The sequence below is a fragment of the Nocardia alba NBRC 108234 genome (assembly GCF_001612665.1).
Lineage (GTDB): Bacteria > Actinomycetota > Actinomycetes > Mycobacteriales > Mycobacteriaceae > Nocardia > Nocardia alba.
This window is the reverse complement of sequence record NZ_BDAX01000030.1, coordinates 1-57671: the sequence shown is the minus strand read 5'-3', so window position 1 is coordinate 57671 and position 57671 is coordinate 1. Positions and strand designations below refer to the sequence as shown.

General features: G+C 66.4%; 52 protein-coding genes and 1 pseudogene. 30 read left to right on the top strand and 23 right to left on the bottom strand.

The genetic code is table 11. The annotated features are described in order from the left end of the window. Window positions 1-327: 327 nt before the first annotated feature. The 3 genes from NA12_RS27700 (at window position 328) to ligA (ending at window position 5069) form a co-directional block, all read left to right on the top strand. Window positions 328-1155 (top strand): DUF4129 domain-containing protein, encoded by an 828-nt coding sequence (locus tag NA12_RS27700; RefSeq protein WP_243655157.1) that lies wholly within the window; start codon window positions 328-330, stop codon window positions 1153-1155. Window positions 1156-1271: 116 nt separating this feature from the next. Continuing rightward, window positions 1272-2924 carry a bifunctional 3'-5' exonuclease/DNA polymerase gene (locus NA12_RS27695; protein ID WP_067457764.1) on the top strand — a complete coding sequence of 551 codons (1653 nt, stop codon included), beginning with the start codon at window positions 1272-1274 and terminating at the stop codon, window positions 2922-2924. 153 nt (window positions 2925-3077) lie between these two features. After that, the gene (ligA, locus tag NA12_RS27690) at window positions 3078-5069 is read left to right on the top strand and encodes an NAD-dependent DNA ligase LigA (protein ID WP_084473151.1); all 1992 of its coding nucleotides are present in this window, start codon (window positions 3078-3080) and stop codon (window positions 5067-5069) included. Window positions 5070-5216: 147 nt separating this feature from the next. On the opposite strand, the gene NA12_RS27685 is transcribed toward ligA, so the two are convergent. From NA12_RS27685 to NA12_RS27665, 5 genes are read right to left on the bottom strand one after another with little or no spacing between them, the layout of a single operon-like run. Continuing rightward, entirely contained in the window at window positions 5217-6827 is a 1611-nt protein-coding gene (locus NA12_RS27685; protein WP_067457761.1) for an acyl-CoA synthetase, read from the bottom strand. A 24-nt stretch (window positions 6828-6851) separates the two neighbouring features. Then, window positions 6852-8090 carry a hypothetical protein gene (locus NA12_RS27680; RefSeq protein WP_067457758.1) on the bottom strand — a complete coding sequence of 413 codons (1239 nt, stop codon included), beginning with the start codon at window positions 8088-8090 and terminating at the stop codon, window positions 6852-6854. A 19-nt stretch (window positions 8091-8109) separates the two neighbouring features. After that, window positions 8110-8331 (bottom strand): ferredoxin, encoded by a 222-nt coding sequence (locus NA12_RS27675; RefSeq protein ID WP_067457755.1) that lies wholly within the window; start codon window positions 8329-8331, stop codon window positions 8110-8112. Then, the gene (locus tag NA12_RS27670) at window positions 8328-9125 is read right to left on the bottom strand and encodes an SDR family oxidoreductase (protein WP_067457752.1); all 798 of its coding nucleotides are present in this window, start codon (window positions 9123-9125) and stop codon (window positions 8328-8330) included. Before NA12_RS27670 ends, NA12_RS27675 begins: the two co-directional genes overlap by 4 nt. Continuing rightward, window positions 9125-10330: a cytochrome P450 gene (locus tag NA12_RS27665; RefSeq protein WP_067457749.1), complete on the bottom strand. Its 1206-nt coding sequence runs from the start codon at window positions 10328-10330 to the stop codon at window positions 9125-9127. The genes NA12_RS27670 and NA12_RS27665 overlap by 1 nt, the downstream gene beginning before the upstream one ends. Before the next feature lie 231 nt (window positions 10331-10561). Between NA12_RS27665 and NA12_RS27660 the strand changes: the two genes are divergently transcribed. From NA12_RS27660 to NA12_RS27620, 9 genes are read left to right on the top strand one after another with little or no spacing between them, the layout of a single operon-like run. Beyond that, complete coding sequence (locus NA12_RS27660) at window positions 10562-11461, top strand: ABC transporter permease (protein ID WP_084473150.1); 900 nt, start codon at window positions 10562-10564, stop codon at window positions 11459-11461. Then, a complete protein-coding gene (locus NA12_RS27655; protein ID WP_067457739.1) occupies window positions 11461-12324 on the top strand; it encodes an ABC transporter permease in 864 nt (287 codons plus the stop codon). The genes NA12_RS27660 and NA12_RS27655 overlap by 1 nt, the downstream gene beginning before the upstream one ends. A 4-nt stretch (window positions 12325-12328) precedes the next feature. Next, entirely contained in the window at window positions 12329-13372 is a 1044-nt protein-coding gene (locus NA12_RS27650) for an MlaD family protein (protein WP_067457735.1), read from the top strand. Next, entirely contained in the window at window positions 13372-14370 is a 999-nt protein-coding gene (locus NA12_RS27645; RefSeq protein WP_067457732.1) for an MlaD family protein, read from the top strand. The genes NA12_RS27650 and NA12_RS27645 overlap by 1 nt, the downstream gene beginning before the upstream one ends. Next, window positions 14358-15362, top strand: a complete 1005-nt coding sequence (locus NA12_RS27640) for an MlaD family protein (RefSeq protein WP_243655158.1) — start codon at window positions 14358-14360, stop codon at window positions 15360-15362. The genes NA12_RS27645 and NA12_RS27640 overlap by 13 nt, the downstream gene beginning before the upstream one ends. Beyond that, window positions 15362-16465, top strand: a complete 1104-nt coding sequence (locus NA12_RS27635; RefSeq protein WP_067457725.1) for an MlaD family protein — start codon at window positions 15362-15364, stop codon at window positions 16463-16465. The genes NA12_RS27640 and NA12_RS27635 overlap by 1 nt, the downstream gene beginning before the upstream one ends. Further along, entirely contained in the window at window positions 16462-17526 is a 1065-nt protein-coding gene (locus NA12_RS27630; protein ID WP_067457722.1) for an MlaD family protein, read from the top strand. Before NA12_RS27635 ends, NA12_RS27630 begins: the two co-directional genes overlap by 4 nt. Then, entirely contained in the window at window positions 17523-18479 is a 957-nt protein-coding gene (locus NA12_RS27625; protein ID WP_067457719.1) for an MlaD family protein, read from the top strand. The genes NA12_RS27630 and NA12_RS27625 overlap by 4 nt, the downstream gene beginning before the upstream one ends. A gap of 33 nt (window positions 18480-18512) precedes the next feature. Further along, window positions 18513-19097 carry a hypothetical protein gene (locus NA12_RS27620; RefSeq protein WP_067457716.1) on the top strand — a complete coding sequence of 195 codons (585 nt, stop codon included), beginning with the start codon at window positions 18513-18515 and terminating at the stop codon, window positions 19095-19097. A 5-nt stretch (window positions 19098-19102) separates the two neighbouring features. Here the strand turns inward: NA12_RS27620 and NA12_RS27615 are convergent, their stop codons facing one another. Further along, window positions 19103-19249 (bottom strand): DUF1059 domain-containing protein, encoded by a 147-nt coding sequence (locus NA12_RS27615; RefSeq protein WP_067457713.1) that lies wholly within the window; start codon window positions 19247-19249, stop codon window positions 19103-19105. 88 nt (window positions 19250-19337) lie between these two features. On the opposite strand from NA12_RS27615, the gene NA12_RS27610 reads away from it, so the two are divergent. Next, entirely contained in the window at window positions 19338-19994 is a 657-nt protein-coding gene (locus NA12_RS27610; protein ID WP_067457710.1) for a class I SAM-dependent methyltransferase, read from the top strand. Window positions 19995-20000: 6 nt separating this feature from the next. On the opposite strand, the gene NA12_RS27605 is transcribed toward NA12_RS27610, so the two are convergent. From NA12_RS27605 to NA12_RS27580, 6 genes are all read right to left on the bottom strand, one after another. Beyond that, window positions 20001-21023, bottom strand: a complete 1023-nt coding sequence (locus NA12_RS27605; protein ID WP_067457708.1) for a prenyltransferase/squalene oxidase repeat-containing protein — start codon at window positions 21021-21023, stop codon at window positions 20001-20003. Then, window positions 21013-21744, bottom strand: coding sequence for a class I SAM-dependent methyltransferase (locus tag NA12_RS27600; RefSeq protein ID WP_067457705.1), 732 nt, complete (start codon window positions 21742-21744; stop codon window positions 21013-21015). Before NA12_RS27600 ends, NA12_RS27605 begins: the two co-directional genes overlap by 11 nt. A 37-nt stretch (window positions 21745-21781) precedes the next feature. Beyond that, on the bottom strand, window positions 21782-23026 hold the full coding sequence (locus NA12_RS27595; RefSeq protein WP_067457702.1) for a glycosyltransferase family 4 protein: 1245 nt from the start codon (window positions 23024-23026) through the stop codon (window positions 21782-21784). Next, window positions 23026-24285: a cytochrome P450 gene (locus NA12_RS27590; protein ID WP_067457699.1), complete on the bottom strand. Its 1260-nt coding sequence runs from the start codon at window positions 24283-24285 to the stop codon at window positions 23026-23028. The genes NA12_RS27595 and NA12_RS27590 overlap by 1 nt, the downstream gene beginning before the upstream one ends. Window positions 24286-24304: 19 nt before the next feature. Next, window positions 24305-25657 carry a lanosterol 14-alpha demethylase gene (gene cyp51 / locus NA12_RS27585; protein WP_067457696.1) on the bottom strand — a complete coding sequence of 451 codons (1353 nt, stop codon included), beginning with the start codon at window positions 25655-25657 and terminating at the stop codon, window positions 24305-24307. A 116-nt stretch (window positions 25658-25773) separates the two neighbouring features. Continuing rightward, window positions 25774-26367, bottom strand: a complete 594-nt coding sequence (locus NA12_RS27580; protein ID WP_067457693.1) for a TetR/AcrR family transcriptional regulator — start codon at window positions 26365-26367, stop codon at window positions 25774-25776. Between the two features lie 117 nt (window positions 26368-26484). On the opposite strand from NA12_RS27580, the gene NA12_RS27575 reads away from it, so the two are divergent. The 6 genes from NA12_RS27575 (at window position 26485) to NA12_RS27550 (ending at window position 31182) form a co-directional block, all read left to right on the top strand. Beyond that, a complete protein-coding gene (locus NA12_RS27575) occupies window positions 26485-27954 on the top strand; it encodes an aldehyde dehydrogenase (RefSeq protein WP_067457690.1) in 1470 nt (489 codons plus the stop codon). Between the two features lie 36 nt (window positions 27955-27990). Next, window positions 27991-28740, top strand: a complete 750-nt coding sequence (locus tag NA12_RS27570; protein ID WP_067457687.1) for an SDR family oxidoreductase — start codon at window positions 27991-27993, stop codon at window positions 28738-28740. Next, window positions 28737-29624 carry an NAD(P)-dependent oxidoreductase gene (locus NA12_RS27565; RefSeq protein ID WP_067457684.1) on the top strand — a complete coding sequence of 296 codons (888 nt, stop codon included), beginning with the start codon at window positions 28737-28739 and terminating at the stop codon, window positions 29622-29624. Before NA12_RS27570 ends, NA12_RS27565 begins: the two co-directional genes overlap by 4 nt. Further along, complete coding sequence (locus NA12_RS27560; protein WP_067457681.1) at window positions 29621-30001, top strand: carboxymuconolactone decarboxylase family protein; 381 nt, start codon at window positions 29621-29623, stop codon at window positions 29999-30001. Before NA12_RS27565 ends, NA12_RS27560 begins: the two co-directional genes overlap by 4 nt. Window positions 30002-30052: 51 nt before the next feature. Continuing rightward, window positions 30053-30535 (top strand): nitroreductase family deazaflavin-dependent oxidoreductase, encoded by a 483-nt coding sequence (locus NA12_RS27555; protein WP_132370424.1) that lies wholly within the window; start codon window positions 30053-30055, stop codon window positions 30533-30535. Between the two features lie 62 nt (window positions 30536-30597). Then, window positions 30598-31182 (top strand): TetR/AcrR family transcriptional regulator, encoded by a 585-nt coding sequence (locus NA12_RS27550; protein ID WP_067457675.1) that lies wholly within the window; start codon window positions 30598-30600, stop codon window positions 31180-31182. Window positions 31183-31191: 9 nt separating this feature from the next. Here the strand turns inward: NA12_RS27550 and NA12_RS27545 are convergent, their stop codons facing one another. Next, on the bottom strand, window positions 31192-31989 hold the full coding sequence (locus NA12_RS27545) for an MBL fold metallo-hydrolase (RefSeq protein WP_067457672.1): 798 nt from the start codon (window positions 31987-31989) through the stop codon (window positions 31192-31194). A 9-nt stretch (window positions 31990-31998) separates the two neighbouring features. Further along, window positions 31999-32460 carry a grhN gene (locus NA12_RS27540; RefSeq protein WP_243655159.1) on the bottom strand — a complete coding sequence of 154 codons (462 nt, stop codon included), beginning with the start codon at window positions 32458-32460 and terminating at the stop codon, window positions 31999-32001. 87 nt (window positions 32461-32547) lie between these two features. On the opposite strand from NA12_RS27540, the gene NA12_RS27535 reads away from it, so the two are divergent. Continuing rightward, the gene (locus NA12_RS27535; RefSeq protein ID WP_067457669.1) at window positions 32548-33681 is read left to right on the top strand and encodes a helix-turn-helix transcriptional regulator; all 1134 of its coding nucleotides are present in this window, start codon (window positions 32548-32550) and stop codon (window positions 33679-33681) included. Window positions 33682-33929: 248 nt separating this feature from the next. Beyond that, window positions 33930-35147, top strand: a complete 1218-nt coding sequence (locus tag NA12_RS27530; RefSeq protein ID WP_341540351.1) for an MFS transporter — start codon at window positions 33930-33932, stop codon at window positions 35145-35147. A gap of 688 nt (window positions 35148-35835) precedes the next feature. Here the strand turns inward: NA12_RS27530 and NA12_RS27525 are convergent. Further along, window positions 35836-36738, bottom strand: a complete 903-nt coding sequence (locus tag NA12_RS27525) for an SGNH/GDSL hydrolase family protein (protein WP_067457663.1) — start codon at window positions 36736-36738, stop codon at window positions 35836-35838. A gap of 51 nt (window positions 36739-36789) precedes the next feature. After that, window positions 36790-38106 (bottom strand): glycoside hydrolase family 1 protein, encoded by a 1317-nt coding sequence (locus tag NA12_RS27520; protein ID WP_084473148.1) that lies wholly within the window; start codon window positions 38104-38106, stop codon window positions 36790-36792. 233 nt (window positions 38107-38339) lie between these two features. Here NA12_RS27520 and NA12_RS27515 point away from each other — a divergent pair, with 233 nt between their 5' ends. Next, entirely contained in the window at window positions 38340-38903 is a 564-nt protein-coding gene (locus tag NA12_RS27515; protein WP_067457657.1) for a TetR/AcrR family transcriptional regulator, read from the top strand. A gap of 280 nt (window positions 38904-39183) precedes the next feature. Then, complete coding sequence (locus tag NA12_RS27510; protein WP_067457963.1) at window positions 39184-40146, top strand: YihY/virulence factor BrkB family protein; 963 nt, start codon at window positions 39184-39186, stop codon at window positions 40144-40146. A gap of 149 nt (window positions 40147-40295) precedes the next feature. On the opposite strand, the gene NA12_RS27505 is transcribed toward NA12_RS27510, so the two are convergent. The 5 genes from NA12_RS27505 to NA12_RS34765 form a co-directional block, all read right to left on the bottom strand. Then, window positions 40296-40835 (bottom strand): hypothetical protein, encoded by a 540-nt coding sequence (locus NA12_RS27505; RefSeq protein WP_084473146.1) that lies wholly within the window; start codon window positions 40833-40835, stop codon window positions 40296-40298. Window positions 40836-41954: 1119 nt separating this feature from the next. Continuing rightward, on the bottom strand, window positions 41955-43325 hold the full coding sequence (locus NA12_RS27500) for an MFS transporter (RefSeq protein ID WP_084473145.1): 1371 nt from the start codon (window positions 43323-43325) through the stop codon (window positions 41955-41957). 965 nt (window positions 43326-44290) lie between these two features. Further along, complete coding sequence (locus NA12_RS27495; protein WP_243655160.1) at window positions 44291-45532, bottom strand: lipase family protein; 1242 nt, start codon at window positions 45530-45532, stop codon at window positions 44291-44293. Between the two features lie 988 nt (window positions 45533-46520). Continuing rightward, entirely contained in the window at window positions 46521-46850 is a 330-nt protein-coding gene (locus tag NA12_RS27490; protein WP_067457655.1) for a hypothetical protein, read from the bottom strand. Continuing rightward, on the bottom strand, window positions 46847-46969 hold the full coding sequence (locus NA12_RS34765) for a hypothetical protein (RefSeq protein WP_255284106.1): 123 nt from the start codon (window positions 46967-46969) through the stop codon (window positions 46847-46849). The genes NA12_RS27490 and NA12_RS34765 overlap by 4 nt, the downstream gene beginning before the upstream one ends. A gap of 502 nt (window positions 46970-47471) precedes the next feature. Between NA12_RS34765 and NA12_RS35150 the strand changes: the two are divergent. Both NA12_RS35150 and NA12_RS34760 read left to right on the top strand, forming a co-directional pair. Then, window positions 47472-47697, top strand: a pseudogene (locus NA12_RS35150) (IS701 family transposase); the annotation flags it as partial. After that, window positions 47693-47821 carry a hypothetical protein gene (locus NA12_RS34760; protein WP_255284105.1) on the top strand — a complete coding sequence of 43 codons (129 nt, stop codon included), beginning with the start codon at window positions 47693-47695 and terminating at the stop codon, window positions 47819-47821. The pseudogene NA12_RS35150 and the gene NA12_RS34760, both read left to right, overlap by 5 nt. Window positions 47822-47952: 131 nt before the next feature. Here NA12_RS34760 and NA12_RS27485 read toward each other — a convergent pair whose 3' ends face one another. Further along, a complete protein-coding gene (locus NA12_RS27485; RefSeq protein ID WP_067457652.1) occupies window positions 47953-48813 on the bottom strand; it encodes a helix-turn-helix transcriptional regulator in 861 nt (286 codons plus the stop codon). 394 nt (window positions 48814-49207) lie between these two features. Between NA12_RS27485 and NA12_RS27480 the strand changes: the two genes are divergently transcribed. Both NA12_RS27480 and NA12_RS27475 read left to right on the top strand, forming a co-directional pair. Then, window positions 49208-50848 (top strand): AMP-binding protein, encoded by a 1641-nt coding sequence (locus tag NA12_RS27480; protein WP_067457649.1) that lies wholly within the window; start codon window positions 49208-49210, stop codon window positions 50846-50848. A gap of 555 nt (window positions 50849-51403) precedes the next feature. Further along, on the top strand, window positions 51404-52864 hold the full coding sequence (locus NA12_RS27475; RefSeq protein WP_165914888.1) for a CocE/NonD family hydrolase: 1461 nt from the start codon (window positions 51404-51406) through the stop codon (window positions 52862-52864). Window positions 52865-53553: 689 nt separating this feature from the next. On the opposite strand, the gene NA12_RS27470 is transcribed toward NA12_RS27475, so the two are convergent. After that, entirely contained in the window at window positions 53554-54372 is an 819-nt protein-coding gene (locus tag NA12_RS27470) for an SDR family oxidoreductase (protein ID WP_067457643.1), read from the bottom strand. Window positions 54373-54765: 393 nt separating this feature from the next. On the opposite strand from NA12_RS27470, the gene NA12_RS27465 reads away from it, so the two are divergent. From NA12_RS27465 to NA12_RS27460, 3 genes are all read left to right on the top strand, one after another. Then, window positions 54766-55983 carry a lipase family protein gene (locus NA12_RS27465; RefSeq protein ID WP_165914889.1) on the top strand — a complete coding sequence of 406 codons (1218 nt, stop codon included), beginning with the start codon at window positions 54766-54768 and terminating at the stop codon, window positions 55981-55983. Between the two features lie 205 nt (window positions 55984-56188). Further along, on the top strand, window positions 56189-56317 hold the full coding sequence (locus NA12_RS34755) for a hypothetical protein (protein ID WP_255284104.1): 129 nt from the start codon (window positions 56189-56191) through the stop codon (window positions 56315-56317). A gap of 73 nt (window positions 56318-56390) precedes the next feature. Continuing rightward, entirely contained in the window at window positions 56391-57221 is an 831-nt protein-coding gene (locus NA12_RS27460; RefSeq protein ID WP_067457640.1) for a PucR family transcriptional regulator, read from the top strand. Window positions 57222-57671 lie beyond the last annotated feature (450 nt).

The following is a 57671-nucleotide window of genomic DNA, read 5'->3' as shown; positions in this document are numbered from 1 at the left end:
CGCCGGAGTCCGGGAAACATCTGCAACTCGTGCGCGAAGAATATTCGTTGCCTCGCGGTAGGAAATGTTGTCGGAGACAAGGATTCGGGTCGCGCTGAGGGAGTTCGACCAAATCTCGTGCGGTCGGTGCCCGGTGGGCGGTGTTGATGCCACTATGTGGGCATTTCGGGTGGCTTCCAGGGGTTCGGCGGTAGAGCAGTGGGAAAGTTTTCGGCGCCAATAGGTCGGGTGTCCGCGGCGGTCGTCTTGATTGTCGCGGCGATTATCGCGCTGCACGGGCGGTTACCCGGGACCGTTGTTCCCAGTGGAACCGGCGGGAGTTCGCCGGTGGCTGTCGCGTTGATGCCGGTATTGCTGCTGGTGTCGGTGGTGATCCTGCTCGCGGGCGTCATCGTCAGTCAGCACCGCTTGCCCTTGGCGATGCCCGCTGTCGAGGGTGGTCTCCGGGTTCGACTGTCGTTCAAGCGATTCGCGGTGCTGGTCCCGATCGCGATCAGTGGCGTCGCGCTGACGCTCGCGGTCGGCATCACCATGCTGTTCGTGTTGCCCGGCGCCCGGCGTCAGCCCATGCCGGTCGCCTCGGTGACACCGATGGACGGCGGTCAGCGTGGTGCGCCCGCCGCCGTCGACGTGCAGGTGGTCGATTCGGCGGTCGATTCGGCGCGGCTGAGCGGGATCGCGCTGCTGGGGGCGGCGGGCGTGGCGATCGTGCTGATCGGCCTCGCGGTGGTCGGGCTCGTCGGCGTCGCCGTCGTCGGGCGCACGCCGCTGGTCGACAACGTGGAACTGACCGAGGAGGAGGTCTCGAACACGGTCGACTCGCTGACCAGGGCCGCCGAGATGGGACTGGCCGCGATGAACGCGCCGGGCCAGGATGCGCGGACCGCGGTGATCGCCTGTTATGTGGCGATGGAGGCCGGGCTGGCTGCCGATCGTGCCGCGGCGCCGTTGATCTCGGACACCCCGAAGGAAGTGCTGGAGCGGGCCTTCGACAGTGGCGTGCTGCACGACGACGGCGCACACGAACTGGTCGCGCTGTTCGAGGAGGCCAGGTTCAGTCCGCACGCGATGCTGGGCTGGCAGCGGATCCGGGCCGAACAACTGCTGCGCCTGGTGCTGGCCGACCTGCGGGCCCGCGACGAGGTATCCGCGTAGCCCCAGTACTGATGGCGTCGCAGGGCCGGGCGACGACCAGCCGGTTCCGCGTTGTCGCTGGTCGTCGGCGCGCGGGTCGCCGCTGATTGTCGTACCTCGGTGCCAGACTTCGGCGGGTGAGATGGGCGATAGCGGAGACGGGCGACGGCGGCGCCCGGTTGTGTCCGCTCGATCAGAACGGTCACCCGGCGGGACCGGTGCTCGAGGAGCCCTCGCTCGTCGAGGCGGTGCGCACCCGCCCGGAGGTGGAGCGCTGGGTGTGGCGGTCCACGGCCGAGATCTACCGTGCGCTGTGGGCCGCGGGCGTGTGGGTCGAACGCTGCTACGACGTGCAGGCGGCGGAGTCGCTGCTGATCGGCTACGAGGAAGGACAGTCGGGGCAGGCGCGCTCGCTGGCGGCGGGCTGGGCCCGACTACACGATCTGACCGTCCCGCCGGACGCGCCGGTGCGGGTCGCCGAGACGCAGCCGTCGCTGTTCGAGTCGGGCCCGGTGCCGCTGCCGCCGGGGATCGACGAGTTCACCGCCCTGCTGGCGGTGTACGCGGGACAGCTCGCGCGCACCGCCGCGACCGAGCATCCCGAACGCATGCGACTGCTGCTCGCCGCCGAGTCGGCCGGCATGCTCGTCGCTGTCGAGATGGGGCAGCTCGGAATTCCGTGGCGCGCCGACGTGCACCGTGAGCTCTTGGATTCGATGCTGGGAGAACGTTTTCCGGGTGGATCGGAGCCGCGACGGCTGGCGGAACTGGCCGAGGAGGTGTCGCGGGCGTTCGGGACCGGGGTGCGCGTGCGGCCCGATCTGCCCGCCGACATCATCAGGGCCTTCGGCCGGGCCGGAATCGAGCTGTCCTCGACCCGGAAATGGGAGCTCCAGCAGATCGACCACCCGGCGATCGCTCCGCTGCTGGCCTACAAATCGCTGTATCGCCTCTACACGGCACACGGTTGGTCCTGGCTCGAACAGTGGGTGCACGGCGGTCGCTTCCGCCCCGAATACCTGCCCGGCGGTACCGTGTCCGGGCGTTGGACAACCAACGGCGGTGGCGCGCTACAGATTCCGAAGATCGTTCGGCGCGCGATCCGGGCCGACCCCGGCTGGTCGCTGGTCGTGGCCGACGCCGACCAGATGGAGCCGAGGATCCTCGCGGCGATCTCCCGCGACCGGGGGCTGATGGAAGCCGCCGGCCGTGGCGAGGACCTCTACGCCGACCTGGCCGCTCGCGGATTCGGCGGCGATCGCGCTCGCGCCAAGATCGCGTTGCTCGGCGCCATCTACGGTCAGACCTCCGGCGACGCCCTGACCCACCTCGCGAGCCTGCGCAGGCGCTATCCCGCCGCGGTGGCCTACGTCGACGACGCGGCGCGCGCCGGTGCGGAAGGTCGCCTCGTGCGCACCTGGCTGGGCCGCACCTGCACACCCTTGTCGGTCGCGCTCGACGACACGGACGCGCCGACGGACACCCGCGCCGATTCCGCCGCCCGTGCTCGTGGCCGTTTCACCCGGAACTTCGTGGTGCAGGGCAGCGCCGCCGACTGGGCGCTGCTGGTCCTGGCCGGCATCCGCCACGCGATCCGCGATCTGCGCGCGGAGCTGGTCTTCTTCCAGCACGACGAGGTGATCGTGCACTGCCCGACCGAGGAGGCCGCAGCCGTGGCCGCGGCGATCGCCACCGCCGCCGACACCGCGGGCCGGATCGCCTTCGGTCACACCCCGGTCCGATTCCCCTTCACCACCGCGGTGGTCCAGTGCTACGGCGATGCCAAGTAGTCCTCGACGGTCGCATCCTGCGCGGCGTATTTCGCACGCCGAAGGCCTGGTCACCACGAGTCGGCGCGCGCTCGCGTCCGCACGGACCTTCCGGTCGGTTGTGGTGCGTGCCGCCCGCGGTAGTTGTCGGTGGGTATCGGTAGCGTCTGCTCCGTGGAAACAGGGGAACGTATCCGAGAACTCGCCGACCGGATGGTGTCGTTGCGCGACGCCTACTACCGGGGGGCGCCGCTGGTCGCCGACGCGGAATTCGACGCGATCGAAGATGAGCTGCGCGCGCTGATCGAGGCGCATCCCGACCTCGCGCCGGACCCGAATCCGCTCGAACAGGTCGGTGCGCCCGCGGTGCTGCACGCGCCGGTCCGACACTCGCGGCCGATGCTGTCGCTGGAGAAGGCGACCAAGCCCGAGCAGGTCGCGGCGTTCTTCGACCGATTCCCCGGCCAGCCGGTGGTCGTGATGCCCAAACTCGACGGCCTGTCTCTTGCGCTGGTCTTCGAGAACGGGCGGCTGGCGCGTGCCGTCACCCGCGGCGACGGCACCACCGGCGACGACGTGACCCCCCTGGTCCGCGCACTCGTGGACGGGGTCCCCGAGCGGATCGAGCTGCCGGGCCGCGTCGAGGTGCGTGGTGAGGCCGTGATGTTGCGTTCGACCTTCCTCGCCTACAACGCCGCGCACCCGGACAAGCCTCTGATCAATCCGCGCAACGCCGCGGCGGGCACGTTGCGCGCGAAAGACCCGGCGACCGTGTCGCAACGGCGCCTGCGGTTCTTCGGTTTCGACCTCGACACCGCAGCCGACGATGCCGCGCACGACCTGGGGGACGGGCTGCGGGCAATCGGGGTGTCGGGTGCGCGGATGCGCGTGTGCGCCGACGCCGCGCAAGCGCAGGCGGCGATCACCGAGATCGAGCAGGGCCGCAACGACCTGGACTACGACATCGACGGCGCCGTTCTCCGCCTGGCCGACCGCGATGCCTACGCGGCGGCCGGAACCCGGTCGAACTCCCCGCGCGGTGCGCTGGCGTTCAAATTCGCCGCCGAGGAGAAGACCACTCTGCTGCGCGAGGTGATCTGGGACGTCGGCAAGACGGGCAAGATCGTCCCCGTGGCGTGGCTGGAGCCGGTTTTCGTCGGCGGTACGACGGTCACGAAGGCGACGCTGGCGAACCAGGAGGTGATCCGCGCCCGTGACATCAAAGTCGGTGACACGGTGCTGGTGCGTCGCGCCGGCGATGTCATCCCGTTCGTGGCGGGTGTGCTCGACGCCGCCGCGCGCACGGGCGACGAGCTCGAGATCATCTCGCCCACCGAATGCCCCTCGTGCGCCGAGCCGGTCACCGAACAGGGCAACAGCCGAGAACTGTTCTGTACCAATGTCTCCTGTCCCGCGCAAACAGTGCGCAGGCTGATCCACTGGGCCTCGCGCGCGGCGGCCGACATCGACGCCATCGGCGGAGTGTGGATCGAACGCCTCGCCGAGGCGGGGATTCTCGAAAGCCCGTCGGACTTCTACACGCTCACCAAGGAGCGGCTGCTCGAATTCGATCGCGTCGGCGAGGTCTCCGCCGCGCGCATGATCGATTCGATCGACGCCAGCCGCCAGGTCGGCCTGCGCCGCGCCCTGATCGGTCTCGCCATCCCCATGGCCTCCGACGGCACCGCCGCGCGCCTGGCCCGGTCGGGTTTCGGTTCCCTCGAGGAGGTCGCCGACGCGGGCGAGGAACGACTCGTGGCGGTGGAGGACATCGGCCCGAAGGTCGCCGCCTCGCTGGTCGCGCACCTGACCCGGTTACGTCCGGAGCTGGACCGCCTGCGTGAGCTCGGCGTCTGCCTGGACGTGCGCGAGGAGGACCTGCCGCCGGTCATCGCGGCAGGCGCACCGCTCGAGGGCAAGACCGTGGTGATCACCGGCGCGATCAGCGACCCACGCTCCGGCGAGAAGGTGGCCCGCCCGACATTCCAGCGGCTGTGCGAGCAGGCGGGAGCGACGGCGGCCTCTTCGGTCTCGGCGAACACCGACATGCTCATCACCGGCGCGGGAGTCGGCGACAGCAAGTTGGCCAAGGCCGAGAAGCTCGGCGTCGAGGTCGTCGACCAGGGCGAGATCTGGCAACTGCTGATCGAGGCCAAGGTCATCTGACGGTAGCCGCACCGGCGATGAGCCGCTGTCCGACCCGCCGCGCTCGATCGCAGTGGGCGAGTGGCAGTTTCGGCGGTGGACCCGTGGTGCGATACAGCGGTATCCGCCGAGTTCGGGTGCGGATACCGCTGTGCCGACAGCGAATTCTCAGTCGGTTCGGTGGTCGGGGGCGCGGTCGGTGACGTAGTCCTTAGCCCAGCGGTAGTCGGGTTTGCCGCTGGGGGAGCGGGAGATGGTTTCCGCTATCCAGATGCGCTTGGGGATCTTGTACCCGGCGAGGTGCGGGCGAAGGTGCGTACGCACCGCATCGAAGTCCAGGGTCCGGTCGGGGGCGATCGAGATGATCGCGGCGACCTGCTGGCCCCACCGTTCGTGCGCGACACCGATGACGACCGCGTCGTAGATCGCGTCGTGTGACTTCACGACGGCCTCGACCTCCTCGGGAAACACCTTCTCCCCGCCGGTGTTGATCACCATGTTGCCGCGTCCGATCAGGGTGATCGAGCCGTCGGACTCGGCGCGGGCGCGGTCGTCGGTGACCACGATGCGGGCACCGTCCACCGTCTTGAACAGCCGGGCGGTGCGCTCGGGGTCGTTGTAGTAGCCGAGCGGGACCGCGCCGGTCTTGGCCAGCCACCCCTCCTCGCCGGCGGCGACGGGCCGGCCGTCCTCGTCGACGACCACGGCGCCGCGCCCGGTCTGCACCCGGGGCCCGCGCGCCGGATCGTCGTCCTTCTGCGCGAAACCGATACCGCCGAAACCGGTTTCGGAGGATCCGATCGAGTCCGACACCATCGACGTCGGAAACTGCTCCAGCAGTGCGTTCTTCACCGGCTGGGACAGCAGCGCGGCCCCCGAGGCGATGACGAGCAGCGAGGAGGCGTCCACCGGTTCGTCGATGTAGGCGTCGATGAGCGGGCGAGCCATCGCGTCGCCGGTGATGACCATGACGTGCGGCTGGTGCGTGACAACGGACTGCCATACCAGCGCCGGGTCGAAGCGCGGCTCGAACAGCACGGTGTTCCCCGACCAGAGTGCGTTGAACGTCGGCATCATCGCCGCGGCGTGGATCAGCGGCGGGAGCACGAACCAGATGGCCGGCACACCCGCGGCGCCCGTCTCGGACTGCTGAAACTCGTCGCGCACCGGTTCACCGCTGTAGAAGTCGACGCCGCCGCCCAGCACCCGCCACATGTCCTCCTGGCGCCACATGACGCCTTTCGGCATGCCGGTGGTGCCGCCGGTGTACATCATGAACAGGTCGTCCGCGGTGCGCGTGACCGAGGGCCGGGCCGGTTCTCCCGCTTCGACGAGCTGCTCGTACAGGATCGAGCCGGTCCCCGCTACGCCCAGCTGACGATCGTCGTCGACGCAGATCGCCTGTCGCACAGTTGGTGTGACCTCGAGGGCCGCGCGGACGGTCTCGCCGTAACAGGCGTGGTAGATCAACACCTCGAGGTCGGCGTTGCCGTAGACGTAGGCCAGCTCGGTCGGGCCGTAGCGGTAGTTGATGTTGATCGGGACAGCGGCCAGCTTGAAGCAGGCGAGCAGGGTCTCCATGGTTTCGATGCTGTTGTGCATCTGGAAGCCGACGTGCGTGCCGTGGCCGACCCCGGACCCGGCCAGCTGGTTGGCGAGCCGGTTGGCCCGAATGTCGAGCTCCTGGAAGGTCACTCGACGATCGCGCTGAATGAGCGCGATGCGATCGGGCATGGCGTCGACGGAGTGTTCGAAAAGGTCGGCGAAGTTGTTGGCCATGTCAGTCCATCTCTTGACGATCTCTCACACGACGGTGAGTGGCAGGGGTTTTCCGCGGTCGGTGAAGGCGAAGCCGGCACCGGTACTGAAGCGGGTCACCGCGACCTCGGATGCTTCTCGGAACGGTTGCTCGGCGAGGTCGATGTCGACGGTCCAGCCGTGCTGGTCCGTCGCCGCGACGCGGGCGACGAAGCGCGGGTTGACCCCGCGGACCATGGCATCGAGGGGGCGCAGATCCTCGGGTGTCAGCATCGAAGTCCAGGCACCGTCGGTGAGCGCCCCGCTGGCGTGCGGAAAACGCAGGCGCACACCGGAGGACAACACCGCGATGTCGATTCCCGTGTAGTTCACCGGGTTCAGCGCCGGGTGCAGGCGCAGGACCGCGGCGAGCGCGTGCGGATCGTCACCGAGGGCCAGGCATCGACGAATGCGTTCGGAGGTCAGTCCGGCGATCCCGGCGAACTGCTTGCGCCCGATCCCGAGGGCGGTCGCCGCGTCGGAGCGTTCCTTGATGGCGACCATGAACCCCAGGGTCAGCAGATGCTGCTGCAGGCAGATCTCATCGGCCATCCGGCGCAGGGCCGCATGGGAGAAATCGGCGAATCGCAGATCGCTCAGCAGGGGCCCGGCGTAGTCGGCCATGCCCTCGTCGCCGGGGTCGATCTCGGCCAGCTCGAGCCCCGCTGCGACGGAATTCGCGACGAGCGCGGCATTGCGCGGTACCTCGGGCGGAACGTGCGCGGGATCGATGATGACCGTCCACGCGCACACCGGGGTCCGGTCGGCAGGTCGGCGCGGTGGGCGGTGTATCGGCCGGACCTGGGCGTGCGGGTTGGTGGCCAGCGCCGTCGCGTCGAAGGTGGGATCCTCGATGTCGTGGCACATCGACACCACGAATTCCTCGCCCATCGGCTCGACGTCGGCCAGCGCACCGCAGTGGTCGAGCCAGAACTCGCCGTGATCGTGGTCGTCGACCCGGAACCGGAAGTCCATGAACTGCGGCGGTGCGCCGATGTCGAGTTGCAGCCCCTTGAAGATGGTCTCGACGCTGTCGCCGGTGAAACGCAGGGCCTGTTGCATCCGGCGGGTGTAGATCGGGCTGGCCAGCTGCCACTCCTCGATGGCCACCGCCGTCATCCCCTCCCGGCCGAAGGCGGCGATGGTGTGCGCCATCCCGGACCGGTCGATGAGGTGACCACACAGCAGCAGTTCGGGGACCAGCACGGCCAGCTGCTGTCGCGACAGCCCGGCGTAGCTGCTCATGCGTGCTCGAAACTTGCCATCAGTCTGTGCCTTTCACAGCGGATTCGCCCTCTTCGGCGATCGACAGAGCTTGGGTGGGGCAGTAGCGGATCGCGGCCTCGACGGCCGCGCGTTCCGCGTCGCCGGGGGTGGCGTCCACGATCTCGACCAGGCCGCGCTTGGGGACGGTGAACACCGCGGGCGCCTCGTCCTGGCAGACCCCGTGTCCCTGGCACAGATCCAGATCGACCACGATCCTCACGACGCGCCTCCGTCCGGCACCGGCCGCAGGGGCGCCTCCGGCTGCACCTCGACCAGCACCATGTGGACGCCGCGAGGGAGCGAGGACACCGTCACCACGGCATCGGCGAGGTGCTGGGGCCGCAGCATGTAGGGGTGGCGCGCCAAGCCCCAGTCCTTCCAGTCCTGCAGCACCGGCCCGACGATCTCGGGGGTCGAATCCATGCCCATTCCGGTCAGGGTCGGGCCCGGTCGTACCAGGGACGCGCGAATGCCGGTGCCTTCCAATTCCATCCGGAGCTGGCCGACCATCGCTTCGAGACCGTTCTTGGCGGCGCTGTAGGCGCCCGAGCGCGGCCGTGGGCTGTCGGCGCAGTCGGAGCTGATCACGACGAGATCGCCGCGCCGGCGCGCTGTCATTCCCGGCAGCACCCGGTGGATGAGGCGTTGGGCACCGACGAGGTGGACCTGTACCTGGAACAGGAATCGCTCCGGATCCATCTCGCCCACCAGCGAGAATTCGATATCGCCCGCGCCGGAGACGAGGATCTCGGTGGGCCCGTGGGTGCGCTCGGCGGCCGTCACGAACTCGTCCACGGAAGCGGCGTCGGTGACGTCGAGCCGGTGGGCGTACGCCTCGCCGCCGTCGGCACGGATCTTGGCGGCGATCTCCTCGCACAACTCGACCCGGCGTGCGCCCAGTGTGACCGGATGGCCGAGTGCGGCCAGCGCGACGGCGGTCGCGGCGCCGATGCCGGAGGAGGCGCCTGCTACCAGCACGGGCCTGCGGTCGGGATGGGGTTCGAAACGGGGCACTAGCTGACCTCTACTGTGATGGGGAGTTTGGCGAAGCCACGGACGTTGGTGGAGTGCACGCGGGCGATGCCGTCGGCGTCGACATCGAAAGCCGATACCCGCGACGCGAATTCGGCGAGCACGATGGTGGCCTCCAGCCGGGCCAGGTGCGCGCCGAGGCAGAAGTGCACGCCCGCACCGAAACTGGCGAGCGTGGCGCCGCCGTTGCGGTCGATGACGTAGCTGTCGCCGTCGTCGAAGGCCGCCGGGTCGCGGTTGGCCGAGCCGATCAGCAACAGCACCTTCGCGCCCGCCGGGATGGTGGCGCCGTGGTAGTCGAGGTCGACCGCCGCGGTGCGGGCCACGATCTGGCTGGAGGTGTCGTAGCGCAGGGTTTCCTCCACCCAGTCGCTGACCAGTTCGGGGTCGGCGACGACCTTGGCGTACTCGGCGGGGTTGGCGCCTGCCCAGTAGAGGGCGTTGCCCAAAAGCTTTGTGGTGGTCTCGTTTCCGGCGACGACCATCAGGAACAGGAAGCCGATGATCTCCTCGTCGGTGAGGGTGTCGCCCTCGATCTCGGCATCGAGCAGTGCCGAGGTGAGATCGTCGGCACGTTCGGCGCGGCGCTGGGCGACCATGTCGGTGTAGTAGCCGAACAATCGAATCGAGGCGTCGATCGCGTCGGCGGGCACATCGAGCACCCCTTCCTCGCGGTGTACCACCAGGTCGGCCAAGCGGCGGATCTCGGCGCGATCGGCGACAGGCACGCCCATCAGTTCGGAGATGACGTCCATCGGCAGCTTGCCCGCGACCTCGTCGATCCAGTCGAAGCTGCCAAGGGCGAGCGCAGGCTCGAGATGCTCCAGGGTGATCTCCCTGATCCGTACTTCCATCTCGGCGACCCGTTTCGGCGTGAAACCCTTGAATACGAGCTTGCGCATCCGCATATGTCGCGGATCGTCCATTGCCAGGAACGACATCACCCGATGCGCGTGGGGGCCCCAGGCCGCCGGATCGAGGGAGACGCCATTGGCGCTGGAAAGCCGATTGCTGTCCCGGAATGCCGCGAGTACATCGGAATGCCGGGACAGTGCCCAGAAATCCAGCTCCGGATTGTGGTAAAGCGGCGCCTCGGTGCGCAATCGATGGTAAATCGGGTACGGGTCGTCGTGGAATCCGTAGTCATACGGGTCGAAAGTCACGGGCTCGACTGTGGCGCTGGTCATCGCGAATACCCCGGTTTCGATAGGTCGTCCCCTGCGGCGGCGTGGGTCGACAACCCCGAGGGAGACACGTAGCTGGACATGTGTCTGGACGCTACCATCGACAGGAGTTCGGCACAACGCTTTCAGGGGGCTTGCGGCGTCTGACCGGCCGTTGTGACCTAGCTCGGGGCTGATTTGGAATCTGGAACAGTGTCTAGAATGTGTTCCAAGTCATATGGTACCGTCACCGCCATGGCACGGGTAGACGACGACGTTGCACCGGTCAGCGAGGGTGCGACGGGTTCGAGTGACACAGCGGTGCGGGACGAGGAACAGGCCGGCGCCGGGCAGACAATTCGTCGAAACTTCTCCGACACGGTCCTTTCGAGTATCGCGACTCTGGGTCGCGCGTTGCGTATCGGCGTGACAGCGAGCTACATCGGTGCGACCGATGCCATTCGCGGGCGATTCCAAGTTCACGAAACGCTGACGCAAGCCTGGTTTCTGATCAGGGTCACCGCGATGCCGAGCATTTTGATGGCGATTCCGTTCGGTGTCATCGTTTCCGCGCAAGTCGGCAATATCGTGTCCGAACTCGGCGCCGATTCGATGATCGGCGCGGCGGGTGGACTCGGCGTCATCAAACAGGGTGCGCCGATGGCCACCGCGATGCTGCTCGGCGGGGCAGGAGCCGCCGCCATCGCGGCCGACCTTGGCGCGAGAACGGTCCGCGAGGAGGTCGATGCTCTGCGGGTGATGGGGATCGATCCCGTGCAACGCCTGGTGGTGCCGCGCGTGGCGGCCATGATGCTGGTCGCGCCGCTGCTCAATATCTTGATCATCGTCATCGGCGTCGGCTCGGGTTTCCTGGTTGCGGTGACGGCGTTGGGTGTCACCCCGGGCAGCTACTGGCAGTCCTTCGGCGCCTTCACCACCTCGATCGATGTGTGGGTGTCGCTGGTGAAAGCGTTGATCTTCGGCTTCCTGGTCGTGGTCATCGCCTGTCAACGCGGGTTGGAGGCCAAGGGCGGACCACGCGGTGTCGCCGACGGGGTCAATGCGGCCGTGGTGATGTCGATCGCCGCGGCCGTTGTGCTGAACACCGTGATCACCCAGGTCGTCACCATGTTCTTCCCCGTGAGGATGGCGTGATGGGCGCTCCCTACTATCCCGGCGCGCTGCGGTGGGTCGGCTGGCTACGCCGTCGCGGCATTCGCCTGTTCGGCCCGATCGAGTCGATCGGATTCGTGCTCGGCTTCTGCTGGCAGGTGCTGTCGTCGGTGCCCTACACGCTCGTGCACTACCGCAGGCAGACCATCACGATGGTGACGGACATGACCTGGGGTCGCGGCTCGGTGATCATCGGCGGCGGCGTGGTGCCGCTGATGTTGCTGCTCGGCGCGGCCATGGGCGCCTCCATCGGCATCGAGGCGTTCAGTGCGCTCGACCTGTTGTCGCTGGGGCAGCTCAGCGGTCTCATCTCGGCGTTCGGCGTGACCCGCGAGCTGGCGCCGATCGCGGCGGGGATCGGCTTCGCGGCCCAAGCCGGGTGCCGAATGACCGCGGAGATCGGCTCCATGCGCATCTCCGAGGAGATCGACGCACTCGAATCGCTCGGCATCCGGTCGGTGCCGTTCGTCGTGACCACCCGGGTGATCGCCGGGATCTTCGCTGTCGCACCGGCATTCGTGGTCGCGTTGATTCTGAGCTACTTCTCCTGCGCCTTCATCGTCACGACCATCCACGGGACGCCGACCGGAACCTACAACCACTACTTCGAGCAGTTCGTAGTCGGCTGGGATGTCTTCGCCGCGACCGTCAAGGTCATGGTGTTCGCGGTCGCTGTCGTGCTGATCCATTGCTATCAGGGTTTTTTCGCTACGGGTGGTCCCGAAGGCGTCGGTATCGGTTCCGGGCGCGCCATTCGGGCGAGCCTGGTGGCGATCATCGCGCTCGACATGGTCGCCACCATCGCACTGTGGGGATTTCAATCCCCCGTCACGTTCACCGGGTGATGCCATGCCTGCTTATGCTCTGCCGGGTACCGAAGTCGGGCCGTTGCGCGCCCGCGTCCTCGGCGCCCTCGCTGTCGTGCTCACGCTGCTCGGCGTACTCCTGTGGCGGGTGGTGCCCGACAGCGAGCCCGCCGACCGGATCCAGGTCGCGCTGCTGGTCGGTCAGGTCGGCGAGGGCGTCGGGGAGGGGACCGATGTCCGGCTCGACGGCGTTCGCGTCGGCTCGGTCGCCGCGATCGAGTTCGCGGGCCGCGGTACGCAGCGCATCGAGCTGACGATGAACGGGTCCGAGCTGTTCGGACTCACCGACGCGTTGACCGTCGACTACGCGCCGGGAAACCTCTTCGGCATCAGCGCCATCGAGCTGCACTCGACGACAGGCGGTGCGGAGTTGGTCGACGGCTCGACTGTCGATCTGACCGATCGCGACGCCGACCGAGTCCACGACGCCACGCTCTCGGCCCTGCTGCAATCGACGGGACAGCTCACCGACGAGGTGCTGACCCCGAAGCTCGTCGCACTGCTCAGCACGGTCTCGCGCGACCTCACGGCCTTCACGCCACTGATGGAGGCGATCGGCGCCACCGCCCGCTCCTACGCCGAGACCCGGCAGCTCCCGCCGTCGATGCTGTTCGAACAATTCGGTTCGACGCTCACCGGGTTGCCGCCGATGCTCACCGGCGGGCTGACGTTGCTGAACGCCGAGTACACGAACCCCTACCTGGCGGTACCCGACCAACTCCAACGTTTCAGCCAGATGTTCGAAGGCATCCGATACCAATTGCTGCCGACGGCCACCCAGCTGCTCAGCACAGCCCAACAGTATTTCGGTGGAATCCTGCCCATGATCAGCCTTGTCCTCGACCGTCTTTCCGCGTCGGTCAGCACCCCGCAACGTTCGGCGCAGCAGCTGAGCGAATTACTGGCCCACCTCGACACCGCCTTTCACGACACACCCGATGGCCCGGTGCTCAGGGCCGGGGTCGAACTGGAGGTGGTGCCGGGTCTGGCGGCACCGTTGGCCTCGATGCTCGGGGGCGTCCGCTGATGACGACACGTTTCCTGCTGCTGCGGGTGGCCACCGCGGTCGCGCTGATGGCTGTGGTGCTGGTCGGCGTCCTGCGCGTGATCGAGCGGCCGATCGACGGCGAAACAGACACCTACACAGCGTTGTTCACCGATGCGAACGGTCTGCGTGGCAACGACGACGTGCGCCTCTACGGTGTTCAGGTCGGCAAGGTCCGTTCGGTCGAACTCGACGGCGCGCTCGCCCGCGTGACCTTTATCGTCAGCCGGGATCGGCCGGTGTTCACCAACTCCGTGATCGCCATCCGATACCAGAATCTCACCGGCTTCCGGTATCTGGACATCGAGCAGCCCGAACAGCCCGCGAGTCGGCGCGATCCGGCAACGGTCTTCGGTACCGCGGAGACAGTGCCCGACTTCGACATCACTCGACTCTTCAAAGGATTGCAGCCGGTGCTGGCCGAACTCTCGCCCGATGATCTCAATCGGTTCGCGACCAGCATTCTCGCCGTGGTCCAGGGCGACGGGACCGGCGTCGGACAGGCACTGGGCGCCATCGACAAACTCAGCCGCTACGCCTCCGACCGGCAGGCGGTGCTGGCGACGCTGGCGAGCAACCTCGCCCAGGTGTCCGATCATCTCGGCGGCAGGTCGGGCAATGCGATGACCCTGCTGACCAATCTGACGAACCTGTTCATCGCCATCACCGAGAAACTGCCCGGACTCGTCGACTTCGCGATCGGAATACCCGGTGTGCTGCAACCACTTCGGAGCATGCTGACCGTCTTCGGGTTCAGCGGGGAACCCGACGGAGATCTCGATCTGGCGCTGCGCAGAGCCTTCCCCGACCCGTACGACGCGGTGGCCGCGTTCGAGAACCTGCCCGGTCTCATTCAGGCGATGACCCAGGCTGTTCCGCCCACCGGACCAGATCTCACCTGCGCACACGGTGATGCCACCGCACCCCAACCGCTGCGCGTACTCATCGACGGGCAGGGGATCGTGCTGTGTCACCGGTGATGGGCGGACGCGGCGCCGATCCGCGGGCAGGCGAATTGCGCTGGGGGATAGCGGGAATGTGCGCGGCGGTCCTACTGCTCGTCGCGATCGGCGCGGTCTATGTCACCGGAACGACGGCTGAGCGAACGTATTCCGCCGAGATGACCCAGGCGGGCTCGGTCCGCACCGGCGACGACGTGCGGCTCGCGGGGATACCCGTCGGGAAGGTGACCGCGCTGACCCTGCTGCCCGATCGGGTCAGGATGGAATTCACCGTCACCGAGGACGCGTTCCTCGGTGACCAGACCACCCTCGACATTCGGATGCTCACCTTCGTGGGCGGCTACTACGTGGCGGTCCTGCCCGCGGGCACGAAACCGCTCGGCTCCGCGGTGATCCCCTCGGAGCGAGTCATCGTGCCCTACAACCTGACCAAGGCATTCCAGGATGCGGTGGCGCCGGTCCGCCGGATCGACGGCAGCGTCCTGCGGCAGGATCTGGCCGCGCTGTCCACCGCCATCGACAAGAGCCCGGACGCCGTGCGGTCGACGGTGCGCGCCGCCGGTGACGTGGTCGCGATCCTGGACGAGCAGAACGCCGACATCTCCCGTGCGCTGACCATCGCCGACGAGTACCTGACCGCGCTCGCGGCGAACGCCGATGTACTCGCGGACCTGATCATCACCCTCGGCACGCTCGAGCAGATCATCCAGACCAACAAGGTGCAGGTCGCCGAATCCCTGTATGACCTGTCAGCGGTCCTGCAGGACCTCACGCCGCTCGGACGGGCGTGGGACGCCTCGATCAAAGAGCGCGTCCAGCCGCTCGCCGATGCCGTTCCCGCGCTCGAGGCGCTCGGCGCGCGCCTTGGCACGCTGCTGGATTCCGTGCGAGCTCTCGAACAGCGACTGCTCCCATTGATGCAGGCGGGCGGCGGGGTGAATGTCGACCAGTCCGGTGCGACGATCCAACTTCCCGCCGTGTGCGTGCCACTGCAGGGAGGTGGTTGTTGATGCTGAACAAGATCCTGGGATCTCGCGGGCTGATGTCGGCGGTGGTCGTGGTGACCCTCGTTCTCGCCGGCGCGATCGGTCTGCGGCTGAGCACGCCGAATCCGCCGATGCGCAGCTACTGCGCCGACATGCCCGACAGCATCGGGCTCTACGAAGGCAGCGCGGTCACGGTCATGGGAATCCAGATCGGGCGCGTGACCGCGATCAATATCGAGGGTGCGGTGGCGCGCGTCGAATTCTCCATTCGCGCCGACCGCAAGCTGCCGCTCGATGTCGGGGCGGTGACCGTGAGCGACACCCTGATCGCGGACCGGCGACTGGCGCTGATCGGAGCCGAACCCGCTGGGCCGGGCTGGAATTCGAGCTCGTGCATCACGAAGACACTGACCCCCAAGAGCCTGACACAAACGTTCGACGCGCTCGCCGGGCTCGCCGACCAGCTCAATGGCGCAAGCGATCCCGGGCAGCGCACCGCCGTCGGCGCCGGCGTCGACGCGCTCGATCGCGCGACAGCGGGAACCGGCGATCAGATCAACGCGATCATCGCCGCGCTGAGCCGGGCGCTGGCCGCACCCGACGCGGCGATCGGACACATCGGGCAACTGCTCGACGCGCTCGCCGAGCTCGCCCAGCGCGCCCGTGGCGGCTGGTCCCAGGTGGAGACCACGGTGAGCGGGCTGCCGCAGACGTTCAACGACATCGTCACCATCGCGTTCCCGCCGATCGTCGAGATCGTCGCCGCGCTCGCCGACCTGCTGCCCCAGCTCAACGACGTGATCATGATGTTCGGGTCGCCGGCACTGCGCGCGCTGGACTCGGTGCCGGATCTTTCGCGCATGATCGCGGCGGGCGTCGGCTCGCTCGCCGATGTGATCGCCATGGCGCCGGCCGTCGCGAGCGGCTTCGCCGGAGCCGTCGACCCGGCGAGCGGCGCACTGACCATCGGCTACGCGCCACCGAAACTCCTTCTCGCCCAGCAGGACACGGCCCAGGTCTGCGCGGCCGTGCAGGTCGTCACCGGACAGCCCTGCCAGGCAACCGAAAGCGGTGCGATGACGATTCCCGCCCTGCCCCTGCTGCTCGGGGCGGTGAGCGCACGATGAGACGCGCCGCCCTGCTCCTGTTCACCGCACTGCTCGCCCTCACCGGTTGCGGCTTCCAGCCCGCTGACCTACCCGTCCCGGGTGCGGGCGTCGACGGTCCGACCTATCAGCTGCGGATCGAGTTCGCCGATGTGCTCAATCTTCCGCAGGGCGCCAAGGTGATCGCGGCCGGTGTCCGGGTCGGCACCCTCACCGGGGTCACCCTGGTCGATCCCGTCGCCGCCACCGCGGATCGGGCGGCCGTGCCGGGCTACGCCATCGCCGACGTGGCCATCGGGCAGTCGGTACGGCTCGCGGTCGGCACCACCGCCGAACTGCGCCAGGAGACTCCGCTCGGCGATGTCCACATCGCGCTGAGCGAACCGGTGCGAGCGGGCACGGGCGAGCTGACGGCGGGCGCGACCATCCCGCTCGCGGACACCACCCAGTCGCCCCCGATCGAGGACATCCTGGCCGGGCTGTCCACCTTCATCGGGAGCGGCGCGGTGACCGACTTCCAATCCATCGTCAACACCATGAACGGCGTGTTCCCCGACGATCCACGCGATACCGCGCGCCTCGCGGGCCTGCTCGGCGCCGACATCACCGACCTCGGCGACCACCTGCACTCGATCGACGCCCTCCTCGACGGCTTGGAGGCCACGGTGGAACAGGGCATGCAGCAGAACCTGCCGATTCTCGACCAACTGCTCACCCCCTACGGCGTCCAACACACCACCGACGCCGTGAACGCGCAGATCGGGGTCATCTTCGTGCTGACCGCGCTCGGCCCCGTCGCGCCCGCCGCGCAGTGGCTCGGGCCGCTGCTGTCCTCCCTCGACGACACCACCCGGGCCCTGGTTCCGATGCTGCTGGGAGGTCGTCCGCTCGACGCCGACTCACCGTCGAACATGAAGTCGATCATCGACCTGATCAACAACGATCTCGTTCCCTTCGCGACCCACGGCCCGAAGGTCGACCTGGTCGATGTCACCGTCGGGCCGTCGACCGGCCCGATCACTGCCGACGAGCACACCGCCCGCATCGTCGACACCCTGCGGATGATCGGACTCCTACGATGAATCTGCGTGCGGCAGTGTCGCTTTCCGCGATCGCGGCGGTCCTTGTCCTCGGCGTCGGGTACATGTCGCTCGGTGTGCTGCGGTTCGATCCTCGATCGAGCTACTTCACCGCCGACATGCGGCTGGACAATTCGGGCGGGCTCGCGCCGAATTCACCGGTGCTGCTCTCGGGTGTTCAGGTCGGCCGGACCGAGTCGGTGCGCAAGCAGGCAGGCGGAGTGCTCGTCCGGCTGCGGATCGACAGCCGCTACCGCATCCCGGTGTCCAGTGATGTCCGGATCGAGCAACTCTCGGCGCTCGGCGAGCCCTATATCGCCTTCGCGCCGAAATCGGGTGCGGGCCCGTACCTCGAGGACGGCCAAGTCGTGGCGGCCGAGCGGATCCACCTGCCGATGACCATTACGGCGCTGTCGGCCCGACTGGTCGAGTTGCTCGACCAGATCCATCCCGAGGCGATCGCGAACCTGGTCGACACCTTCGACCGCGCGCTGGCCGGGACGGACACGGCGATGCCGAACCTGCAACGGTCATCGACGCTGCTCGCGGCCACCCTGCTGAGCCGCACCGAGGCCATTCGGCAACTGTTCGCCGATATGCAGGCCCTCGGCGGCAACATGGCATGGCTCGGGCCCTCGCTCGGCACGGCGGGCCCACTGTTCGGCGAGTTCGGTGTGACGCTGAACGACATCGTCGCGTCGGGATCGGCGCTCGTCGAGAGTCGTCCGGTACCCGACTACTTCACCGGCGACGGCCTCGTGCCGTTCCTGGCGAATCTGACCACCCTGCTCGAGGAGATCGGGCCGAGTATCGCCCCGCTGGGTCAGATATTGGGTCCGGTCGTCACCGACGCGGTGAATCGGACACCCGCCATCGACATCAGCACCCTGATCGAGCAAGCCCTACAGAGCGTGGACGCCGACGGCACGATGCGTGTGCGCATCGCTGTCAAATAGATCGCCGTCGAATAGTTCGGACAAGGATGGACCATGAGTACAGCGACCGAAGAAGCCACCACGACCGCGGCCGGGCCCACGCCGCACACCGTATCCCTGCGACTGTCGACCGTGCTGGTCACCGCCACGATCGCCGTTCTGGTCGCCGCGGTCGTCACCTTCGCGGTGCTGTACTTCTCGGCGGAGTCGACGATCGCCGACCGTGCGGCACGCGACGCCGACGTCAGGCATGTCGAACAGATCGCCTCGGACTACGGGGTCGGCGCGTCCACCATCGACTACCGCGACGTGCAGGCCTGGTTCACCCGGCTGCGCACCGGTACCACCCCGCAACTGGCCGCCAAGTTCGACGCCACCGCACCGCAATTGGAACAGATCCTGTTGCCGCTGCAGTGGACGTCGAAGGCGACGCCGCTCTCGGCGACGGTGACCTCGGAGAACGGCGGCATCTACAAGGTCAACGCCTACCTCGATGTGGTCTCCACCAGCGCCCAGACACCCGGCGGAACGCGCACCACCGTGACCTACTCGCTCACCGTGGACCGCAATGCCGACTGGCAGATCACCGAGGTGGGTGGCCTGCAGAACGCGCTGCCGACCAAGCAGCCCACCAAGTAGCCGACTCAGTAGGCGATGAAGAGGATCTCCTCGGGGGAGTAGTCGTGTCCCGGGTGGTTCTCGGCCAGGTGCGCCTGGGTCTGCTTGATCAGATCGTCTTCGTCGGTGCCCTTGATGGCGAGGCCGCAGGGGCAGTTGAGGCGAGTCTTCATCGGTGTTCTCCTCTGGTTTCGACTATCCGAACAGGTTTCCGGACAGTAGTCCGGATTGTATTCCAGTTCATATGTTAGCGTGGCCCGCATGGCAGCTGTAGACGAAATCTCCGCCGGTACCAGTGATCTGTTCGCACTCGCCGAACAGACCATCGGATTCATGCCACCGGACGAGGGGCACGCGCTCTACGCTGCCGCTCGGGCGTACGCGGGCGACGGAATCATCATGGAGATCGGTACCTATTGCGGCAAGTCGACCGTCTATCTCGGTGCCGCCGCCCGCGAGACCGGCGCCGCCGTGTTCACCGTCGACCACCACCGCGGCTCCGAGGAACACCAGCCGGGCTGGGAGTACCACGACACCGCCCTGGTCGACCCGGAGACCGGGGTCTTCGACACCGTGACCACGTTCCGGCGCACCATGATCCGGGCGGAGCTCACCGACACGGTGACCGCGATCATCGGCTCGTCCACCGCCGCGGCGCGCGTCTGGCGGACCCCGCTGCGGATGCTGTTCATCGACGGCGGCCACACCGAGCAAGCCGCTCAGCGCGATTACGACAACTGGGTGCCCTGGGTGGCGGGCGGTGGACTGCTCGCCATCCACGACGTCTTCCCCGACCCCGCCGATGGTGGCCGCGCGCCGTTCAACATCTATCGCCGCGCACTCGACAGCGGCAAGTTCAGCGAACTCTCGGTCACCGGTTCGCTGCGAATCCTGCAGCGAACCGCCGCCTGCGGCTGAATGAGCTCAGCGGGGTAGTGCCTCGCGAAAGATGCCGTTGCCCGCCGTGGTGCGGGTGATGGCGTCGGCGGCGAGCACGACCGCCGCCCCGGTCCACGTGGTGCGTTCTTCCGGCCAGCGCTTGCCATCGGTGAAAACCAGTCCGGTCCAATAGGAACCGTCGAGTTCGCGCAGATGCTGCATAGCGGCGAACAGGGTGGCCGCGGCAGTGGTGTCGCCGATAGCGTCCAGTGCCATGACCAGTTCACAGGTCTCGGCGCCGGTCACCCATGGCGCGTCGGACACGCAGCGGATGCCGAGGTCGCCGACGACGAATTCGTCCCAGCGCGCGGCGATCAGCTCGGTGGCCGCCGCGCCGCGCACCGCGCCACCGAGCACGGGGTAGTACCAGTCCATGGAGTAGCGGCTCTTGTCCAGGAACGCTTCGGGGTGATGGCGCAGGGCGCGACCGAGCCGGTCGCGCGCCGCCGCCCAGTCCGGGCGCGGATCGCCCATCCGCTCGGCGAGGGTCACCGCGCAGCCGAGGCTGTGGAAGATGCTGGAACAGCCGGTGAGCAGGGCTTCGCCGCAGGACCCGGATTCGTTCGCCGACCAGTGGATCTCGCCGTGGGCGCCCCGTCGCAGGCCGAGGACGAAGTCGATGCCGGCGCGGACCGTCGGCCACAGCTCGGCGGCGAAGCCGGTATCGCCGGTGATCGACAGGGCGTGCAGCACGCCGGTGGCCAGATAGGCGCAGAAGTTGGTGTCGGCGTCGTGATTCTCGATCACGCCGGCGCGCAGCTGCATCGGCCACGAGCCGTCGGACCGTTGCGTTTTCGCCGACCAGATATAGGCCTCGCGGGCCTGGTCCCACAGCCCGGCCACGGTCAATGCCATCGCGGACTCGATGTGGTCCCACGGGTCGGTGTGACCGCCGCTGAACCAGGGAATCGCGCCGTCGGGTTCCTGTGCGGCGGCGATGGATTCGGCGGTCCGGCGGATATCACGCGCGGAGATCACCCCGGGAACAGCAGGTAGCTCAACGGGCATCGCCGCGCACCGCCGGTTTCGTGAAGTAGAGCGCGACAGACTTGCCGACCAGCGGATTGAGCACCCGTTCGGCCGTGCGCGTCAGCGCGGGGGCCGACATCATGTCCCACACCAGCATGCGGTGATAGGCGCTCACCAGCGGGTGCTTGTCATTGCGCACGCCGACAGCGCATTTGAGCCACCAGAAGGGTGCGTGCAGCGCGTGCGCGAAATCCTGGTGGTGGTAGCGCAGACCGCGCGCGGTGATCTTGTCGCGCAGCTCGTCGGCGCGGTAGATACGCACGTGACCGCCCTCGTTGGCGTGGTACTCGTCCGAGAGCGCCCAGCAGATGCGTTCGGGCAGCCAGCGCGGCACCGTCACAGCCAGTGCGCCACCGGGTTTGACCACTCGCGCCAGTTCGGCGATCGCCCGCGTGTCCTGCGGGACGTGCTCGAGGATCTCCGAGGCGATGACCACGTCGAATTCGTCGTTGCCATAGGGCAGGTCGAGCGCGTCGCCGCGCACGGTCTCGGCCTTGGCGTACTCCGGCGCCTCGCCCGCCGCGGCCATCGCCTCGAACATGAGGTTCACATCGGCCAGGTCGTCGGCGTTCTGGTCGAACGCGACGACGTCGGCTCCGCGACGATAGGCCTCGAAGGAATGTCTGCCCGCGCCGCAGCCGATGTCGATCACCCGTGATCCGGGGCCGACGCCCAAGCGGTCGAAATCGACGGTCAACATGAGGCCTCCAGGTGCGGTGCGGGGTCGGGCGGTGTCGTCATCGGGCGGTGCCCGGCGGGGTGGGGGAGCGGCGGGTGATCGCCTGGTCGTAGATCGCGACCGTCTGCGCGGCGACGGCCGACCAGCTGAACAGCTCTAGTACGCGAACCCGCCCCGCCGCGCCGAGGCGCTCGCGCCGGTCGGGGTCGACGAGCAGTTCGCCGAGCACTCGCGTCAGCGCGTCCACGTCGCCCGGCTCGACCAGTTCGGCGCACTCGCCGACGACCTCGGGCAGCGCGCCCGCCCGGCTCGCGACCAGCGGCGTCGCGCTGGCCATCGCCTCGACGGCGGGCAGCGAGAACCCCTCGTACATCGACGGAATGCACGCGATCTCGGCCGAGGCGAGCAGTTCGGCCAGCTGCTCGTCGCTCATTCCGCTGACCGGGGTGACGATATCGGCGATGCCGAGTTCGGCGATCAGCTTCTCGGTGGGGCCGTTCGGCTCCAGCCTCGCGACGAGCCGGAGCTCGACATCGTGGGTATTACGCAGCCGGGCAACGGCTTTCAGCAGATGCGCGATGCCCTTGAGCGGCTTGTCGGCGCTGGCTACCGCGACGATCCGCCCCCGGGCTCGCGGTGTCTCCCGTGGCCGGAACAGTGCGGTGTCCACGCCGAGGGGAACGGTCCGCAACTGTTCGGGCCGCACACCGAAGTCCTGCGCGATATCGGCGGCCGACGACGAGGACACCGTGATCAGGTCCGGAATCCGCTGTGCGACTCGCTTCTGCATGCCGAGGAAGCCGTACCAGCGCCGCACGAACAGCTTGCGCCGCCACGGCGTCGCGGCCAGATCGACCGCGCGGTCGCGGGTGATCGGATGGTGGACGGTCGCCACCAGCGGCAGCAGCTCGGCGATGTCGAGCAGACCGGAGCCCAGGCACTGATTGTCGTGCACGACATCGAAATCCGCGATGCGCGAGGCCAACAGCCTGGCGACGCGCTTGCTGAACGTGCGCGGTTCGGGGAATCCGGCCGTCCACATGGTGGCGAGCTCGAGCAGGTCGATGCGATCGCGGATCTCACGAGGATGGGGTGTGCGAAAGGGATCTTCGTCGCGATAGAGGTCCAGACTCGGCACCTCGGTGAGCCGCACCCGCGGATCGAGCTCCTCGGGATAGGGCTGGCCGGAGAACACCTCGACCTCATGGCCGAGCTCGACGAGTCCCTGGCTCAGATACCGGACATACACTCCCTGTCCGCCACAGTGTGGCTTGCTCCGATAGGACAGCAGTGCGATCCTCATCAGTCCCCTTCTCCTGGCCCGTAGCTGACCTGCCAGTGCTTGATGCCGTTGATCCACCCAGACCGTAGCCGCTGCGGCTCCGAAATCTGGGACAGATCGGGCATCACGTCGGCGATGGCGTTGAAGATCAGATCGATCTCGAGCCGGGCCAGATTGGCGCCGACGCAGAAGTGCGTGCCGGTGCCGCCGAAGGCCAGATGCGGATTGGGGTCGCGCAGGATATCGAAGCTGAAGGGGCGTTCGAACGCGTCCTCGTCGAAATTGGCCGAGCTGTAGAACAATCCGACGCGGTCCCCGGCGCGGATGCGCTGCCCGCCGAGCTCGGTGTCGGCGGTCGCGGTGCGCTGGAAGACCGTGACCGGGGTGGCCCACCGCACGATCTCGTCGGTCGCGGTGCGTGGGCGTTGCCGCTTGTAGAGCTCCCACTGATCCGGGTTGTCGATGAACGCCTTCATGCCGTGGGTGATGGCGTTGCGGGTGGTCTCGTTGCCCGCCACCGCCAGCAGGATCACGAAGAACCCGAACTCGTCCGAGCCCAGCGACTCCCCGTCGAGATCGGCCTGCACCAGGGCGCTGACGATGTCGTCGGCCGGTTCGGCGCGCCGCTGTTCGGCCATGTTCCAGGAGTAGCCGAGGATCTCCATGGCCGCGGTCGCCGCGACGTCGGTCGTGGTCGCGTCGCTGTATTCGGGATCGTCGTAGTTGAGCATCTGATTCGACCAGTCGAACAGCTTGCGGCGGTCCTGCTGGGGGACACCGACCAATTCGGCGATGGCCTGCAGCGGAAGCTCGCACGCCACCTGTTCGACGAAATCACCGCCGCCCGCCGCCCGTGCCGCGCGCACGATCGCCGCCGCCCGTTCGGCCAGCGCCGCGCGCAACCCCTCGACCGCGCGCGGCGTGAAACCCTTGGAGATGATCCGGCGGATCTTGGTGTGCTTGGGCGGATCCATGTTCAGCAACAGGGCGCCGGTGAGCTCGATCTGCTCGGGCGTCACCTCGCCGGGCAGCCGGATAACCGAACCCTTGCGCTGGGAGGAGAACAGTTCGGGATTGCGCGAGATCTCCTTGATGTCCTCGTGCTTGGAGATCACCCAGTAGCCGCCGTCGCGGAATCCGCCCGACTGCGCGTCGGTCTGGGCGTTCCACCAGACCGGTGCGGTGCGGCGCAGTTCGGCGAATTCCTGGATGGGGTTACGCGTTTCCCACAGTGCCGGATCGGTGAAATCGAATCCGCTGGGGATGGACGACGCTGTCACAGTGTTCCTCCGCCCGCGCTCAGCGCTGCCTGCGCCGGTATCGCACGCGGCAGGGTTGCTCGAGCTGAACCACCATCTTGGAATGGTCGTTGCGGTAGGTGTCCGAGGGCTGGGCGAGTTCGAACTCCCAGTCCCGCAGCAGAATCGAGAAGATCGCCTTGAGCTGCATGAGCGCGAACGGGGCGCCGACGCAGCGATGCTTGCCCGCGCCGAACGGAATCCAGGTCCAGCGGTTGACGATGTCTTCCTGGCGCGGATCGAGGTAGCGAGCGGGATCGAAGGCGTCCGGGTCGGGGAAATCCTCCGGAATCCGGTTGGAGATGGCGGGCGTGGCCGCGACCATGTCGCCCGGCGCGATCTGATGTCCGCACACCTCGAACTCCGCGCGCGCCACGCGCATGAGCACGATGAGCGGCGGATGCAACCGCAACGACTCCTTGAGCGCGGCCTCCAGATTCGGGATCTGGCGCAGCGCGTGATGACTCACGTCGGCGCCGTCGGCGTAGAGCTCGTCGAGTTCGGTGACGACACCGGCCAACGTCTCGGGGTGGCGCAGCAGCTCGATGATCGTCCAGGCCGCGGTGCCCGAGGTGGTGTGGTGGCCCGCGAACATCATCGAGATGAAGATGCCGGTGATCTCGCTGGCCGAGAACCGTAGTTCCCCGTTCTCGTCCTTCACCGAGATGAGCACATCGAGCATGTCGCGGTCGTCTTTGCCGGTGGGCGGATTCGCCTCGCGCTGATCCATGATCGCCTGGACCAGCTCGACCAGCGCTACGCGCGCCGCGTCGCGCCGGGTGAAACTCTCGATCGGCGCGTACGGATCGACGTAGGCCAGGGCGTCGGTGCCCTGCTCGAGCTCGTGGTAGAGGTGCGCGAAGCGTCCATCGAGCTGATTGCGGAACTTCACGCCGATCAGACAGGACGAGGAGGTGTAGATGGTCAGCTCGGCGAAGAACTCGAGCAGGTCGATCTCGCCCTCGTCGTCCCACTGGGCGACCATCTGGTCCACCTCGCGGGCGATGGTGCCCGCGTGCCCGCGCATATGGTCCGCGCGCAGTGCCGAGTTGTGCAGCATCTCCTTGCGGCGTTCCGGGGGCGCGTCGAAGACGACGCCCTCGCCGAAGATGGGCTTCATGAACGGGTAGGCGGCGGCTTGATCGAGATCGTCGTCGCCGGCGCGGAAGAAGAATTCGTTGGCTTCGGCGCCGGACAGCAGGACGACATCGCGTCCCGCGAGTTCGAAGGCCCCGACATCGCCGCACTCGGCGCGTACCCGCCGCATCAGCGCGATCGGGTCGGTGCGGAACTCGGCGAGGTGCCCGTGTTCCTCTTCGCCTCCGGATACGCGCTGCGGTTTGACCAGCGTCATTGGAACATCCTTCCCGGAATACTGTCCAGACACTTGGTGGACATGTGTCTGGACAGTACTACGGTCGTCGGCCCGCGACAAGGCTCGAACGGCGGCGAATCCGGTCGTCGAGTGGGTCAGTCGTCGTCGGCGTGCTCGACCATCAGTCGGCGCGCGCACATCTCGAGCAGGTCGGCGACCTGCTCGTACGACAGCAGGCCCATGCCGCCTTGCAGCAGCGCGCCCGAGTACAGCAACTCGAGCGCGGCCAGGCGTTCGGGATCCTTCGCGCGCAGCGCCTGGTTCAGTCGGTGGCGGATCTCCATGCCGATGCGTACCCGCAGGTGGTGCACGTCGGGATCGTCGCCCAGGAGTGCGCTGCTGACCGCCCCGGCCAGCGCGGGTTCGTCGGCCACCAGCATCGAGACCTGTCGCAGGACGGCGACCACGCGGGTGGTCGCGTCGTCCTCGCCCCCCTCGAGCGGGGGCATGGCGACCAGTCGCCGCCAGAACACCTCGGAGATCAGGTGCTCCTTGGAGGAGAAATAGGTGTACGCGGTGGCGGTGCCGACGCCTGCCGACGCGGCGACGAGCCGGATCGTTGTCCCGGAGTAGCCCTCGCGGGACAGGACCTCGACCGCGGCGACGGTCAGGCGGTCCACGGTATCGGCCTGTTTTTCGGTCAGGCGTCGGCGAGTTGCTTCGATGCCGGTAGGCGCGGTTTCGGACATGTGTCCGGATACTACTACAGGCGGGTGTACAGGTAAAAGGCATGTATGGTCTTGCGTCTTGTCGAGTTACCGAACTATATTCCGTACACCTGTCCAGACACGTATCGGAGCCTCCCTATGAACGGCCTCGTCCCCGCCGAAGGCACACCACTGTTGATCGGCGGAAAGTTGATCCCGGGTGGTTCCGGTGTCTTCGCGACAATCAATCCCGCCACCGAGGAGGTGCTCGGATACGCCGCCGACGCCTCGGGCGCCGATATGGAGGCGGCCATCGCCGCGGCGCGCACCGCCTTCGACGAAACGCAGTGGTCGCGCGATCCGGCATTGCGCGCGCGCTGCCTGCGGCAATTGCGTGACGTGCTCGTCGAGAACATCGAGGAGTTGCGGGCGATCACGATCGCCGAGGTCGGCGCACCGGTCATGCTGACCAGCGGACCGCAACTGGAGGGGCCGATCGCGGATCTGTCCTACTCCGCCGACCTGGCCGAGAACTACCGCTGGGAAACCGACCTCGGCGCCAGGGAACAGATGGGGATCACCAGCCACCGGGTCCTGCGCCGTGAGGCCGTCGGCGTCGTCGGGGCTATCACGCCGTGGAACTTCCCGCACCAGATCAACCTGGCCAAGATCGGGCCCGCGCTGGCCGCGGGCAACACCCTGGTGCTCAAGCCCGCCCCGGACACACCGTGGTGTGCGGCCGTGCTCGGCGCGCTCATCACCGAGCACACCGATATCCCGGCGGGCGTGATCAATATCGTCACCTCGTCCGATCACGGGCTCGGCGCCCAGTTGGTCCACGATCCGCGGGTCGACATGATCACCTTCACCGGCTCGACCCAGACGGGTCGCTCGATCATGGTCGGCGCGTCGGCGACACTCAAGCGCACCTTCCTCGAGCTGGGCGGCAAATCCGCCGCCATCGTGCTCGACGACGCCGATATCGCGGCAGCGGCCAGCTACACCGCGTTCACGGTCGCCGTGCACGCCGGCCAGGGCTGCGCACTCACCACCCGACTGCTCGTGCCGCGCCAGTCCTACGACGCGGCGGTCAGCGCGGCCGCGGGCGCGCTGCGCGGGCTCAGGGCCGGTGACCCCACCAAACCCGGAACCGTGTGTGGGCCACTGATTTCCGAGCGCCAGCGGGCACGAGTGGAGCGCTACCTCGAGCTCGCGCGTGCCGAAGGCGGGAGCATCGAAGTCGGCGGCGGCAGGCCCGCGGACGCAGAGCGGGGGTACTACATCGAACCGACGCTCATCAGTGGGCTCGACAACTCCGCGACCGTCGCGCAGGAGGAGATCTTCGGTCCGGTGCTCGTCGTGATCGCCCACGACGGCGACGACGACGCGATCCGGCTCGCCAACGAATCGCCCTACGGTCTGTCGGGCTCGGTCTGGGGCAGCGATCCGGACCGGATCGAGCGCGTGGTCTCGGGGGTGCGAACCGGGTCGCTGAGCGTCAACGGCGGGCTCTGGTACCACCCCGACGTGCCGTTCGGCGGCTACAAGCAATCCGGCCTCGGCCGTGAGATGGGCGTGGCCGGTTTCGAGGAATACCTCGAGACCAAGGTGATCGCCACTCCCGCCTGACCTCACCACATCATCCACACTCAGGAGCTGAAAATCATGGCACGTTTCACCGGTCGCACCGCGATCGTCACCGGCGCGGCGCAGGGCATCGGCGCGGTCTACGCCGCCGCGCTCGCCGCCGAGGGCGCCAATGTCGTTGTCGCCGATCTCAATGTCGAGCGCGGCGAGGAGGTGGCCAAGCAGATCGTCGCCGACGGCGGGTCGGCGGCGTTCCGTCGCGTCGATGTCTCCGATCCCGAATCCGCCGCCGCGCTGGCGGAATTCACCGTCGCCGAGTTCGGCGCGATCAACCATCTGGTCAACAATGCGGCCATCTACGGGGAGATGAAGCTCGATCTGCTGCTCACCGTGCCGTGGGATTACTACAAGAAGTTCATGAGCGTGAACTTCGACGGCGCGCTCAATGTGACGCGCGCGGTCTGGCAGCCGATGATCGCGGCGGGCGGCGGCTCGATCGTCAACCAGTCCTCCACCGCCGCCTGGCTGTACTCGGGCTTCTACGGGCTGGCCAAGGTCGGCATCAACGGCCTCACCCAGCAGCTCGCCACCGAGCTCGGCGGCTCGCAGATCCGGGTGAACGCCATCGCGCCCGGCCCGATCGACACCGAAGCCACCCAGACCGTCACGCCGGGCAATATGGTCAAGGACATGGTCAAGCGCATCCCGATCAAGCGCATGGGCACCCCGCAGGACCTGGTGGGCGCCTGCCTGTACCTGCTCTCCGACGACGCGGGCTGGGTCACCGGCCAGATTCTCAATGTCGACGGCGGACAGATCATCCGATGACCACCGAATCCACCAGTGCCCCGGTCGGTTTCATCGGCCTCGGCAATATGGGCGCGCCGATCGCGCGACGGCTGCTGGAATGGCCGGGCGGGCTGACGGTCTGTGATGTTCGCGCCGAGGTCACCGAACCGTTCGTCGCGGCGGGCGCGCGGTCGGTCACCGATCCGGCGCAGGTCGCCACACACGCGCGGATCATCTGTATCACCGTCATCGACGATGCGCAGGTGACCGAGGTGCTGACCGGACCGGCGGGGATTCTCCGTACCGCGGCACCCGGCACGGTCGTCGCGGTGCACTCCACCATCAGCGACCGGACGGCGCAGGAGTTGGCCGCCCGCTGCGCGGAGCACGGGGTCGAGTTCGTCGACGCGCCCGTCAGCGGCGGTGCGCCCGGCGCCACCCAGGGCAGGCTGGCGGTGATGCTCGGCGGCAGCGCCGCCGCGGTGGACCTGATCAGGGCGCCGTTCGGTTGCTTCGCCGACCTCATCGTGCACGCGGGCCCCGTCGGCGCGGGGACACGAATGAAGTTGGCGCGCAACCTACTTCACTTCATCTCGTTCACCGCGGCCACCGAGGGGCAACGGCTCGCCGAAGCCGCCGGGATCAGTCTCACCGCGCTCGGCAAGGTGGTCCGGCATTCCGACGCGGTGACCGGCGGCCCTGGCGCGATCATGCTGCGCGACACCACCGCACCGATCGAGCCGGACGACTTCTGGTTCTCCATCCTCGGTCACGTGCGCGATCTCGGCGAGAAGGACCTGTCCCTCGCGCTCGAACTCGGTGACCGACTCGACGTCGACCTCCCACTGGCACAACTCGCCGTCGCGCGACTGGCCGAGGGACTCGGCGTCGCCCACCCTGCGCTCGACAAGGAGACACCATGACCACCGAGGGAGAAACTCCCGCCGACGTCCGCCGACGTGGCCTGGCCAAGATGAGCGAGGTCTACGGCTGGGAATTCGCCGACGGTCCCGGCGAGCATTTCGCCGTCACCGCCGACCATCTGTTCGCCGACATCTGGTCGCGGCCCGCGTTGACCCTGCGCGAACGGCGCCTGCTGCTGCTCGGGGCGCTCACCGCGCAGGGCAATTTCGACGTCGCCGAGATCCAGATCGGCGCCGCGTTGCGCAACGGCGAGCTGTCCGAGGAACAGTTGCGCGAGATCGCGCTGTTCCTGTGCCACTACGTCGGCTGGCCGGCGGGGACCTCGCTCGACGGCACCGTCGGCAAGGTGATCGCGCAGGAGCGTCGCAAGAAATGACGCACAACCGACCCGTCGGTCCGCGATCGCTGTAGCGTGCGATCGATGGGTATGCCGAAGAATCAGCCGAAAGGGCTGAACGCGCCGATGACGACGCGGATCATTCGATACGGGTCGCGCGCGCAGGCGTGGATCTATCGCCGCACCAACGGGCGCGTCGGCGGAACCTGGCGAATCGGCGCCGGGTTCCGCAGCCCGGTGCCGACCCTGCTGCTCGAACATCGAGGTCGCAAGTCCGGCAAGATCTTCGCGGCGCCGCTGCTCTACCTCGTCGACGGCCAGGATCTCGTCATCGTCGGCTCGCAGGGCGGCCTGGCGAATCACCCGCAGTGGTATCTGAATCTGCTCGCGGATCCGCACGCGCACGTCCGGATCCGCGCCGAGCACTACCCGGTTGTGGCCCGCGTCGCCGACGCCGAAGATCGGCACCGGCTGTGGCCGCTGCTGACCGAGCTCTACGCCGATTTCGATGCCTACCAGTCGTGGACCGAGCGGGAGATCCCCGTGGTGATCCTCTCCCGCACCGGCGGCTGAACGGCCGGTCCGCCCGGTGCGGTTCACCGAGGCGCCGGAACTGCCGGGTAACATTCGGACGCATGTCTGAAAGCGATTCCATCGGCCTCGAAGCAACAAGGCGTCGATTGACCGGTAAGCAGGCCGATACCGTCGAACGACTGACCAGGGCCGCGCTGGTGGTGCTCACGCGGGATGGCTTCTCCGGCATGACGATTCGGCTGGTCGCCGCGGAGGCGGGCGTCGCCACGGCGACGGCGTACACCTACTTCTCCTCCAAGGAGCACCTGGTCGCCGAGATCTTCTGGCGTCGCCTGCTGGCCTCGCGCTCGCCCGCGAGCGAGGACCCCGACCCGACGGTGCGGGTACTCGCCGAGCTGCGCAACATCGCGCTACTGGTGGCCGAGGAACAGGAACTGTCCGGCGCGGTCACCGGCGCGCTGCTCGGCTCGGACCCGGACGTCGAGCATCTGCGCACCCGCATCGGCATCGAGATCCGGAGCAGGCTCGCGCGCGCACTCGGACCCGACGCCGACAACGACGTCATCGAATGGCTCGAGATGATCTACGCGGGCGCGCTGGTGCGGGCGGGCATGGGCTACGAGTCGTACTCCGAGATCGCCGACCGCATCGAGCGGGCCGCGCAGCGGATTCTGCGCGGTTCCTGATCCGCTCGATCAGGGTTCGAAGCTCGCCAGCATCTGTTCCAGAGCGGCCTGATCGGGACTGGCGAACGGCGCGGCATGCGGCGCCTCGGCGAGCATGTCCCAGTACTGCGACACGCGTTCCCGAGCGGGTGGAAGGTGTGTACTGAGAATCTGTCCCGGGTCGAAGGCGCGTACGGCCGAGACCGTGGCGAGGTACTTGTTCTCGTCCACGACGTGCACCCACGGGCTGTCCACCGCCGCCCACAGCTGCTGTGCCGCGCGAATCTCCGCCGGTGGCGCGTAGCCGACGTCGTCGGCGGTGGCGAGTTCGGCGCTCGGCATCGGAGCGCCGAAACAGTCCGAGGTGAAACAGGTTTCGCTGCGTTCGTCGTAGAACCCGACCGTGCTCGGGTTGTCGAACAGCGGCGGACGAAACGCGGTGAGGCAGCGGTCGCCGACATCGAGGGTCTGCCCCGGATTCAGCAGATACACGCGATCGATCGGGACCGGTCGGGCACACGACATGATGCCGAGACCGGCGAAGGTGGTGATCAGCCGGGCGTTGGGAGCCGCGTCGAGCAGGTCGAACAGCGACCCGGTGTGGTCGCGATCGGGATGGGTGAGCCATATCCACTCCACGTCGGCGGGATCCACGATCGAACTCAGCGCCGCCATGAACCCACGGTCGGGAAGGCTGAGTCCGGTGTCGACGACGACGGGTTCGGCCGCGTGCAGGACAAAGGCGTTCACCGGTAGGTGACCGATACCCGGCACCTCCAGCTCGTCGGCGAGAACAGTGATGTCGTGCTGGATTCGATTGATACGCATGGTGTTTCCTCAATCCTCTAGATCGAGTCGAATGATCGAACGCGCGATCGCGGCGAGATCGTCGGCGGTCGGGTCGTAGCCTCGCGTGACCTTCAGCCCGAGTTCGAACGGGCCCGCGCCGTCGTCCATCGCCGCCCGCATCGCGGCGCCGACGCGTGCGGGCGTGGCGTCGACGAGCACGGCGCGACCGTGGCGGATCTGCCCGCGACAGGTGACGGTGACGGGAGCGCCGCCCTCCAGGTTATGCCGCCACGGTCGCTCGGTGAAGACCACCGTCTCGCCTTCGACGTGGTGCAAACAGACCGGGATCCGCAGTCTGCGCCCGGTGCGCCGGCCGGCGAATCCGAGGATCGCCTGCCGACGAATACGACCACCGAGCATGGGCGTGGCCAGGACGCGCCGCACGACAGGGTTGATCAGGCGCATCAAGGCCGGCGGCGGCGGACTGAGGCGCACATTCGTGGTCGTCATCCTTCGAGACTAGGAATCTCCCGGTCGTCGCGACATTCCACAAACCTGGTATTTCCCCTGGTCGCCCCCACGGCCTACCGTTGATCTGTGAGCACGGATTCGAAGCAACGTGCCGTCGACAAGATCGGTCGGCTGTGTCGGGAGCCGCACGATCTGGTGTCGCTGTGGCAGGAGACGACGGAGGTACTGATCACCGCCGTCCCCCACTACCTGACGCCGTGCTGGTACACCCTCGATCCCGCGTCGCTGCTGATGACCAGTCATTTCCACCACGGTCTCGCCGAGTTCCCGCCGCAATGGTTGGCCGCTGAGTACGGCGAGGAGCGCAACGGCATCGTCGATGTCGTCCGGTCGGCGACCGGACTGTCGACCTTGCACGACACTGTCGGCCCCGACCCCTCGAAAAGTGAACGCTGGCAACGCAATATGACGATGGGCGGCGACCAGGAACTGATCGCGCGACTACGCACTCGCACCGGCGAAGTCTGGGGCGCGCTCGCGCTCTACCGCGAACCCGGCGCCGCGATGTTCGACCCCACCGAGCGGGAATTCCTGGCGACCGTGGCGCCGACACTGGCCGACGGCGTCCGCCGGGCCCTGCTGATCGGGCAGGCGGACGAACCCGAATACGCGGACTCACCCGGTCTGCTGGTGCTCGACTCGGCCTGTGAGATCGAATCGGCCAGCGCCGGCGCGCGTCACTGGCTCTGCGACCTGCCCGATGGCGACTGGGATCGCGGGCAGCTGCCCAGCGCCGTGGTGACCCTCGCCGCCCGCGCGTTTCGCCACGTGGCCGAGGACCGACCCGACGAGGTCCTCGTATCGCGGGCTCTGACCAGGTCGGGAACCTGGGTGGTACTGCACGGCGCCCGCCTGACCTCATCAGCGCGGACCAGGGTCGCGGTGATCATCGAACCCGCCCACCCCAGCCGCATCTACCCGCTGCTGATGTCGGCCTACGGCCTCACCGAACGCGAGCGCGACGTCACCCGGCTGGTGCTCCAGGGCGCCTCGACAACCCAGATCGCCGACGATATGACCGTCTCGGCCCACACCGTCCAACAGCACCTGAAGAGCATTTTCGACAAGACCGGCGTCCGCAGCCGCCGCGACCTGGTCGCCAAGGTGTTCTTCACCCACTACGAACCCCGCTTCCGGGACAACGAGCAGCGCGTCACCGCCACCAAACCGGTCCGGGGCGGACCCTGGCCAACCTTCTGACCAGCCGCCGAAGAACTCGACGCACCTTCGACCGGTACATCACATCGCTATCCAGCGCGGGGCCTCGAGCCGACTTCGCGAAAACGAGTGCGACCGGGTCGGTGGCCGGGAGGTAATCGGCCGGTGAGGTTCCATCATCCGATAAAAATCAGCTCGAGCGCCGTCCTACCGAAAACATCCCATGAATAGCTAGGGTGACCGCGACGGTGGGCCGATGGGGCCTTCCCGGTCCGCGAAGGGTGTGCGCAGTGGTATCGGTCGAGGTCGGCTCACTACGGCCGCTGCTGTTCACCGTGTATGTGCCCGCCACCGCCTACGGTATCGGCATGGGCGCCGCGGCACCGGTGATGGCCCTGACCGCACTGGATCTCGGCGCGACCCCCGCCATCGCCGGCCTGACCGTCGCCCTGGTCGGGCTCGGACAGGTCCTCGGCGACATCCCGGCCGGCCAAGTGGTGACACGGCTCGGCGAGCGGTTGTCGATCATCGTCGCCAGTACAGCGGGTGCGCTCGGCGTGCTGGCGTGCCTGCTCGCGCCGTCGGTGCCGGTCCTGGGCGCTGGCATGGTCGTGGTCGGCCTGTCCAACGCGGTGTGGGGACTGGCCCGGATGAGTTACCTGTCCGAGGTGGTGCCGTTCGAACGCCGGGCCCGGGCGATGTCACTGTTCGGCGGCGCGATGCGGCTCGGCTTCTTCGTCGGACCGTTCCTCGGAGCACTCGCGATCATCGGAATCGGCACCCGCGGCGGTTTCCTGGTCCAATTGATCGCCATCGCGATCGCGGGCTGGCTGATGGCCCGGCTGCCGGACCCGCAGGGCTCCGGAGGCACCACCACCGGGCTCCCCTCACCTTCGCTGCTCGACATCTCCCGCACCCACCAGCGGCTGCTACTCACGCTGGGCGCCGGATCACTGCTGATGGGGGCGGCGCGCTCGTCCAGGGAAGCCGTACTGCCACTGTGGGCAGACCATCTCGGCGTCAGCGCGGCCACCGCGAGCCTGATCTTCGGCATCGGCGCGGGCCTGGACGTGATCTGCGCCTACCCGGCCGGACATCTGATGGACCGCTACGGCAGACGGTTCATCGCAGTGCCCTCACTGGTGATCCTGGCCGTGTCCTACACGGCCGTGCCATTCACCTCCTCGGCACTGACCTTGTGCATCGCCGCGATCGTGATGGGGATCGGTAACGGCATCGGCAACGGCGTGATCATGACCATCGGCGCCGATGTCGCCCCCGCCGCCACCCGCGCGGAGTTCCTGGCGGCCTGGCGGCTCACCCACGACGCCGGCTTCTTCCTCGGCCCACTGGCGATCAGCGGACTCGCGGCGGCGACCGTACTCGGCGTCGCGGTGTTCACCGTCGGCGCGCTGGCCGCGCTGGGCGCGGCGGTGATGGCCCGCTACATCCCCGTCTACATCCCCTGGCCCCGCCCGGTCGAAAACCATTCGGACGCACCCGGATAGGCGCGGCTCACTCGGGCACTTTCCGGTCACGATGGTGACTGCGGGCCATAGTCGCCGAACTCGGCTACGAACACCTGCGCCGGCACGACCTCCGGCACACCGGACTCACTCGGTTCGCCGATGCGGGGGTACCGGTCTATCGGCTCCAGCAGAGCCTCGACGCGAAACTCGCTGTACCCGTTGAGGTGTGAGCCCGCGAGGTGCCCGTTGAGGAAGACTCGGCAGTTCCGGTGGGCGCCCTCGAGCTCGAGGAGGACGTGGTTTTCGCGCCAATGCTGAGGGGCGGCAAAGGTTTTCGTATACCGGTAGACCCCGCCCGGGAAGTATCCGGTGTTCCAGCTGTTGCGGCAGTCGGGATCACGTTTCTCATGGACATCGCGTCATGCGGCCCGGCGATCGGGCCCGCGACAGTGCCGGGGTCGCTGTCGCGGCTGAAGTACCAGTCGTTGAATGGAAGGCGGATCACGGATTCTCCTGGGTGTTGATACGTGTCATCCGGCGAGCGGTGGCTGCGCCAGCCCGTGCCCGGCACCGGGCACAACCACTAGCGACCCGGCGGCCGGCTGGGACCGCTACTCGCTCCGTGGTGAGCCGGCAGAGCACAACGAATATCGGTCGCTGGATACCCACGAGCCCACGGCAGCGAACGGCAGCCGTGGGTTCCGGTCGTGGACGGGCTGCGTTGGTATTACCGCGTCAATGTGGTGAGTAACTGTTGGGCGGCGTTGCGGTGTCCAGCGGCGTTGGGATGCATCGGCACCGGTGACTCGATCGACTGGGGGACGATGCCGGTGATCCAGTTCTGTCCCGGCTCGGCGCAGGCATCATGGCCCGCGGTGGAGGCGGCCAGTCCGACGAAGTCAACGTTGTTGACTGCGGCCTGTGCCGCCATGACAGTGTTGAGCTGATCGATCTTGGATTGCAGATAGTTCGCGTCGGCTGCCCATGTCGGTTGTACCCCGGGGCAGCCGTCGAGGCGGATTCCGACCGGGTAGCCGACCATCACGATGCGTGCCTGTGGGGAACGTGCGCGGATCTGGTCGATGATGAGGCCGTACGTTGGGGCGAACGCTTCGATTCGGGCGCCGATCCGGTCGTGACCGTCGACGGTGAAGCGATCGGCGCACGAGGAACCGACCGGCTCCGGCAGCGGGTTGACACAGCCCGCGCCGAGTTCGATCAGGCCGATGTCGTTGCCGCCGATCCCCAGGGTCACCAACGTCGTGTCCGGACTCAGCGCATCGAACTGGGGCTCGCGGCTACCGACGAGATCGGATTGTCGACCGGCCAGATCAGCGCTGGTCGCGCTCCCGCAGGTCACATCTCGAAACGTCGCGACGCCGAGCTGCTCGGCGAGCAGGTGTGGATAGTTGACCGACGATCGACCGCACACGCTCGGCAGTCCCGACACCGGCGCCAACGGCGAGATTCCTACTCCGGCGGAGAACGAATCACCGAGAGCCACATACGTTTGTGGTGTGCCGCTGACCGGTTCGGCCTGGCTCGTCGAGCAGGGTAGTACCGTGGCCGCGACGCAGGCCGCCGCTGTCGTGCCGGTTCGAAGTGCGCGGCCGATCTTGCTGGAATACATGGTGAAATCTTTTCTTCCGGAGGTCGGGACAGACGCCGCTGGACGCGACGATCAACGGGGCAGGGTGACCGGGGCCAGGCAGCTCGAAGGCGGGTCGACCATCGAGCACCACACCGGAGGTCGAGTGGGTCGATACGCGTCGGGGACACCACCGCGGGCGGTGATGTCGCGGTAGGCGGTGACGGCGTCGGTCGGGCGGCGGGTCAGGGCCGGATCGTTCTCGACGTCGACGGTGTAGAGACCGAACCGTGAAGCGTAGGTGCCCCATTCGTAGTTGTCGGTCAAACTCCAGTAGTTGTAGCCGATCACGTTCATGCCGTCGGCTTTGGCGCGTTGGAGCCAGTAGACGGTGTCGCGCAGGTTGTCGGCGCGGTCCCAGCCGTCGGCGCGGGGTTGCCCGTTCTCGGTGGGCATCCCATTTTCGACAACGTAGAGGGGGCGGCCGGGGAACCTGCGATCGAAGTACCTCAGGGCGTAGTAGATCCCCTCCGGTGTCAACGCCAGTTTCCACGGCGTCGTGGCGTAGGTCGGAGACGAACCTTCGAGGTCGTTGAGCGAGGTGCCGAAGTAATAGTTGACCCCGATGTAGTCCAGTTTGCTCGCGACCCGGTCCTCGAACAGCACATCGGTGACGGGTTGCGCGGCCGAGGCCCACGCGACATTGCTGGTCACCATCGCGGCGGGTCGGCGGGTGTGGATGTAGTCGTAGATCGCGTTGTGGGACTGCACGAGCCGATCGTTCATCGTCGGCAACTCGAGCGGATTCAGCGCGCCCATCTGCATCTCGTGCATGCCGTAGAAGGCGGGTTCGTTGAAGGTCACCCACAGTGGATCGATGTGGTCGTAGCGGTCCACCACCAATCGTGCGTTGGTCAGCCAGTCGGCGACCATGCCAGGATTGCGCCAACCGCCGCGGTCGGCGGCCCAGCCGGGATACACCCAGTGGTCGATGGTGATCATCGGGCGCATACCGGCCGCGCGGATCGTGTCGATCACGGTGTCGTAGAAGCGAAGTCCCTGCTCGTCCCATTCGCCGGGCCGGGGTTGAATTCGTGACCACTCCACGCTCATCCGATACACGCCGACCCCCAGGTCATGGGCCAGGGCGATGTCCTCGCGGAAACGGTGGAAGAAATCGACCGAATTGCCGTACGGGTCGGGGGTCGCGCCCGAGGACGAATGCCGCGACCAGTTGCTCTCGACCGGGTAACCCTCGACCTGGAACCCCGACGAGGCGACACCCCACAGGAACGACGAGCCCATCGGAGCAGGTGTACTCGCGGCCGGTTCCGCCGACCCCACACCCACCTGTGCGCCACCTATGACCGTCAGCGTCACAATCAACGCGGCCAACTTCATTCGGCTCATGACGAATCCACGCCTTCTTCCACTCGACTACCGACAACGCGCAGCACCACTCCGAAGGCCCGCGAGTATGCGAGTCGGCACTGATCAGCGCAGGAACGTCACAGGTCGTGACCCTCACAACCTCGGACCGGACCCTGGGGTCCGGTTGCTGGTTGGAAGTGTGAACCAGGCCACCCCACCCGTCAAGCCCTCACCTGATCCCCGCCCGTCAGCAAACCGATAGAGTCGCCAGCGTGACCGAGCCCGCCCGCCGAGCCAACCGCGGACCCGCCGCCGCCGAAGCCAACCGCGCGGCCCTGATCACCGCCGCGCGCGAGATGTTCGCCGAATACGGCCCAGAAGCCCCCCTGGCCTTCATCGCCAAACGCGCGGGCGTCGGCAAGGGCAGTCTCTACCGCCACTTCCCCAACCGCGACAGCGTCGTAGCCGCGGTCTTCGAAGACAACATCAGCGAACTCGGACAACTTGCCCGAGCACCCGAAACCACCGCCGAGAAACTGATCAGCGCGATCCTCGAGCAACTCACCGATTCGGCCGCACTGATCGCCGCGCTCGATCCCACTGACAGTTCCGACACCCGCCTGTTCGCGCCCGGGCAGGAAGTGATCGCCCTGTTACGCGCGAAACTGGCCGACCCCGCCCAACTCGGCAACCTCCGCGAGGACATCACCCTCGATGAGGTCTTCGCGGGAATCGGCATGTTCGCCTCTCTATTGCTCACAACCCCCGAGTCCGCTCGGCTGACGATGGCGGCCACGGCGCGCTCGCTGCTCGTCCGCGCCTTCTACAACCAATGAACCCGGCCGTGGCCGATAGGTCACGCCCTTTGGAAACGTCAGCTGCGCTTGACCGGGGCGATGGGTAAGGCTCCTGACAGGTTCTGTCGGGTAGCGACGAGTCCCGTTGTAGTGCAGGATGTTTCGCCGTGGCAGTGCCGTGGATCGTGGACGACCAGCTGTGGGCAGTGATCGAACCGCTACTTCCGGTCAAGGCGCCGGGAACACCGGGACCGACTTCGGACCTTGTTTCGCCCGGGCGGGCGCGGGTATTGACTGGGTCGAGCGGGAGGTGGGCGTGGTGGTCGAGCACGTGCAGGCCGAAACTAGCGGAACCAGGGAACATCGAGAAATAAACGGGCCGTGGGCATTACGGTCACGTACGTGGTGGGGTGCCCTGCGCCGCACTGTCAGCGAGGTCTTCGACGACACCCTGACCGACTGGGCCGCGGCCCTGACCTATTACAGCGTGATCTCGCTGTTCCCGGGAGTCATCGTCCTCTCCGCCCTGCTCGGCCTCGCAGGCCCCGACACCACTCGATCGTTGATCGACACCATCGATGAACTCGGCTACGGTGGCGCCAACTCCGCCGCGATCCAAGTGCTCGAACAACTCCAGAATTCCCGAGCCGCCGCGGGTCCGCTGGCGATCGTCGGTATCGCGACCGCACTGTGGACCGCGTCGGGCTATATCGGGGCGTTCGTGCGCGCGGCCAACGTCGTCTATGACACCGAGGAAGGCCGACCGATCTGGAAGACCGTGCCGCTGCAACTCGTGCTCACCGCCGCGCTGGTCGTCCTCGTGGTGATATGTGCGGTCGGTGTCCTGGTCTCCGGTCGCCTGGCCGAGATCGTCGGGTCGTGGCTCGGCCTGGGCTCGGTGACCGTGCAGGTCTGGGGCATTGCGAAATGGCCTGTCCTGGCCATTTTGGTCAGCCTCGCCGTCGCGTTGCTGTATTGGGCTGCGCCCAACGCCCGCCAGCCCGGATTCCGGTGGTTGAGCCCCGGCAGCGTCCTGGCAGTGCTGCTCTGGGTGCTCGCCTCGGCCGGATTAGCTTTCTATGCCACCAATTTCGGCTCTTACAACAAGATCTATGGTTCCCTCGCTGGTGCGGTGGTGTTCCTGGTGTGGCTGTGGCTGACCAATATGGCGATCCTGCTCGGTGCCCAATTGAACGCCGAACTCGTGCGCGGGCGCAATATCGAACAGGGCGTATCGCCCGACCAGGAACCCATCCTGCCCCCACGTGAACAACCCGCCTGACTCACCCGAGGCCCGCCGCCCTGAGCGCGCCGTGCCCGCGCGTCGTTGCCGCAGACCAGGTGGTCGTTCCGGTTCCTGGAGCTCGATGACGATGCTGAAAGCGCCGCGGTGTGCTCGGCCAGCTCAGCGCGATCTTCGGGAGGACCTCCTCACAACGCCGCTTTCGTCACCGGATCGGGCGAGGGCTCGGGGGCACCGTCTTGGTCCCAGTCGCGGCAGTACGGGCACCATGGACGCAGCCTGTGGTGCAACCAGATCGAGTACATGAAGGCCGCCCAGAGCGCGTCGGCCGGCAGCGACACCACCCGCGGGAGCCCGACGGAGTGGACGAGGAATACCGGCACGCTGATGATCGCCAGGACTATCAGTATGCGAGGGGGAGTGCTGGCCCAGTGTCGTAGCCACAGCAGTCGTTGTTGGCGTTGGGCGCGCGGACCGGCGTCGGCGGGTACTTCGCGCATGCATTGCACGCACAGTCGCTGGAAGTCGTTGTGTATCAGGCCGATGATCAGGACGATGTTGCCGATGAGGAGGGTGAGCTCGACGATGGTGCCGGTGTAGTCGAAGTAGGTGGCGACACGCGCTGCCATGACTGCTGCGAGCGCGTAGAGCATCAGGTGCGCGATGGTGGTGAGGAGTCGGCTGAACCGGGACTCGTCGTTGTTGAAGGTATTGTCCATGATCGCCACGTCGGATGTGTCCTTGTTGTTCGGGCGTCGGGGTGGGGAGTTGTCGACTGGCACCGGTGCAACCGGCTGAGTTGTTATCGGGATCATAGGCCGGGGTACTGACATCATCGGCCGGTGTTCGTTGACCACGGTCACGGCGTGTAGTCGGTGAAATGTTTATCGCTTGCCCGCCGACCGGCCACTGACGGCGTCGACGATCTGGCCGAGCAGCACGCGCCCTGCGCGCGCTCGACGCTCAGCAACCCGACAAGTCATGTGCGAACTTTGCTGGACCGCCCGGAGTTATCGCCCCGCTGTGGCGAAACATACTGCACTACAACGGGTCTCGTCGCTGCCCGACAGTATTTGCTGTGAGCTCAAGGGATGTGACGAGTAGATCCAACGACTCCGGACAGGAAGGGTGTCGACCGTCGACCCGAGAGTGCGACTGGGCGGTCGCGGCGGCGCGACTCGGATCAACACGGTGCTCGACGCCACACCCAGGCCCTATATGCAACTGGTTGTATATAGGGCGGTGTGGGCGTATGAGGCGGTCGAGGTCGACGGACATCGGATTCTTGCCGATGGACTGCCACTCAACAGCTTTGCTGACAGGAACACTGGTGGCGGGTTCGGAGCTTACGGGGACATCGTTCGTCGGTGGACTATTGCGACGACTGAGGCCGAGCAACATGGTGAAATTGCCGGTTCCCGCTGACCTGCTTCGGTGAATTGGGGCTGGTGAGCGCTGCGATCACGCTGGTCAGGGTTATTGCGTCGGTTCGATAGAAGGTATGTGGCTTCGGAGGGGGCGGCGGGCCTGTCAACGGTTCGCGCTTGGGCAGCATCGGCGACTCCTGAGTGCTGGTCAAAAATGATTTTCATCAGTGAATGCATCCCTTGCGGGGCCGGACGATTGCCCAGAGAAGATGCGGGCGGCCGAAGATGACTGCTATCTGGGTAGAAACGGACCTTCGGTAGCATTGTGCTGTCCAGCCGACTGGTGCGCGATTTGGACGTGGACGGCGTCGTCAAGCTGCCGTCATCGCACAATGATCCTCGGCTTGGCGTACAACGCAAGGGTGTGGTCGGGCGTGGGCGCCTCCTGCGCCCAGCCTGGCCGCCCCTCGCGACCTTTTGTCAGGGTTGGATTTCGCGGTCCTTTGTCTCCGACATAGCCATCGTGCACAGCACGCTGACTGCCGACAGCGCCGACAGCATCACACCCACGAAGATCGTGGGGCCGCTGACGATGAGTTTCGCTGCCAAGATCGGCGGGATGGCACCTCCGAGAATTCCGGCCAAGTTGTAGGCGAGCCCAGCGCCGGTATACCGGTGGCGTGCGTGGAAGAGTTCCGGCAGCAGCGCCCCTGCGGGGCCGTAGGCGACGCCGAAGATAATCAATGTTCCCAGGAGGCCCACTGCGAAGGCCGAGCGTGAACCTGTGTCGAGCAGCGGAAACAATGCCAGCGACCACGGAACCGCCAGTCCGCAGGACACGAGTATGAGTCTGCGTCGGCCGATGCGATCGGACCATACCGCCGAGACAGCTGTGGATACTCCGAATACGACGGCGGCGACCATTCCCATGCCCAAGATGAATGGGCGACCCAAGTTCATTGATGATCCATAGCTGGTCAGGAAGGAGGTGCCCATGTAGAACAGCGAGAACAGACTTGCGAGCGCCCCGGCTGCGAGCAGGACTTCTCTCCATTGGTCCCGGATCACATCGAAAAACGGTATGCCTTTGGAAATCCTATCCGATTTCCCGTCGAGTTCTAGCTGTGCTGTGAAAACTGGTGTCTCCTCGACCGTCAGACGCACCCAAAGTCCTACGCCGACAAGCGCGAATGACAGAATGAAAGGAATCCGCCAGCCGTACTCGAGGAACGCGGCACTTCGGTCGCCCACGGTGAGCGCGACAGCGAGAAAAGTGCCGCTGGCCAGGAAGAATGCGAAAGCCGGTCCAAGTTGTGGGAACACGGCATACCGCCCTCGCTGTCCCTGCGGTGCGTACTCAGCGGTCAGCAGGGTGGCTCCGGCCCATTCGCCACCGACGGCGAAGCCCTGCAGAAACCGCATACTCACCAACAAGGCCGGCGCCCAAATGCCGATTCCGCCAGTGAAGAACCCGAACACGCCGGAGCTATAGCCGGGCAGTAGGCCGATAGCTACGGTGGCGAGGCCCATGATCAAAAGCGTCCATACCAGCGTGCGTTTGCGGCCGATTCTGTCGCCAAAATGGCCGAAAAGTGCGGCGCCCACCGGGCGGGCGAAAAAGGCAACGGCAAAGATTGCAAACGACGCGATCGTGCCGGTGGCGGGGTCTGTGCCAGGAAAGAAGACCGCCGGAAACACCAAGGCCGCCGCGATGCCGTACACGAAGAAGTCGTAGAATTCGATGGTCGTGCCTATGGAACTTGCCGCAGCGACCCGTCGAAGTTTCCTTCGGTTCGTTGTTTCTGGGATGGCCGAATCTGGCGGCAATGGACTTTTCAACGATTCCGTCACGCGACGCTCCTCATCAGTATGTGCATGGATCTCAGATCGACTTGAAAAATATGCGTTCAGCGTCACGTTCGAACACCCCCGAATTGAGGTGCCGAGGGTGCCCGGTGTAGCGCGCCGTTTCTACCCACTGTCATATCCAGAAACGTGTCTGCGGGCAGGCTCATAGTTCGATGCGGAGCGAGTGTAAAGGCGATGCCCCATTGGCTGCCGGCCAACAGATCGATCAACTCGGGTCCGCCGTCAGAGATCGTGTCCTATTTCGAGGGCATATCAATCGTTGCAATCTGCGGGTTCGGTCTCGTCGCCGCGCTCGCTCTATCGCAATCGCCGGTACCGGCCTAGTCGCACGGCTTCCGTATAGGTACTCGCCGGGCCCGAATCTGCGCGGCGAGGTGGGGTGTCGGCATGCTTTATGTGAATTCGGTCGACCCCCGCAGAGCGATCTCGACGAATTCCACGGGACCGGTGCCACTGATCAAGAAGTGCCCGGAGGCACTGCCCGATCGATCCAAACGCGAGGATACGACTTACCTGGTCATGTTGCCTCGGTCATGGTTGTGGGGTGCGGTGGCAGGACGACAGGGAAACCCTGCGTCGTTGTGAGAGTTGCGGCCTTTCGACGTTGCCCAACAACGTTATTCGGCCGTTTGCGTCCAAGTCGGGGCGGCCGTGGTCGACGTCTGCGCCGGTAGCTGTAGCGGAAACGGCGATGTCGGCACAGGCACGGCAAAGGTGTCGACCACTTCGCGATAGCGGGTTCAGGGCCGTGGTCGTCGCGAAGCGGCAGAGCGGACGCGAACCACCAACGGTGCAAAGCCGCACCGTGGGAGCGTTGCGCCCTACTCACCTAGTTCTCTCACCTGGTTCGACAGGCAAGGAGCTGACACCCGGGTTGGGAACCTCGCACACACCCCCGGAAATCGATGCTCTCACCGGTAGCTGCGGTTCGCGGCATCTGAGCGGGTTTACGGTCGGCAGTTCGATTGGGGCGCGGGAATCCCGGCCAACCGGTCGGTGACCCATCGGACCGCGTCGAAGTTGGCTACGAAGGTAGCCGCGTGGCCGAGGATGCCCAACTGGGGCAGCATCGGCGGCGCGTCGATACTGAGGTAGGTGAGGTTCGCGCCCTGAGCGCACCAGTCAGCGGCGAGTTGGAGAGTCGGGCTCGCCGGGACCAGGTCGTCGTTGACGTTCTGCATGATGATCACCGGATCGGCAGGCGACACATCGCCGAGTACGAGGCTGTCGAGCACCGCGCGGGTTGTGGGATCGGACTGCAGGAGCTGGATGAATGTCTGACCCGTGGTGGTGAATTCCTTAGTCGAGCGTCCCGCCCACGTGGCCAGCCCAAAGCATTGATCGGCGGTGGCGCGCAGGAATTCCCGGCCGTTGGGGTTGAGCCTGTCTGTGACGGTGGTGGTGATCTCGGGATGGCTTGCCAGAAGTCCGTTGAGGAACAGGCCGATGAGCCCGGTTCCCCATTTGCCGTCGGCCGTCGCCATGGCTTCGGCCGGGTTCACCGGCGGAGCGGCCGCAACAGTGCCCGCCACCTCGAGATCGGGCGCGTAACTCGCGGCGAGTTGGGCCGCGCCGGCCACCGCACCACCGCCTTGGGAGAGCCCCCACAACGCGACCGGGGCGTTCGGCGTGGTGATGCCGAGTCGGATCGCGGCGCGTGCGGCATCGAGCACTGCGTGGCCTTCCGGCAGCGGTTGCAGATAGGTGTGGTTACCAGGGGTGCCGATTCCCTGATAGTCGGTCATCACCACTGCGAACCCGCCGGCGAGCAGCGCTGCCAGATCGGGGATCGAGTACTCAACTGCCGGTATACCGCTGCTGTCGAAGGTGACTCCGTCGGTCAGCAACTTGGACGGAGCGCACGAATCGCCGCCGCCGTGCGTGCCGACGGCATAGCTGACCAACGGCCGCGGGCCAGGACCCGGCCACGGAGTCGTCGGCGTCATCGCGATTCCGCTGATCGCGATCGAGGCACCGTGGGTATCGGTACTTTGATACAGGATTCGGGTCCCGGCCACCGGTAGCGGGGTGCCCAGTCCCGCGAGCAACCCCACCGGTTCCGATCTGATCAAATCACCGTTGGCTCTGGTCGGCAGCGGGCTCGGCGGCACATAGAACTCATCCCCGGGCGCGGCGACGGCCGGTCCCGGAACAGCACACACCAGTGCGGCGACCGCCAGTGTTCCCAACAAAGGGCGATATCCACGGTGCCGTGCTGTGCGTTTCTTCGGCTCGGCCGCGCGGCGCTGCCCTCGATATTCTTCGCTCAGCCTCCACCCCGGCGACATCAGTTCGCGACACCGGCGTTCGAGGATGGACAGTGTGGGCATCAATGGATCTCCGTTTTCGAAAACGTGGGGATGATTGGCGGGTCAGGCGCGGGAGATGTGCACCGTCGTTGCGGATCGTGTGGTTGCCGGTCCGGATCGCGGTCTCCGTCGTGGAGTCATCGTCGGCAGCTCGGTGCTGTCGCGCGCCACATCGGCAAGTCCGTACTGTGTATCGGCGATTTTGTCCGAGGGTCGACATCACGATTGTCGTGGTGAACGACATAGAACCCGTAGCCGGCAAGCCGCGGGATGCCAGCCGATGTACTGCGCGCCGAGACCTCGAAGAGGCGACGTACGCAGTCCGCAGCACGCGATACTCGGCCTGCATCAAATTCTCGTCGCAGGTTCGGCGGACAAACTATCCGCGTTGGGTGATCCGTTCACGGGATGGGCGGGCGGGTCGGTCCTGTCAGCGACCTTTTTCCAGGGCGGCCGAATCCGGCGGCAAGCTACTTTGCAACAGTTCCGTCACGCGGCGCTCCTCGTCAGTATGTGAATGAATCTCGGATCACTGTGAAAACTATGGCGTTCGGTGTCACACCCGAACACCCCCGATTTGGGGTGCCGAGGGAGGCTTGACGTGTCGCGTTGTGTCCATCTGCTGTCCGGGACTGTATCCAGGAACGCGTCGTGCAGATTTCGCTATCATTTTTGATCCGGGTGGACTGCTCATAGCGTCAGGCATGGCGTGTGCGGAACCTGCTGGTGCACCCACTGTCGGCCGACAGGCCAATTACCACGGATTGCCGGAGAGCATCTGGTCCTGCCTCGAGAACGTACCCATCGTCGTAACCCGCAGCCTCCAGCGTGCTCGCGGAAGGACCCAATCGAGTGTGCGGCGCCGCGCTCAGAGATCTGCGAGACGGCGAACGCCGACCGAGTGATGGCCGGGGCCGACCCCCAGTTCGGTCTCGGCGGGCGAGTCGTTGGGCGAGGTCGGCGATCCCGCTTGTTTCAGGACGGGGGCCATACAGGTACCCCACAGTTGCGAACAGGGCAGCAGTGGCAAGGTGCCCGAGAGGTCGCGGTCGACGCGTACTCGGGCGTCGAGGTGATTGATCATCGCGGCGGCGAACTCGTGGGCCGCGGTTGCGGCTGCCCGGTAGTGCAGGCACAGCGCCGGGGTCGTGAACTCGACCTCGACGTGCAGCACCGATTCGGTGTCCTCGGTGATCATGGCCGGATCTCGGCGTCGCGCCGCCGGGCAACGACCCAGATCGCTCGCTCGTTGCGAGCAATAGACGTGGAGATCTCGGTGTTGCTCAACACCCACTCCAACGCCGCGACCGTCGGCATCGCTCAGCGACACCGAAGGCAGCGGCAGCCACACCTGCGTGCGGGTACCGCGGCTTCGGTTGATGTGGCGTCGAACTCGAGTGCCGCCGGCGGTGCGAAGTCGGGATTCGGTGACCTCGACCACGACCTGCGCGCTTGCGCACGTCCCACACCGAGATGCGTTGCGAGGGTCGAGTCGGCATTGTGTTGATGAAGCTCAGAGGCGGTGTTCACGTCGATCGATCGGATGCCCTGTCCGCGCACGATCGCAGTCCTGCCACGCAGCGAACAACGACGCGCGCTGCGATCAGGTGCCGACGGCACTGGGCTTTTCAACGGTTCCGTCACGCGATCCTCCTCGTCAATAGGGGAGTGAATTCCAGATCGCCTTGGACGGTATGCGTCCGGCGTGAGACCAGAACACCCCCGAACGGAGGGCCAACGATCCTCGGTGTTGCGCGCCGTTTGCCGTTATTGTCCGGCACCAGTACTGCACTGGCGCTGGTTCGGTCGGTGTGCGTGCGTGGTGGTCGATGTTGTTGCAGCGGGGACGGATGGCTGCGTACCCGGACCGGTGGGTGTTTCAGTCGTTCGCAGCCGCAGGGGTATATGAGCGCGAGCGGCAGGTGGGGCTGGAGCGTAAGAACGGGTGGACGTCGACCGAAGAGTCCGGTGAAGTCGCGCAGGACGGGGTGTGGCGGTTGCCGCGGCGGGCCGAATGGGACGTAGACGGTGTCCGTGGCGATGTCGAAAGCTCTAGAAATCGTGAACCCGATCGTGGTGCCGTTTCGGCTGGCCAGGGCGACGCGCCGGACCGCGCTGGGCCGCGCACTCGGGACCGGGGCGGAAGATCAGGACATCGGTGTCTCCTGATTGTGGGACCCCATCTACTCGGTGGAGCGCGCGCCGGTTCGACAAGCAGCGTGAGCCCGGTTGCAGGGGTGGTTCTGTCCACCGAAAGGGTCGGATGCCCGAGGGGACAGGTCCATCTCGACGGCTCGTGCTCAGCTCAGCAGACCGAGTCGCTGGGCGGCGAGGATGGCTTGCACGCGGTTGGTGACATGCAGCTTGTGCATGGCGGATTTGAGATAAGACTTCACGGTGTTGGGCAGCAGCCCGAGGGCGTCGGCGACTTCGCGGTTGGTCAGCCCGCGGGCGACTTGTTCGAGCACATCGATCTCGCGGGGACGCAGCATGGTCGGTGGCTGCGGGTCCGGCGTCGCAGCGGTGACGGGTGCGACACGGTAGCCGACGGCTTGCAATCGAGCACGCAGTGCCTCGTCTTCGATCCGGTCGGCCAACTCGGCGAGTTCGTGGGCGATGTCGATCAAGTCTTCACGGGTCAGGCCGGGCTGTCCGGACTCGGCGGTGGAGCTCAGCAGACTCAGTCGGCGCCCGACTTCGTCCTCGATGGCGATCTCGCGCTCGAGGCGTCGCACTATCGGGGTGAAGTTGTCGAACCAGCGATCGCCGAGCCGCACGTGGGTGCGGGCGGCCAGATAAACCAGCAGCCGCGGAGTTCGGTCGACGATGATGGGCAGGGCAGCCATGGTGTGGATTGCCTCCGGGCGCACGGCGTGGTCGTAGACATGGGTGATGCCCTCAGCTGCCATGTAGTCGGCCACCGACACGGGCCGACCGAGCATCAATGCTTTTCCACCAAGGCCCTCACCGTTGCGGACCACGAGGTCGACTGTCGAGCGGGTACGGGCTCCGGCCAGGTCGGTGATCTGCATGGCGACCGCGCCGTTGCGGACCGGCCCGCCGAAGCCCATGTCCATCCCGGCGTGCTGGCGCAGCGGCTCCAGAGCCCGAGCGAGCACGCGGCGCTCGATGGGTATCTGCGGGTGAAGTGAGCTGATCATGGTGTTCCTCCGACTGGATATCACCACCGAGAATAGTGAGTGACGTCACAGCCGACAATGTTCTACCTCCGAACGAAGGTACGCGGTCGCGATACCCACCTTCGGGGGTCTGCACGGCGCGCGCCGGCGGTCAGAGTCTTTCCTGACACTCAGGAGGAATCATCAACACAACGATCAGCGACACTGTGGGCCGCTTGTGCTCACGTGCTCCATCGCAGCCAGGTGACGGTCGAGTGGAACGAGGAGTACACGGCGCGCTCGTGGAGCACCGAGCCCTGGTCTGGTCTGGTCGTGAGGCCGAACCTCTCCTACGTCCTATGGACGGTCGCGCAGGGTTGCGTCGTCGCCAATTGACACCAGCCTGCGACACCCCGAGTCAGCACAGGAGACCGCGATGACTTCGTCGACCGTTCAGTCCGCGAACTTCACCCAGCTCACGACTCTCACCTTCTTACAACGGTCGGCCGAGGTCTATCCGTCGAAGCTCGCCATCGTTTATGGCACGCGTGCTTACACGTACCGGGAGTTCCTGGTCGTCGTCGAAGAGTTGGCACGCGCGATTCGCGCCGACATCCGACAGGGCGACCGCGTCGCATTCCTCGCTCCGAACGTCCCCGAACTGCTGATCGCGCACTACGCGGTGCCGCTGGCTGGAGGGGTACTTGTCGCAGTCAACTCTCGGCTCGCCCCAGACGAGGTCGCCACCATCCTGCGCCACTCCGAGGCGACCATGCTGTTCATCGACGCGGAACTCTCGTCCTCGCTCGGGGACGCACGGTTTCTGAGCCCCGCCCTGGACGTTGTCGTCGAGATCGCGGACCCAGAGTTCGGCTCCCCAGCGGGAACGACCGATTACGGCTACCCGTCGTTCGACGACTACCTCGAGCGCGCAGCCCCCGACTCTGAGCCGCTCGCCTGGCAGATCGACGATGAGCTCGCCACGATCTCGATCAATTACACCTCGGGCACCACGGGAGCACCCAAGGGCGTCATGTACTCGCATCGCGGGGCGTATCTCAACGCGCTCGGCGAGATGCACCACACCGCGCTGACCTCGACCTCGGTGTTCCTATGGACACTGCCGATGTTTCACTGCAACGGGTGGTGCATGCCGTGGGCGGTCACCGCGGCAGGCGGCACGCACATCTGTCTGCGGGCCGTGCGTTCCGAAGCTGTCTGGCAGGCGATCGACGAGTTCGACGTCAGCCATCTCTGCGGGTCACCGACCGTTTGCAGCACGATCGCGAACGGACCGGAAGCGCATCCGCTCGACCGACCGCTGCGCATCACAACGGCCGGCGCCCCGCCGACACCAACCGTGCTCGAGCAGCTCGACGCGCTCCGCATCTCGGTCGTCCACGTCTACGGGCTCACCGAGGTCTACGGTCCGTACACGGTCTGTGAGTACCACGAGGAGTGGGACCTACTGTCTCCGGAGGCGCGCACCCGCAAACTCGCGCGACAGGGCGTTGCGATGGTGCAGGCCGACCCCGTCCGGGTGGTCGACAAGGACATGGCGGACGTGCCCCGCGACGGCGTCACGCTGGGCGAGATCGTCATGCGCGGCAACAACGTCATGACGGGCTACTTCAAGGATCCGGAGGCGACCGCGGATGCCTTCGCGGGCGGCTGGTTCCACAGCGGCGACCTCGGGGTCATGCACGAGGACGGCTACATCGAGGTCAAGGACCGGGCCAAGGACATCGTCATCTCCGGGGGAGAGAACATCTCGACCGTCGAAGTCGAGAACGCGCTCAGCTCCCATCCAGCGGTGCTCGATGTCGCCGTCGTCGGGTACGCGAACGAGAAATGGGGCGAGCGCCCCAAGGCGTATGTCCTGCTCCGGCCCGACCACCGCGCGTCGGAGCAGGAACTCCGCGATCACGCGCGAACGAGCATCGCCGGCTACAAGGTGCCCGACTACGTGGTCTTCGTGGACGAGTTGCCCCGCACGGCGACCGGCAAGGTCACCAAGGCCGTGCTCCGTCGGCTCTCGGATATGCCCGAGTCCGCTACGGCGCGTACGACCACATGAACTACACCGCCGAGCGCGAAGCGACCCTCCCTCGCTGTGTGATCGTCGATGTCCACGCGGCACTGTCGCGCGGGGAACAGTTCACCGACAGGCTCATGGCCGATTTCGCATGCTCAGCGGCATCGCCCCCGAACCTTTTCCACACGCTGTTTCCTATGACCGAGGAGCTGCCGGATCCGCCCGAGGCGCCCTGGGCGAGAGGGGCCAGCGCCTGCGCAGCGAGCCACGGGCTGCGACGCGATGAGGTGTCCGGCGACCTTCGTCGACGCGCCTCATTCTCGACACCTACGAGCGGCCTTCAAGGGCGGATGCGCGAAAACTCCGGCGAAACGCTATCGGCGGCGCCCCACCTCCAGCGCATCTGCCCACACTTCTCCACCACACTCAGTCCCCTTGCCGCACCACCGAATGGAGTTCGACGATGAACGACTGCACCAATCCTGCGATGCGCGGGTCACACCGATGACGGCACGGTCCTGGCTCCGTGGGCGCCGCGCAGGGCTGCCACCGGCGACGCGATCTCGTGTTCGGGTCGAGCGCGACGTACCGGTGAAGATGCCAGACGGCATCTCGCTGCTGACCGACCGGTGGTACTCGACGAGCGAGGGTTCGGATCCGATCGTGCTCATCAGGTCGCCCTACGGTCGGCAGATGGTCGCCTCCGATGCTCGCCTACTCGCCGAACGCGGATTCACCGTCATCGTGCAGAGCTGCCGTGGCACGTTCGGTTCAGGGGGAGAGTTCGTTCCGATGTTCGGCGAGGTGGAGGACACCCGTGCGACGTGGGAGTGGATGGACGCGCAGCCATGGGCGCACGACGACGTGTACCTGTGGGGCGCCAGTTACCTAGGCCTCACGACCTGGGCGGCGAGTAGAGCCGCACCGCGGCCCGTGCCCGCGATGTTCGTCGGCGTGACGTCCACGGACTTCCGCCGATCCATCTTCTATCCCAACGGCCGCTTCGGTCTCGGCACCGCCCTCTTCTGGCGTTTCGTCTTCCACACCCAGGAGCAGCCGTCGTTGAAGCGGCTGGCTGCTTTCGCCCGATTGATCCCGACGTTCCGGCGGGCTACGCGCGCCGGCGTCGCCGAGGGAGCGGATCGGCGTGCCCTGTCCATCTCTGATGCGCCCTACCAGTCGTGGCTCGACCACGGTCCGACCGACCCTTGGTGGGACCCGGCAAGCCTCGACGACCAGCTGACGATGGGTCCGCCGATCCTGACGTTCGCGGGGTGGCACGACCTCTTCATCGACGCCCAGATCGCCGAATACGAGCAGATTCAGGCGGCGGGTCGGTCCGTGCGCCTCATTGTCGGACCGTGGTCCCATATGTCGATGGGCGCCCACCCGGTGATGATCCGGGAGTCGATCGATTTCTTCACCACAGCGCCTCGGCCGACCGGGGCGAGGATCTGGTTCGGCGGAGCGCAGGAATTCCGCGAACTCCCGTCCTTTCCACCGGCGACCGAGCGGTGCGACTGGACGTTGGACGGTGGCGGCGGACTGACTCTCGGAGCCGGATCGAGGAGCCGAGGTTCTCGTAGTTTCGTCACGACAGCGGGGAATCCCGCGCCCGCCCTGGGCGGGACGACGCTCTTTCCGCCCGACATGGGCTCGAAGAATCAGAAGAAACGCGAGCGCCGCCCGGACGTGCTGAGCTATACGAGCGCGGAGCTGACCGACCCGGTGACGATCGCCGGACGGCCGAGCGTGCGACTGTCGATCGAGGGCGATGCCGGGCCGTGGTTCGTGCGACTGTGCGACGTGTCGCCGTCGGGAAAGTCGGTCAACATCTGCGACGGCGTGACAGGCGCTTCGCCAGTACGCGAAGTCGAAATCGACATGTCACCCGCAGCCCACGTCTTCCTGCCCGGCCACCGACTTCGCCTCCAAGTGTCGGCCGATGCCTCGCCGAGCTACGCCGCAGCCCCAGCTGGGTCCCGACGCACGGTCGTCGACGAGCCGGAGCGGCGATCAGTCCTGACCCTCCCAACAATCGCCAAGCCGCATTCTTGACGGCGCGATGTCGATGAGATACCTATGACGCCGGGTTGCCGCTGGCGAAGCATCGATAGGTATCGAGCAGTCGCTGGCCGGTTCGGCCGCTCCCGCCACGATGGCGGCCGAACCGGCCAGAATCAGAAAGGAGAAGGTGCCGTCGACCACGCATACACCGCCACCGGTCAACGTGACCTTTGCGGCCAACGCTGACAGCAATTGTGGTGTGCCGGCCGCAGCCAAAGATCGACGGCCCCGCCCTAATGCGAGAAACCGGTTAGTCGATAGGTGGGTGAAGGCGGCCGGGCAGCGCGACGCACCGCAGCTCCACACCGCACCATCAGTAAGACTCGAACCTGCTCACCCACACTGTCCCAGCCATTTCAGGGAGAAACATCCCTGTTCGGTCATGCGTGGCCACGAAAGGACGGTGATCGTCGGGACGACGCTGTTAGCGTCGATGTCGGCGGGTAGGACGGTATCGCGTAGTGCCCGCACAGCCAGCGACGTTCGACATCCGACTGCCACGGTCGGCACCGAACTTGACCATGCTGCCGCAGCAAATAGGAGGAGAGGACGTCGACCGCGATGGCAGCGGCGTGCCCCGATACGCACGACGAAGGGCCGGAGTTAGTTGCTCACGAGAAAGCTAGTCAACGTCGCAAAACGTTGACTAGCTTTCTGATTAGGTTGTGGGTGCCCAAACACTACGTCGTCTGGGTGTGCAGGGCAGCGACCGAGCCGCCATCGACCAGCAGATCGATACCGGTGATGAAGGACGCGTTCGAGCTGAGAAGAAATGCCGCCGCGTCGGCAATATCGGTGGAGGTTCCCACGCGGCCAGAGCCCGACATCGCGATCATCGTGCGCATAGTCTCGCCCGTGGGACCGGCAAGTTCCCCATGGCCCATGGCGGTGGCGACCACACCGGGAGAAATGCTGTTCACCCGTGCTCCTCGTCGCCCCCACGCGGCGGCCACTTGTTGCACCTGAATGCGGTTGATTTGCTTTGTCACTGCGTAGGCCGTGCCTGCATCTTTCAGGATCGCAGGCTGAAGGAACTCCAAATTCGCCAGACGATCGGTGTCCGACGAGCAGATCGCCGCGACGTGGTCCGCAGGCAGCGGCGGGTACATGTATCCGGCCATACTCGAGATAACCAGTCCCGCGCCGCCGGGGCCGAGCAAGGGGCCGAACGCGTCGAGCACGTAACCGACACCCACGAGGTTAACGGCCACAATCCGCTCGACGGAGGCCTGTACTGGCGATAATCCTGCCGTATGGATCACCTGGACAACCTCACCGACCGACGCCGCGTGATCCGCCAGCTGCTGAACTGATTCAGCCGAGGCCACATCGGTGTGTCGGCTGCTCACCGCATACCCCTCACCGGTTAATTGCTCCGTCAGCGTCGCCAACGCCGTCTCCTGAAAATCAGCTAGAACCACCGACCGCCCGCCGCCCTGACGCCGAGCAATGGCTTCTCCCATGCCGCCGACACCGACGACCACAACCACACCGGCCATTGCTACCACCATTTCCACTCTGTCGGTAACGGGAAGTTACGGTCCGTTTCCATAACTTCGCAGTTTTTCAGCTCGCCGCTGTCCAGAGTTTTATCTGTCCCGGGCTGGATGAAATCGAACTCGACCGTCGATCACTCGGACACCCCCATTCGGGTGTGTTCCGGTGTGACGCCGGACGCATAGGCTCCAACAATCCACCACGATTCGCACCTCGAGTGCCTCACTGAGCCAGTCCAGACATACTCAGCAATTGGAGATCCGCTAATGCCTGCCATGTCCATCCTCAAACACCGACGGCCTGAATTGGTATCGCCGACGCACGTGCGGAGCAGAGGTCGCCGAGTGAGCGAGCCCGTGAGTCGCATTGCACGGCGCCGCGGGTGCCAACCTCTGTTGGGCACGCTGGCGGTCGCAGCAGTGCTGTGTGTTGTGCCAGGACCGGCCGCGGCTGCACCCGGCGATGACTTCTATGTGCCACCGAGTCCGTTGCCGACCGCTACCAACGGTGATCTCATCCGGACCGCCGAGGTCACTCTGCTCGGTGGATCCCCCCTTGCCGCAGCACTACCGCCAGTGACGGCAACTCGAATCCTGTACCGAAGCACCGATACCCATAACACACCGATCGCGGTCAGCGGGATCGTGCTGAACCCGACATCGCCGTGGCACGGTCTCGGACCGCGACCACTGGTCAGCTACGCCGTCGGTACGCACGGCGGTGGTGATTCCTGCGCTGCATCCAAGCTGATCGCCGACGCAGTGACATACGACGGCAGCGGCTCTCCGATGTTCGAGTTTTCGATTGCCGATCTGACGGCGCTACTCGCAGCTGGGTTTGCAGTGGTGGTGACCGACTATGAGGGGATCGGCACCCCGGGAGGGCACACCTATCTGCAACCGGTGTCGGAAGGCCACGCAGTCCTTGACGCCGCACGTGCCGCGATTCGACTCGGTGCCGCCACACCGGACGCCCCAGTCGCCGTCTGGGGATCGTCCCAGGGCGGTGGAGCAGCGCTCGGCGCGGCCCAACTCGCCGCGAGCTACGCACCCGACCTCCAGGTGAAGGGCACTGTCGCGGTCGCCACTCCAGTGGACCCAGCCGCAGCCATGACCGAAGCCGACGGCAGCTTCGCGACCGGTCTCATCGGCTTGTTTGTCAATGGGATTATTGCCAGTCACCCTGAGTTGACCACACTGGTCACCGAGATGCTCAACCCCGCCGGTCAGCAATTTTTGCACGCTACAGCCGATCAATGTGTGACGGGCTCTCTACCCACGTGGGCTATGCGCTCGACCAGCGATTTCACCACGACAGGTCAAACAATCATCGAGGCGTTGCGGTCTGATCCCCGAACCCGTGCCGTCCTCGATGGTTTCGTCATCGGAGGCATGCCTCCTGCAGATCCGATGCTCATAGCGCAGAGCGACGACGACGACCTGGTTCCAGCGGGTCCGACTCGCGAGCTTGCAGCCAGCTGGTGCGCACAGGGCGCAGACCTCACCTACCTCAGCGCCAGCATGGGCCATGCGGCCACCCTCATCGTCGGCAACGATGCAATCGACTATCTCAGCGCTCTATTTGCCGGGTCCCCGGCTCGGTCGACCTGCTGAACCCAGATCGTGACGTGCCGCCGACCGGTCATTCCAGCAGGTCGCAAGGATCACGCGTACGCCCTGAGCGCAACCTGGGTCACCGCCATGTCCGCTGCGGTGGTGACTCGATCTCAACCCCGGTCGATGCCCATCACCCGCCGGCGAAGCGGTAGAGGGACGGTAGCGCGCGGACTGTAGGTACGACCCCACCGCAAGCATGCACTTGACGAGACGGTTCAAGTCACGACACGACTTGATCGTCAAGAACAGCGAAGACTTCAACTCCGAGGTCAACATGGGCGAAGCCATCTACGCCTTCCGCGCCATCGCCGACACCGCCGCCAAGCGATGACCTCGAACCGATGACAGCACGTCCGGTCCCGCGGCGGGACCCGGGGCAGGACGGACACTCAACTGGAGATCTGATGATGGCAATCGATGAAATCCTCTGTGCGCCTGCGCGCTCGGAGGACAGTGCCACTGATGCCGCACTCAACAAGTTCGCTATGTCACTGCTGTCCGGTAGCTGCATCAATCTATCGATCGCGCGGCATTTCCAGATCCCCACGACCAATACCTTCGTCGTCGTCGCTGCCGGATTCTGCCAACAGCCGGATGCGGCCCTGACCGACCGGGCGACCACGATCCCCGAGGCTCGGTTGGACGACATCCGCCGATGTCTTGCAGCCGAATGCGGGTTTCCGATACCAGCACTATTGGGCCCGGGTTACGGCACGATCCTGATTCCCGCTTCCTCGGACCTGGGTCGTCGGATCGGTGACCTGCCCGCCTTGTTGTCTGCGGCCGCGCGAAAGGCCACCACTACGGTCGCCATCGAGTCTGCGACCGCCTCGATCTCGGAAGCGGCGGAGACCGCCCACGAATTACTCGACCTCGCCATCCGCCTCCGCAAGGAGCCGCAGCTCTACAGGCTGGGAGAGCTGGCCGTGGAGTACCAGGTCACGCGCCCAGGACCGGGGCGCGACCACCTTATGTCGCTCCTAAAACCTCTCGAGGAGCACGCAGAACTGCTTCAGACCTTGGAGGTGCTTGTTCGCCAGGGATTCGATCGCAAACGAAGTGCCCGTCGATTGTGCATACATCCCAACACCGTCGACTACCGCATGCGCCGGATCTTAGCCCTGACCGGCCTGCCCGGAACACATGCCTCTCACTGGCGACTGTTCACCGCATTGACCGCGTGGACATTCGTTCGAGCCGAACATGCCCACCACGACGGCCCCTACATTCGCTGACGTTCGCCAGGTTGTGCCTCATGGTGCACCAGAGATACCGATCGGCCGTATCCCTACCCGTCGGATAACGAACTAACGAGCCGAATCACTGTTTGAACGAGAGCCGTTTGGCAGACTCTCGGCGTGCCGCGGGTCAGGGTGCCGGTCTTGTCGAACGCGACACGGGTTGTTGTGCATCGCCGCCGCCCCGACCGCGGCCACCATGGTCCTGCTGATGGTGCCCGGCTAGGTCGGCAGCTGGCCCGGTCCGCGCGCACCCCCCAGATCCGCGCCACCTCTACGGCCTCTGGGGAACGGCGCGAAAAGCGCCCCACAGAACCCCACCCTTTTGACCGGAATCAATGAGAATTCATGCGAATCGATGAGAAATGTCGATTCGCGAAAGCTTCTGGTGCTGAGCACTATTGGGCACTGATAGGCGCGGTCTGGACAACTGGAACCCGCGCTAGT

Bases quoted from the DNA above. Each gene is read 5' to 3' on its own strand.
- NA12_RS27525 (WP_067457663.1), bottom strand. From the start codon at position 36,738: ATGTATTCCAGCAAGATCGGCCGCGCACTTCGAACCGGCACGACAGCG.
- NA12_RS27615 (WP_067457713.1), bottom strand. From the start codon at position 19,249: ATGAAGACTCGCCTCAACTGCCCCTGCGGCCTCGCCATCAAGGGCACC.
- NA12_RS27570 (WP_067457687.1), top strand. From the start codon at position 27,991: ATGGCACGTTTCACCGGTCGCACCGCGATCGTCACCGGCGCGGCGCAG.
- NA12_RS27650 (WP_067457735.1), top strand. From the start codon at position 12,329: ATGCCTGCTTATGCTCTGCCGGGTACCGAAGTCGGGCCGTTGCGCGCC.
- NA12_RS27665 (WP_067457749.1), bottom strand. From the start codon at position 10,330: ATGACCAGCGCCACAGTCGAGCCCGTGACTTTCGACCCGTATGACTAC.
- NA12_RS27575 (WP_067457690.1), top strand. From the start codon at position 26,485: ATGAACGGCCTCGTCCCCGCCGAAGGCACACCACTGTTGATCGGCGGA.
- NA12_RS27475 (WP_165914888.1), top strand. From the start codon at position 51,404: ATGCCAGACGGCATCTCGCTGCTGACCGACCGGTGGTACTCGACGAGC.
- NA12_RS27660 (WP_084473150.1), top strand. From the start codon at position 10,562: ATGGCACGGGTAGACGACGACGTTGCACCGGTCAGCGAGGGTGCGACG.
- NA12_RS27540 (WP_243655159.1), bottom strand. From the start codon at position 32,460: ATGACGACCACGAATGTGCGCCTCAGTCCGCCGCCGCCGGCCTTGATG.
- NA12_RS27545 (WP_067457672.1), bottom strand. From the start codon at position 31,989: ATGCGTATCAATCGAATCCAGCACGACATCACTGTTCTCGCCGACGAG.
- NA12_RS27630 (WP_067457722.1), top strand. From the start codon at position 16,462: ATGAGACGCGCCGCCCTGCTCCTGTTCACCGCACTGCTCGCCCTCACC.
- NA12_RS27645 (WP_067457732.1), top strand. From the start codon at position 13,372: ATGACGACACGTTTCCTGCTGCTGCGGGTGGCCACCGCGGTCGCGCTG.
- NA12_RS27520 (WP_084473148.1), bottom strand. From the start codon at position 38,106: ATGAGCCGAATGAAGTTGGCCGCGTTGATTGTGACGCTGACGGTCATA.
- NA12_RS27680 (WP_067457758.1), bottom strand. From the start codon at position 8,090: ATGAGCAGCTACGCCGGGCTGTCGCGACAGCAGCTGGCCGTGCTGGTC.
- NA12_RS34765 (WP_255284106.1), bottom strand. From the start codon at position 46,969: ATGCCGACGGTCGCGGCGTTGGAGTGGGTGTTGAGCAACACCGAGATC.
- NA12_RS34760 (WP_255284105.1), top strand. From the start codon at position 47,693: ATGTCGAAAGCTCTAGAAATCGTGAACCCGATCGTGGTGCCGTTTCGG.
- NA12_RS27560 (WP_067457681.1), top strand. From the start codon at position 29,621: ATGACCACCGAGGGAGAAACTCCCGCCGACGTCCGCCGACGTGGCCTG.
- NA12_RS27550 (WP_067457675.1), top strand. From the start codon at position 30,598: ATGTCTGAAAGCGATTCCATCGGCCTCGAAGCAACAAGGCGTCGATTG.
- NA12_RS27655 (WP_067457739.1), top strand. From the start codon at position 11,461: ATGGGCGCTCCCTACTATCCCGGCGCGCTGCGGTGGGTCGGCTGGCTA.
- NA12_RS27635 (WP_067457725.1), top strand. From the start codon at position 15,362: ATGCTGAACAAGATCCTGGGATCTCGCGGGCTGATGTCGGCGGTGGTC.
- NA12_RS27625 (WP_067457719.1), top strand. From the start codon at position 17,523: ATGAATCTGCGTGCGGCAGTGTCGCTTTCCGCGATCGCGGCGGTCCTT.
- NA12_RS27470 (WP_067457643.1), bottom strand. From the start codon at position 54,372: ATGGCCGGTGTGGTTGTGGTCGTCGGTGTCGGCGGCATGGGAGAAGCC.
- NA12_RS27600 (WP_067457705.1), bottom strand. From the start codon at position 21,744: ATGTTGACCGTCGATTTCGACCGCTTGGGCGTCGGCCCCGGATCACGG.
- cyp51 (WP_067457696.1), bottom strand. From the start codon at position 25,657: ATGACGCTGGTCAAACCGCAGCGCGTATCCGGAGGCGAAGAGGAACAC.
- NA12_RS27480 (WP_067457649.1), top strand. From the start codon at position 49,208: ATGACTTCGTCGACCGTTCAGTCCGCGAACTTCACCCAGCTCACGACT.
- NA12_RS27555 (WP_132370424.1), top strand. From the start codon at position 30,053: ATGCCGAAGAATCAGCCGAAAGGGCTGAACGCGCCGATGACGACGCGG.
- NA12_RS27460 (WP_067457640.1), top strand. From the start codon at position 56,391: ATGATGGCAATCGATGAAATCCTCTGTGCGCCTGCGCGCTCGGAGGAC.
- NA12_RS27610 (WP_067457710.1), top strand. From the start codon at position 19,338: ATGGCAGCTGTAGACGAAATCTCCGCCGGTACCAGTGATCTGTTCGCA.
- NA12_RS27490 (WP_067457655.1), bottom strand. From the start codon at position 46,850: ATGATCACCGAGGACACCGAATCGGTGCTGCACGTCGAGGTCGAGTTC.
- NA12_RS27605 (WP_067457708.1), bottom strand. From the start codon at position 21,023: ATGCCCGTTGAGCTACCTGCTGTTCCCGGGGTGATCTCCGCGCGTGAT.
- NA12_RS27580 (WP_067457693.1), bottom strand. From the start codon at position 26,367: ATGTCCGAAACCGCGCCTACCGGCATCGAAGCAACTCGCCGACGCCTG.
- NA12_RS27620 (WP_067457716.1), top strand. From the start codon at position 18,513: ATGAGTACAGCGACCGAAGAAGCCACCACGACCGCGGCCGGGCCCACG.
- NA12_RS27485 (WP_067457652.1), bottom strand. From the start codon at position 48,813: ATGATCAGCTCACTTCACCCGCAGATACCCATCGAGCGCCGCGTGCTC.
- NA12_RS27595 (WP_067457702.1), bottom strand. From the start codon at position 23,026: ATGAGGATCGCACTGCTGTCCTATCGGAGCAAGCCACACTGTGGCGGA.
- NA12_RS27685 (WP_067457761.1), bottom strand. From the start codon at position 6,827: ATGGCCAACAACTTCGCCGACCTTTTCGAACACTCCGTCGACGCCATG.
- NA12_RS27565 (WP_067457684.1), top strand. From the start codon at position 28,737: ATGACCACCGAATCCACCAGTGCCCCGGTCGGTTTCATCGGCCTCGGC.